Source organism: Methylophilus sp. QUAN, assembly GCF_015354445.1.
GTDB lineage: Bacteria > Pseudomonadota > Gammaproteobacteria > Burkholderiales > Methylophilaceae > Methylophilus.
In genome coordinates, this window is the sequence record NZ_JADKYT010000001.1 from 1255721 (window position 1) to 1312701 (window position 56981).

A 56981-nucleotide genomic window follows, 5' to 3' on the forward strand; every position below is an offset into this window, starting at 1 on the left:
ATCGTCTGTTTTGCGTCTTTGTGGAATATTCATGGCAGGGATTTTTTTAACTGGCTTGGTGAATCGCGCATATTTTTCGCGGTACCAATGCACAAACCTGAGAGCCTGGTATCGAGTAATAAACAGGTCTACCACATTGCCTCGGCTATTGATGAGTGCAGCAGCCAGCAGCGTTTTAAAAATCAGGCTGCTAACTGGGTAGTCACCCCCTGAAAACAGTACGGTGACGATATCGTAACCAGCGGCAATAATGAGGAGATATGCCAGCGCTGACATGACCGGCTTATAACTGGCGCCTGGTGGCTTTTGATAACAGACTGTGCGCAGCAATATGACCAGGCTGACAACAATATGCAAAAAGTTAAGCATCAGGCGTCTCCTTTGATGAGTGGCAGTACTTTTGCCCAGTTGATGCGTGCAAGGTACAAGAGCACGTGTACAACGATGGCGCTACAAAATAAAGCACCTATGGCTGGGCTGATGACTACCTCATTGAGTTTTATTAAATCAAGGGCTTTGGATAGCAGCTGAGAAAATCCATGTGCGCCCCATAACCCGCAAAACAGTGACACCAGCATCAAAAACAGTTTATATAAGATTTTGGTTTCCTGGCTGGACATGACAAAAACCACAGAGCCACAAAGCGCACCTAATAGAATGGCCTCGTTAATCCCCGGAAAGAACACAGACAGTGCTGCGATGCTGATCACTGAGGCTGTGGTTAGTGTGGTTGGCTCTGTCATTTTTTTCCCCTTTTTAATCCCAAAGTTGCGTGAGTGAGGTTTGAGTCTCCACGACTGTCTCTGGCAGTTCTACGATGGTTCCCATTGGTAACTCAGGGCCTAAAAAAGCAATGTGTGGATTGCTGACCAGCACCTGTTCTACGATGGCTGTTGTTTTTAAATGGCGCCAGCAAATCAGGTCTACGCTGTCGCCTTGTTGTGAGCGGACCTGCATCAAATCAACTCCACATTGCTGTGCGGGCTATTCAACAGATCTGAAATCGCCCAGTAAGCATTGCGGCGTAAATCTTCAATGTTTGGGGTTAACTGGTCGGCGGTCTCACGGCCGGCCGTAGTGGTGTCAAAGTCCCTGTATGTTTCAATCACCTCAGCTTTAACCAGGCAACCAACGGCACGCAGGTAGTGATGCACGTAGGTGTTGCTTCCATCAATTTTTGGTGCATCAATATCGGCAAGCTTTTCTACACCCGCTACAATCTGTTCTGCCTTTAATACAGCCAGTTGACGGTTAACATTAATCACTTGATTAACGATGCAATGACGCAGGCGCAGCGTGGTGATGGTGCCGTCGATGCGGTTTGCCTCGCGAAACGGAGCCAGCTCAATGTTGGGGAAAAAGCCATCGTTTTCGATGGTTTCTTCTGGTGTATCAACGGTGGGGGAGGTGACCATCATGGTGTTGATTCCTTAGCAGAGGTGGGCGGGCTTTGTGCTGTGGAGACCGTTCCTGCACTCCACCCGCGCCTCTGGTGCGGGGTACGCTCGGTTATAGCAGCTATTCGCTGCTTGAATTCTTAATCTCACGCTCAAGATTCTCGATGTCTTTTTTAACACCGGACTTTTCAAACAACTCAAACGCTCGTTTTAATTGATCCAGGGCCATCTTCTTAATGGCAATGTCTTCACTGACACGCAAAGCATAGCCCCAAGCTTTATGCAGTTTGGCTCTAACCGGGTCGAATAGATCGGCATCTTTAGTGATTTCAATCGTGCGCTTGAGAATCTCTGTCGACATCTCATTCCCGGCGTTAAATAGCTTGATTTGTGCCTCGGCGATATCCTCTGCCACGATGTTGGCCAGGTCACGCTGGTAGTTATCTGTCATGGCGAGTTTATGCTTGATGCAATACTCAGCAATGCGCAGGGCCAGCTCAAAGTCACTGACATCAATTGCCCAGACAAGCATGGTGACCAGGACATCGTCTTGTGCGCCAGCATCGCTGGTGATCACGCCCTCTACCCATGGCAGATACTTGGGCAGCAGCTCAAGTTTTTTGTCGGCCTTGAGTTCGAGGCCTTTGATTTTTTTGAGGTCGCGCTGATCTTGTGCGAGCTCTAGCAGCTTTAATTCATATTGGCTGGCAGCCTGGATATCTTCACCGGCTGACTGGCTATTTTTTTCTGCCAGCACGCGCTCACGGTGGCGGGCAGCTGGTGATAGCATGCGCGTTTTTTTATCTTCTGACATGGCGGGGTCTCCAATAATTAAAAAAGGGCAGGGAACCCCTGCCCATTCAATTGGTTGATTAATCAACCAGCTCGATATTCTCGGCGAAGGCTGTCAGGCCGTAGTCTTCAACCACGTAAGCGTCATTGCTTGACTCGTAGTTTTCGACGCGGTCACGCTTGGCGTTGTCAACAATCGTCCGGCGGCGCTTACCATTTTGGTAGTAGCGGGACAGGTTGTCCAAACGAGTGACCAGGATGCCGTTTTCAGGGAAGTAAGGCACACGGACGGCAGGTAAAGCGCCAACGGTGACCTGGCTGGTCAGGATTTTAGTTGCCAGCTGCTCAGTCGGCGCCTGAGACACGTTGATGATGCCGAACATTTTGTCGGAGATCAGCTTGCGGCCAACAACACATACCAGCTCTGTATCTTCGCGGTACCAGGGTTCCATTAAGTTGTTCACCATGTCATGTACCAAGGCGTCAATGTTTTTGTAACCATTAGCAGCGGCAACACTTGAACCAATTTCGATGGTGCCTGATGCTGCTGCCACCTCTTCCATGTAACGCTCAGGTGCAAATTGGCGAATTTTTTCCAGCCAGCCAATATTCACATCCTGCAACATTGGGTTTGCCCCTTTATTGCTGGTGGCTGCACGGCTGGTACCGTTAAAGCCGATCATGATGGCATCAAGCGCAGCACGGGTAAGCAACATATTGCGGATGCGAGTTTGGAAGTCTTCAAACTTGGCCCACATATCCAGTTTTGAATAACTGAGGTATGTATCAAAGTTTGTTTGCGTGCACAGATAACCCTCAGCATCCAATGCAGTTGGATCTGTCACAGCGCGGTCTGTTGTGGCGGTGTTAGTAGTTCCTGAGACGGGTGCACCGATACCAAGGCCAATTTTTTCGCCCTGTTGTTCATCGACACCTACGTTATTGATCATGCCAAGGAACTCGACGCTCTCTTGCATGCGGTTTTCCATACGCTGCTGCACGGATGGCGTGGCCGTGAACTTCTCAGATACATCTGTGACGCCATTGAGATTGGCAACCTCATCACGGTAGGCGTTGAATAATTTTCGTGTTTCGTTTTGCATTTTTAATCCTCTTAACGTGGTTACCGGTCTCTTGTTTAATGGTTACCTAGCAGTCTGTTTTTTCGTGAGTTGTGCCACCGCCTGCGGCCTGTGAGCGCTGGGCACCTTCTGGCTGTTTTTCCAGTTTTGACTTCAAGTCGTTGAAGTCTTTGGTGATCGTGTTGACACTGGTTTGCAGGGTGTTAACAGCTTCAGCTTGTTTGTTCATCAGGTCACCGAAAGTCTTTGCCATCCCTGTGGTCAACTCTTGAGTGAATTTTTGAGGATCAAAGGGCTCTGTATGAGCTGGCTTTGTTTCTGGTTTTGGCTCTGGTGCTTGCTCATTTTTTTTGAACATTGCAGCCAGCCCGGTGAGCAGCTCTTGTGCGAAGTTTGGTGTTTGTGCTGGATTGGATGGCGCTGGCGCATCGCTATATTGCAATGGTTGAGACTCAACCGCTGCCACAATCATGGTTGCAGGATCGTTTTTACGATTAGCAAAAGGATTTTCTTTTGCAGTGCTTGCGAATTTCAAAACTTCAGTGCCCAAAGATGCTGGGCTGTCTGTCATTGCAAGGCCAGATAAATAGAACTTGCCTGTTTTGGCAAAGTTAGGCCAGATCTCGGCACTAAAGAAAATCTTCTGATTTTGCTTTTGTGTCATCTCGATCATGGTGTCATCACACAGAAGCTGAGCCTCTAGCGTTTTTTTCTTTTGCCCAAAGACATCTTTTTCGCCAACACGTACGGCTTTTACGCTCCCATACATTTTGAAAGCTGAATCTGGATATGTTGAACGGAAGTGTTCTAAGTTGATGCGCGCGGTGTAAGTGTCAGGATTGTAAGTGGCAGCTGCCTCTTCAATCATTTGGGCTGTGACTTCACGCCCGTCTGTAGTATCGCCCTCTGTAATGATCGAAATGAACTGGCTGACTTTTGACATATTTGTCCCTTTGCTAATTGGGTTGCTTATCTACTTGCGGCTAGTCTGTAGAGTTGGCTTTTATTGTTCAATCTGGTGCGGTTGTATCGGTTATTGAATACAACTGGCGTAAATGCAGAGTGGTTTTATGCGCGGGTACATTGCCTGCATGACACAAATCACCGAACTTGACCCACGCAGACACGCCAAGTTTTTATACTGGGGCGGCCATAGCATTGCCAAAATCAGTGAGCAGCTCGATGTTGCAAGGCCAACCGTTGACAGCTGGAAACGCCGAGATAAGTGGGACGATACTGATCCGCATGAGCGGATTATTCTGACGACTGAGGCGCGCTATAACCTCTTAATCATGAAGGCTGAAAAGACCGGCTCTGACTATAAAGAGATCGACCTGCTAGGTCGGCAAATGGAGCGCCAGGCAAGGATCACAAAATATAGCGATGGCGGCAATGAAGCTGACCTTAACCCGAATGTTAAAAACAGAAATAAGGGCGATCGCAAAAAGTCGCCTCGCAATGAGTTCACCGAAGAGCAGGCCGATAAAATACATAGAGCTTTGCTGGAGAACCTGTTCGGGTATCAAAAGCTTTGGTATGACGCAGGGCTTGAACATCGCATCAGAGATATCCTCAAAAGCCGCCAGATTGGTGCGACGTGGTACTTTGCCAGAGAGGCGCTCGACGATGCCTTGCAAACTGGCCGCAATCAGATTTTTCTATCGGCCAGTAAGGCGCAGGCACATGTGTTTAAGGAGTACATCAAGGCGTTTGCACTGGAAGCGGCTGACCTTGAGTTAACCGGGGACCCTATTGTGTTGCCGAATGGTGCCACGCTGTACTTTTTGGGCACCAATGTCCGGACGGCGCAAAGCTATCACGGCAATATCTACATGGATGAGATTTTCTGGATCGGTAAGTTTGCCGAGTTTAGAAAAGTGGCCTCTGGTATGGCGATGCATAAGCATTGGCGCCAGACTTATTTCTCAACCCCTTCTAGTATTCAGCATGAGGCGTACCCATTCTGGACGGGTGAACTGTCTGCAGGCAAGAATGAGGATCTGATTCTTGACGCAAATGACCCACGCCTGAATGGTGGCATGCTTTGCCCGGATGGTCAGTGGCGCCAGATCGTTACCGTGATGGATGCCGTGCGCAGTGGGTGTGATTTATTTGACATTGAGCAGCTGCGCCGCGAATACAGCGCTGATGAGTTTAACAACTTGCTCATGTGCATGTTTATTGATGACTTGCTGAGCGTGTTCCCTATGTCTGAAATGCAGTTGTGCATGGTGGATAGTTGGGAGGTTTGGGAAGACTACAAGCCATTTGCGTCGCGCCCATTGGGTAACCGCCCTGTGTGGATTGGCTACGACCCAAGTAACGGGGGAGATAGTCAGGCGCTGGCCGTCATCGCGCCACCTTTGGTGCCTGGTGGTAAGTTCCGAGTCATTGAAAAACATAAATTCAACGTGTCTGATGACTATGAGAAACAGGCCGAATTTATTAAGCAAATCACGCAGCGCTATAACGTGGAAAAAATCACCATTGATGCCACCGGGATTGGATCCGCAGTGCACCAGTTGGTAGTTAAGTTTTTCCCAGCTGCGCAGGGTCTTAACTATAACCAGGAGCTTAAGGCGCTGATGGTGCTGAAAGCAAAACAGGTTGTCAGCAAGCGCCGCCTGGAGTTTGATGCAGGCGACAAAGATATCGTCAGCGCTTTTATCTCGATTAAAAAGACGCTCACCGAGAGCGGCCGTTCAATGACTTACAAGTCTGATCGCAGCAAGAAAACAAGCCATGCGGATATCGCCTGGGCAATTATCAATGCCATTTATAACGAGCCGCTGACAGCTAATGCGGACAAACAATCCATTGTGGAGATTTATTCATGAGTAAGAAAATTCAAGCAAACGATGAAGTCTTGGCGTTTACCTTTGGCGATGATATTGAGGCGATCAGCAAGCGCGACATTTTTGACTATATCCAGTGCAATAAAAACGATAAATGGTATGAGCCACCGGTGGACTTTAATGGCGTGGCAAACATGAGATTATCTGCCGTGCATCACGACAGTGCGCTAACGGTTAAGTGCAACATTCTCAGCGGGACCTTTGTGCCGACAAAGTATATGGATTCAATGATGTTTCAAAAGCTAGCATTGAATTTTTTAGTCTTTGGTAATACCTACTATGCAAGTCAAAAGTCAGTCCTTGGCAACAAAATTAAAGGCGATATCCTGCCTGCAAAATACACTCGGGTAGGGCTGGAGCCTGAGCAGTTTTTCTACGTGCCTATGTACAACGAATACACGGAGTATAAGGGCAACGTGTTTCACCTGATGGCACCTGATATCAACCAGGAGATTTACGGCTTGCCGCAATATCTGTCAGCGATTAATTCGATCATGCTCAATGAAAGCGCCACGCTGTTTCGCCGCCGCTATTATAAGAACGGTAGCCACGCTGGATATATCCTGTACATGACTGACGCTGCTCAGGAAAAGGGTGACATCGATGCTATTCGTAAGGCACTCAAAGACGCCAAGGGACCAGGTAATTTCCGCAACCTGTTTGTGTATGCACCCGGGGGGGAAGAGAAGGGCATTCAAATCATCCCAGTGGCTGAGGCTGCGGCTAAGGATGAGTTCACTGGCATAAAAAATATCAGCCGTGATGACATGCTGGCCATTCACCGGGTACCGCCTCAGTTGATGGGGATTATTCCAAACAATACAGGCGGCTTTGGTGACGCTGAGAAAGCTGCAAAGGTTTGCTATATCAATGAACTCAAGCCTATTCAAACGGCAATGCTATCCATCAATGATTGGATGGGCGATGAGGTGATCAAATTCAGGGAGTATGAACTGGCCGTGACAACGCCAGCCTGATCATCTCGCTAAAGTTTCCACAACGCTCAACACACCGCCCTCGGGCGGTTTTTTTTCGCCCATCGACCATGCAAAGCCATGGCTGCTTAAAAAATAGGCAACTAGCCCCCGGCGCGCGCGCTCGTGACCCCGCCACGCCCAAGGGCTTTATGTGCCTAGAACCATGCATATGCATGGTCTGGTCGGAGTGAGGCCTGCTGTGTGTTTGCATTGATGTTTGTTTATGTCGTTGCCAATTCAAAATCATGCACATATGTCATGCAGTGCCGTTTTTATTCCTAGATGGCCTGAAATGTGTCCGCAATCAGATTTGCTCATCGGAAAGAGGTAACTTTAGTAATGAAACTATTAAACGGCCTTGTAACCCGCCTGGAATATAGATTCTTTAATTACCTTTTAAAGGTAATTTTTAGTAATAAAAAAGGTAATCTTTTATAACTATATGATTCTATTAGCTTTTATTTTTGATTAAATTACACTTTTAAAAGGTAATCTAGTTACCTAAAAATTACCATTTAATTACCTTTAATATTTTGTATATAACATATTGATATATATTGATTATTTGTACTTTTAAAAACACACATTACCAATATTACCTTTTTCCGATGGCCTGATTTTTTAAAGGTTTGTTTTTTTAGTTGGCACTTTGTTAGTGTTGTTGGCCAGAGTTTTTGAATGATGATCTTGCAGCGGTATCTGCTATATAATCGATGACGCATTCACCTGAATGCACAGGTCGTACATCCCTGTAAAAAAGGCCATCTTCGGATGGCCTTTTTCTTGATCGAATTTTGTTGATTTAACAATAATTGCGAAGCGCTTCGCAATTCTGCATAAAAGCAAAAAGGCCTTGCATCGCTGCAAGGCCTTATTCTATTTGGCTCCTCAACCTGGGCTCGAACCAGGGACCTACGGATTAACAGTCCGGCGCTCTACCGACTGAGCTATTGAGGAATCGGTACGTCGTTTGAAGGCGCTATATTACTGAGACCACGCCCCTTGGTCAACCACTTTTTGCGAAATATTTTATATTTTTTGTAGTTGACAAATCGACAGCTAGAAATGGCTTGCACGCGCACTGTTTTAAGCAAATTTTTGTAATATTCCCAGCCTCTAACCTTGACATCGGCGGGTTTGTCAGGGTGCTGACTTATAATGTGCGTCAGGAGAATACTATGCGAACCATGGTTGGAAAAATTGCGAGTGTGGATGGCGTGGCAGAAGTGATTGATGCCCGCGGTCAGCATCATCGTCTGGCAGCAGGCGACTGGTTGCGTGAGGGCGATCGTTTGGTCACCAGCCACGGTGCTGCTGTGACGGTTGAAACGACTGTGGGTGGCCTAGTGCAGGTAAGTGAGTCGCAGACCATCACCTTGAACACGCAGTTGAGTGCTGACTTTATGGCCGATAGCAGTGACGATGCGGTGAACCCGTGGTTATTGCAGCAGGTGCTGTCTGCGATTCAGTCTAAAGACGATGTGCTGGATTTGTCTGCTTTGCTGGGGGCGATGCCAGCGGGCGATGGTTTTAGCGCATTTGCGGCTGAGGTGCCGGTTGCTTTGCATATTGAGGATTTGATTCAGGACCATTCTGCGTCCGCTGGTGGGCATGCAGGATTGGTGGCAAGTGATGTGGCTGGTTTGATGGCGAACACCGGGTTGCCGAGTGAAGTGGCATTGCAGCAAAGCTTGCTAAAAGACTTTATTAAGGATTGATCTGTCGCACCAATAAAAAAAGCGCCCCAGGGCGCTTTTTTTATTGTAAGTCATTGGCTTGTTACTTACTTTAATGCTTTTTCAATACGATCCAATGCTTCACGCAGGTTTTCCATGCTGGTGGCAAATGAGATGCGGAAATAGCCTTCAGCGCCGAAAGCGGAACCTGGCACGACGGCCACATTGTGTTCTTCCAGCAGGTATTCCGCTAATGCCATGTCTGTGGCTGCGTTGATTTTGCCGGCCTGGTGCAGGCTGGCGATGGCCTGGCGTGCATCCGGGAAGGCATAGAACGCACCGCCGGCCATTAAACAGCTCAGGCCTGGCATGGCGTTAAAGCGGTCTACCACATATTTATGGCGCTCACGGAAGGCAGCCACCATTGGCTTGATACAGTCTTGTGAGCCACTCAGTGCTGCTTCGGCAGCATATTGTGAAATTGAAGCCGGGTTGCTGGTGGACTGGCTTTGCAGGATTTCCATGGCTTTAATAATGTAAGCCGGGCCTGCAGCATAACCAATACGCCAGCCGGTCATGGAGTAGGCTTTTGAAACGCCGTTCAACACGATGCAACGGTCTTTGAGACCTGGCGCTGCGTTGAGGATGTTATGGAATTTGTCGCCCGTCAGGTTGACGTGCTCATACATATCATCGGTGGCAACCAGCACATGCGGGTGTTTCAATAATACTTCGCCCAGCGCTTTTAACTCGTCCAATGTATAAACAGCACCGGTTGGGTTGGAAGGGGAGTTGAACATCACCAACTTGGTTTTAGCGTTAATGGCTGCTTCGAGTTGTGCTGGCAGCAGTTTAAAACCTTGCTCAATGCCACATTCGAGAATCACCGGTTTGGCTTCGGCGACCATGGCGATATCGGCATAGCTCACCCAGTAAGGCGCTGGCACAATCACTTCATCGCCAGCATTCAATACCGCCAGGCACAGGTTGAAAATAGTTTGCTTACCGCCCACGCCGACGATCACTTCGTTCAAGGCATAGTCAAAACCGTTTTCATTTTTGAACTTGTTAACAATGGCTTTTTTCAGCGCAGGAATGCCGCTGACAGGCGTGTATTTGGTGTAACCGGCATCAATCGCTGCCTTGGCTGCATCTTTAATATGTTGTGGCGTATCAAAGTCTGGCTCACCAGCAGCCAGGGCAATAATCGGGCGACCTTCGGATTTGTATTTCGCAGCTTTGGCGGTAATGGCCAAAGTTGGGGATTCTTTAATGGATAACACGCGTGCAGACAGCACGTTGGCGGCAGCTTGGCTCAAGATTGCTTCCTTGTTGGTCGACTATGCTCAAACAGGCCGCTAAGTGCGACCTGCAAAAAATTGAAAAACGCAATATTTTACGCAAAAAAACACCGCTGTGGAAGCTGGCGCACGCTGTTTTGTCAAAATAATCAAGCCGTTATTTCTGGCAATGTTGTTCGCAGCTGAGATAGGCCTGGTAGACGGAAACCAACAAGGGGTCGATTTGCTGCAGTTGTGCCTCGATCTGATGCACGGTTTGCTGGTCACCGAGTTGCTGGGCGACCTCACCACGTTTGAACCAGGCTTCGACAAATTGTTTGTCCAGGCTGACTGCCTGGTCAAAGGCGCTGGCCGCCGAGGTGAGTTGTTTTAAGGATAATTGTGCCAGACCCAGGCTAAACCAGGCATCTGCGCTGGTGGGTTCTTGCTGCGTCCATAAGGTGCTCACTTTTTGCAAGGACGCCCAGTCTTGCCGCGACTCAGGCACTGCGGCACGCATATAAAAAGGTTGTTTGTCTTCATCTTCTTCCCACAGGGCTTTGCCATGCACAGGGAACTCGGTGCTAGCGGGCATTTTTTCCAGCGTTTCCAGCCACTCAACCGGCAGTGCAAAGTGGATGCTGCCGCCATTGCCCGCAGTTTTGAAGGTGTTGATGCCGACCAGCCTGCCTTCCATGTCAAACAGGCCGCTGCCGCTGGCGCCCATGAGGAATTTGGCGCTGCTGCGTATCATATTGCCCGGTTGTGTGGGGTATAGGCCCTGAATTTCACCGACGGAGGTGATGGGTGCCGGGACGCCATTGGAATGGCCGATGGCGGTGATTTCCTGTCCGCGCGTGAGGGTTAGGCTGTTGCCGCGCTGCACGGGTTTAAAGGGCATGTTGTGGGTGGTGACCAGGCAGAGGTCGTGCCAGGCGTCGGCGCGCACGTCGGTAATCGGGTAACTGTCTTCGCCGCGCGAAATCCACGGCTGTTTGGTGGCACGCAATACATGGCAGTTGGTCACCACTTGATTGTCTGCCACCACCACCCCGGAACCATAAGCCATGCCGCCATCCAGATTGTAGCCACGGATCATGACGACACCAAAATAGGCTTCCATCAGGGCCTGTTGGTTATAGGCGTTGGCAACGGATGTGCCGAGTAATATGCATGCTAAAAACAAGTGTTTCACGTGATCCCCCAGGTGCCCGTTTTGATGTTTTTAAAATGACTGATTCTTGCGATAAAAGTTCGGGCCGCAAGCATCTCCGAAAATTGTAAATCCTGCGCCTGTGACCACAAAAACAGTTAAAATATGATTTATACCATTCTTGTCTCCAGATTGTTCTTGTGATCGTCACTTTTCCTGGCAGTAAATACGAATTGCACCAGCCGTTTCCCCCTGCTGGCGATCAGCCACAGGCGATTGAAAAGCTCACGCAAGGCATTGAAGAGGGGCTGCAATTTCAAACTTTGCTCGGCGTGACGGGGTCAGGCAAAACCTACACCATGGCTAACGTGATTGCACGCACGGGTAAACCGGCGATTGTCATGGCCCCCAACAAGACACTGGCGGCACAGCTCTATAGTGAATTCAGGGAGTTTTTCCCCAATAATGCGGTGGAGTATTTCGTCAGTTATTACGATTACTACCAGCCCGAAGCCTATGTGCCTTCGCGCGACCTGTTTATTGAAAAAGACTCCAGCATTAATGACCACATCGAGCAGATGCGCTTGTCTGCGACCAAAGCCATCCTGGAGCGTGAAGATACGGTGATCGTGGCGACAGTGTCGGCGATTTACGGTATTGGTGACCCGGGTGAGTATCATGGCATGGTGCTGCATATCCACCAGGGTAAAAAGGTCGCGCAAAAAGACATCGTGACGCAGCTGATTAACATGCAGTATGACCGCAACGATTTCGACTTTAGTCGTGGTTGTTTCAGGGTGCGTGGCGATATTATTGATGTGTTCCCGTCAGAAAACAGTGAAACAGCGGTGCGCATCAGCCTGTTTGATGATGAAATTGAAAGCATCCAGTTGTTTGACCCGCTCACCGGCCAGGTGTTTAACAAAATCCATAACTTCCGTATTTTCCCTTCCAGCCATTATGTGACGGCGCGTGAAGCCACGGTGCGGGCGATGGATACGATTAAAGAAGAGCTGCGCCAGCGCGTGAGCTTTTTCTTAAGCGAAAATAAACTGGTAGAAGCGCAGCGTATTGAACAGCGCACACGCTTTGACCTGGAAATGCTCAATGAAATCGGCTTCTGTAAAGGCATTGAGAACTACAGCCGTCATTTAACGGGCCGTCCTCCAGGCAATCCACCGCCCACATTAATTGATTATCTGCCTGCAGATGCGTTGATGATTATTGATGAAAGCCACGTCACCGTGCCGCAAGTGGGTGGCATGTATTTAGGCGACCGCTCGCGTAAATCCAACCTGGTCGATTATGGTTGGCGGCTGCCTTCGGCCATGGATAACCGTCCGCTCAAGTTTGAAGAGTTTGAGCATATTATGCGCCAGTGCGTGTTTGTGTCAGCAACGCCTGCAGATTATGAAAAAAATCACCAGCAGCAAGTGGTAGAGATGATCGCGCGTCCGACTGGCCTGGTTGACCCTGAGATCACGGTGAAACCAGCTGATACGCAAGTGGATGATTTGCTGGGCGAAATTAAATTGCGTGTAGAGGTGGGCGAACGCGTGCTGGCGACCACACTCACCAAGCGCATGGCCGAAGATTTGACCGATTACTTAAGCGAGCATGGCGTCAAAGTGCGCTATCTGCATAGTGATATTGATACCGTAGAGCGTGTGGAAATTATCCGCGATTTGCGTTTGGGCGAGTTTGATGTGCTGGTGGGCATTAACCTGTTGCGCGAGGGCCTGGATATTCCAGAAGTGTCGCTGGTGGCTGTGCTGGATGCAGACAAAGAAGGCTTCTTGCGTTCTGAACGGTCATTGATCCAAACCGCAGGCCGCGCAGCGCGCAACCTCAACGGCAAAGTGATTTTTTACGGTAACAAAATTACCCGCAGCATGAAACTGGCGATGGATGAAGCCGATCGCAGACGCAAGATCCAACTGGCATTTAATGCCGAACACGGAATCACGCCTAAAGGCGTGACCAAACGCATCAAGGATATTATTGATGGCGTTTATGATAAAGACGAAGCCCAGCGTGAGCGCAAAGCCGCGCAGGAGCAGGCCAGCTACGAAAACATGAGCGAAAAAGCCTTGACCAAAGAGCTCAAGCGGATTGAAAAAGCCATGCATGATGCAGCCAAGAACCTGGAGTTTGAAAAGGCGGCGCAATACCGTGACCAGCTGAAAAAACTCAAGTTGCAGGCATTCGGTGCCGAAGTAGAAGATTTGAAATGACCACCTTCCATCTCTGTATTGGCTCGATTGCTGCCGTGTGCACTACGCTAGCATTTGTGCCACAGGTCGTGCAATCCTGGCGTACCAGAGACTTAAGTGGTATTTCACTGCCTATGTATACGATTTTTACCGTCGGCGTGTTGCTTTGGCTGATTTACGGCATCCTCATCCAGGATTGGCCGGTCATTATTGCTAATGCGATCACGGCGATGTTGGCCAGTGTGGTTCTGTTGTTAAAATTGAAATCATGCTTGGCGCGCTGAATCAGATTTTTTATTAATGATGTTTATAACTATTTTATTTTAGGATACGACCATGAAAAAAATTACAAAAGCAGTGTTCCCGGTAGCGGGGCTAGGCACCCGTTTCTTGCCGGCGACCAAAGCCAGCCCGAAAGAGATGCTGCCGGTGGTGGATAAACCACTGATTCAGTATGCGGCTGAAGAGGCGATTGCCGCGGGTGCAACGGAACTGATTTTTATCACTGGCCGCAACAAGCGTTCGATTGCCGACCATTTTGACAAAGCCTACGAACTGGAAGCTGAGCTCGAAGCTGCAGGCAAGCAAAAACTGCTGGATATCGTGCACAGCATCCTGCCAAAAGGCGTGAGCTGCGTATTTATCCGTCAATCACAAGCGTTGGGCCTGGGCCATGCGGTGTTGTGTGCCAAGCCGGTGGTGGGTAATGAGCCATTTGCCGTATTGCTGGCCGATGACTTACTGGTCGGCGATGTGTCTATCACCAAGCAAATGGTGGATGTGTATAACGAGCAGCAGTGCTCGGTATTGGGTATTGAAACCGTGGCGCCGGAAGAAACCAGCAGCTATGGCGTGGTGGATGCTGTGGCTAAAACTGACGACTTGCTTGAAGTGAAAGGCATGGTAGAAAAACCAAAGCCAGAAGAAGCGCCTTCTAACCTGGCAGTAGTTGGCCGTTATGTGTTGAGCCCACGTATTTTTGATTGCCTGGAGCATGTGAAGCCAGGCAAAGGCGGCGAAATTCAGCTGACCGATGGTATTTCTGCCTTGATGGAGTTCGAAAAAGTCATGGCTTATCGCTACAAAGGCAAGCGTTATGACTGCGGTAGCAAACTGGGCTTTATGCAGGCCAACGTTGAGTTGGGCTTAAAGCATCCTGAAATTGCTGATAGCTTTAAAAGCTATTTGAAATCACTGGCAATCTAAGCCATATGCTTGAAGCACAGGCGCAGCCGCCAGAGTTCTGGATCGCCCATTCCGACGTCGTGTTTACGGCGGCTGAGGTCAGCCTTGCCATTGATCGCATGGCTGAGCAGTTGTGTGATCAATTATCTGGCCAGCCGGTGATCTTGCTGTGTGTGATGCGTGGCGGTTTGTATCTGGCAGGCCAGTTAATGAGTCGCTTGCCATTACCCGCCCGGCTGGATTACCTGCAAGCCAATCGCTACCACGGCACTACCGGGCAGGAAATCATCTGGAGCAAGCAGCCAGAACTGGAGCTGGTCGGGCAAACCGTAGTGGTGCTAGATGATATTCTGGATGAAGGCATTACGCTGGCTGCGGTTGTGGCGTACTGCCAGCAGGCGGGCGCCAGCCGCGTGCTGACTGCAGTCCTCACAGAAAAAGACAACGGCCTGCAAAAACCACTGCAGGCCGATATTGTCGGTTTAACCGTGCCTAACCGCTATGTGTTTGGTTGCGGCATGGATGTGTATGGCTGGTGGCGAAATCTGCCAGAAATCCGCGCCTTGCAGACCACTGATTGAATACATCATTCCTCATTTTGCGGGCAGCTAATCGTATGCTGCACCATTCTCCCATCCACTAATTCTGTGGTTTCCTCACCTAATCGACACTTGTTCTCGGCATCCATATGCCAGACGTTTTTATAAATTTCAGTATAACTACTGGTATTCCATGCCCAGATAGATTCATGGCCTTGGCCTGCAACCGCACTCACTTCTTTTAGTTTGCTATAGCCATTTAATTTTTTGTCCATGATCTCTAACTTGCTGGTTGCAGGCGTCTCCCATATCAGTTTCGCCGTCGTTTTGTTCACTTTAAATAGCCACATGGGGCAGTCATGCGCACTACATAAACAGGCGTGCGCAGGTTTTACCAAATACGTCTTTGTGGATTTGCTTAAGCTTACTAACTGTGCTTCATACAACTCATCATCTTTGATTTCTTGGCAGGCACTCGTGTTCGCAACGTGCTGCTTGGTGAGTTGCGCAGTCATTGAGGAAGGAATTTTCGCAGGATGCTTAACGCGTTCTGCAAAACTGAATTCTTCAGCACTTTGTGCACAGATGGTGATGAGTAACAGGGCTAATAGAGAGGCGATAGATAATTTCATAGGTTTAGACTTGTTGGCGGAGAAGGAGGGATTCGAACCCTCGATACGCTTTCACGTATGCCTGATTTCGAGTCAGGTACATTCAACCAGCTCTGCCACTTCTCCGGGATGTTTTGCCACCTTTTGATTTGTGCAAAGGGTGGCGGGGCAAATAGTCTACACTGTGGCGCGCGTGCTGTTCAACAAAAATCTAATACCTTCTATTTGGCCAATTATTGCAGTGGCAAGGTGATCTTTATCACCAGGCCAGAAGCGGGTAGTGGTTTGTTACTGATAGACAGTTTGCCACCATGCTTTTCAACAATCATGCGCGCAATGGCGAGGCCGAGACCGGTCCCGCCTGTTTGGCGTGAGCGTGAGTCTTCCAGTCTGCGGAAGGGTTCTAAGACGTTATTCAGTTCTTGTGCCGGGATACCGGGGCCGTCATCGGAGATCACAAAAATAACCTGGTTGCCATCGGTGTGGAGCGCCAGCGCAGGCATCTGCGCATAGGTAATCGCATTGTTGAGCAGATTGGTCAGGCAACGTGTAAGCAGGTGTGCTGAGCCGAGAATGGTAATGGATTGTGCGGGCAGGCTGCTGGCAATGGCGTGGCCTGCATCTTCAAAGTCATCACAGACCGCGGTGGCCAGCGCGGTCAGGTCTACCTTGCTTTTATGGATGTTTCCCCCGCACAGGCGGGCGAAATCCAGGCCTTCGCGTACCATTTCCTGGGTGGCGGTGAGGTCTTTGATTAAGCCTTGTTTGAGCTCCTGGTCTTTGACTTTTTCCAGGCGCAAACGCAAGCGTGTGAGCGGGGTTTGCAGGTCGTGTGCAATGGCACCGAGGATAAAGCCGCGCTCCTGAATATGCTTGAGGATGCTGCGTTGCATTTCGTTAAACGCTTTGGCGGCATGGCGCACTTCGGTGGAGCCTTCATTTTCCGCTAAAGGCGCGTGTTCAATATTGTGTGCCAGTTGCAAGGCGGCGTTTGCCAGTTTGCGCAATGGCTGGGTAGCCACAGAAGCCACGGCCCAGATAATACTGATCAAGCCAAAGAAGGCCAGCACAATGGTGAGCGGATTGCGTTCGTGCGGTGGCCCGGCCGGAGGGCGATGACCGCCGTAGTGCAGTTCGATCAGCACCGGTGTGTTATCTTCGAGGTGTGTGTACACCGCCAGGCATTGGCCATGCGGATGTGGTGGTGGGGCGCCAAATCCGGGCGGTGGTGGAGGACGGCGCGGTGCACAATGGCTGGCCTTGGACAGGCTGATAAAGTCTGCCACTTCAGGCACCAGCAAGTTGTTGAGGTTGGCTAATTCTGCAGGCAACAGTGGCGCATTTTGCGGCGGCTCTACGCCCAGCGTGACATGGCTGCCCATGCGTTTAAACACGTCCTGAATCTCGGAGCGTTTTTCGGGCACGGTCGCTTCGAGGATGCGGATCATGCTTTCAATACGGTCGAAGGCGAACTGGTCACGCAGGCGCGTTTCATTCTCGCGCGAGTCGCGTTGGCCCAGCATGCTCACGACGGTAGCAGTTAATAGAATACCAATGACGGTGATCAGGAAGATACGGACCGACATGGTACCCAACAATTTTTTTATCATCACTGTAGTGCTCTTTATGGTCAGGTGCGCTTTTATTTAAGATAACGGACGTCTGCGGTGAGCAGATAGCCTTCATTACGTAGCGTTTTGATCATGGACGGACTTTTAGTATCCACTTCAAGTTTCTGTCTTAATCTACTGATTTGTAAGTCTATTGATCTATCAAACGGGCCAGCTTCGCGGCCGTGCATTTCTTCCATCAATTGATCGCGGCTCAAGGTACGGTTAGCGTGCAGCAGCATGAACCGCAGGAACTTGAACTCGGCATTGGAGAGTGGAATGCTGGTATTGCTTTGGTCAATCAAGGTGCGGTTATGGATATCCAGCTTCCATTCATTAAACTCAATAAAACGCAAAATGCCGCTATCGGCAGACTCTTCATGATGGGCTTTGCCAGGATTTTCTGCATGCATACGCGCGCGACGGATCACACTGCGGATACGCGATAACAGCTCCAGTGGTTCAAATGGTTTCGCCACATAATCGTCGGCACCGGTTTCCAGGCCCATAATGGTATCCAGCGAGCTGGTACGCGCTGTCAGCATGATAATCGGTAGCAAGCGGTACTTGGGTGACTCACGCAACTCACGGCACAGTTCAATGCCGCTACGTTGCGGCATGTTGATGTCCAGAATAATCACGTCTGGCAGTTGTCGCTCCAACGCTTGCCACATTTGGGCGTGATTGGCCGCCTGATGGGTGATGAGCTGATTATCTTGCAGAAAATCACACAGCAGATCACGAATCGCATCATCGTCATCTACTACCAGTACATGTGTGTCGGGATGGCCGTCAGTCATAAACAAAGTCTCGGGCTTACAAGAGTGAATATTTGAGCACAAAAACCGGCCATTGTGGCCGGTTTCCAGCATTAAACCAGGATGGTTTTACGCACGTACTATTTTTCATGGCGGGGGCCACCATGGTGTGGACCGTCATGCTGCGGAAACGCATTTTCATCAAAGGCTTTCTTCTGCGCATCATTCAATTGCGCATAAAACGCACGTACTGCTTTTGCACGTTCAGCCTGGCGCGTATCACGTTCTTTGTCCCAGGCTTCCATTTTATCCAGGCGTTGCAGCGTATTGAGTTTGTTTAACTCAGCCACATCCGGATGCTCAGCTTTGTCTTGTGGCTTGATTTGTGCCTGGTAGTTTTTCCAGGCGTTTTCCTGGGAACTGGTCAGTTGCAAAATAGTGTGCAATCTTTCCTGATGTTTTTCAAAATGCTCCAGGCGGTGTTCTTGCCAGTTGGCTTTGTCAAATTTACCCTTGTCGCAACCATGGCCGGGTTCGGCAAAGGCGGTGCCGCACACCAAAACCAGAAGCCCTGCGAATGCCAGTTTATTCAGTTTCATGATGTATCCTTTAATCATCATTGCGAAATTGCAATGTTGACATTAAAACACCCGAATGTATCGGGTGTTTGTCTGGTGAAACTGGCTATGTAACGGAGTGTATCCGCTTATTCAATGCCTTGGCTGGCGAGGTAATCCTCGTAGTTGCCGGTAAAGTCGACAATGCCATCGGCTTTGATTTCGATAATGCGGGTGGCAATCGAGCTCACGAATTCACGGTCATGGCTGACAAAGAATAAGGTGCCTTTGTATTTATCCAGCGCGGTGTTCAGCGCTTCGATAGATTCCATGTCCATGTGGTTGGTTGGCTCGTCCATCAATAGCACATTGGTTTTTGCCAACATCAGTTTGCCATACAGCATACGGCCTTTTTCACCACCGGAGAGGACCTTGACGGATTTTCTGGTCGCTTCGGTTGGGAACAGTAAACGGCCGAGCATACTACGCACAGTGTTGTCATCGTCGCCTTGCTGACGTTGTGCAGTCATCCATTCAAACAGGTCTTCTCCTTTTTCAAATTCGTATTCATGGTCTTGCGCAAAATAGCCCAGCTTGGCTTTTTCTGCCCATTTGACTTCACCGTGTTTGGGCGCGAGATCACCAGCTAAACAGCGCAGAAAGGTGGTTTTACCGATACCGTTTTCACCAATGATGGCGACTTTTTCCCCGGCTTCAAACATCAGTTCTACGTCATTAAACAAAGTCTTGTCAAAGCCATGGCTGAGTTTTTTCAGTTCCACTGCATTGCGGTGCAGCTTTTCCCTGTCGTCAAATTCAAAGCGGATAAACGGATATTGGCGGCTGGAAGGTTTAAATTCTTCCACCTTGATTTTATCAATCTGCTTGGCACGGCTGGTCGCTTGCTTGGCTTTAGAGGCGTTGGCAGAGAAGCGGCGTACAAAGTCCTGCAAGTCGGCAATTTGCTGTTTGGCCTTGGCATTGTCTTTGGCTTGCTGGTTACGTGCGGCAATGCTGGCTTCCATGTAATCATCATAGTTGCCTGGGTATGAAGTGATTTTGCCGTAATCCATATCGCAGGTATGCGTACATACCTGGTTCAGGAAGTGGCGGTCATGCGAAATGATGACCATGGTGCAGTCACGATTATTGACCACGTCTTCCAGCCAGCGGATGGTGTTGATATCCAGGTTGTTGGTCGGTTCATCCAGCAGTAATACGTCTGGATTAGCGAACAGCGCTTGTACCAGCAGTACACGCAGTTTCCAGCCAGGCGCCACTGCGCTCATCGGGCCGGTATGTTGCTCTAAAGGAATACCTACGCCCAATAGCAATTCGCCCGCACGCGCTTCGGCGGTATAGCCGTCATATTCGGCAAACACGCCTTCCAGCTCTGCTGCGCGCATATAGTCATCTTCCGTGGCTTCCAGGTTGGCATAAATGGCGTCACGTTCCTGCATGGCCTTCCACATTTGTTCGTGGCCCATCATCACTACGTCCAGCACGCGCTGGTCTTCGTAGGCGAATTGATCCTGTTTCAAGAACGCCATGCGCTCATTGGGGTCCAGGCTGACGTTGCCGCTTGTTGGCTCAAGCACACCGGCCAGAATCTTCATAAAGGTGGATTTACCACAACCATTGGCGCCAATCAGGCCATAACGGTTGCCGTCGCCAAATTTGACAGAGACATTTTCAAACAGTGGCTTGGAGCCAAACTGCATGGTGATATTGTTTGCAATTAACATGAACAACTTTCAAAAAGTTTTGCCGCGGTTGAATGCGGATAAATAAATGCTTCAAAAATACAGGGCGCGCAAACTGCTGCGTGCCGGTGGTTTAAAAGGTGTTGTAGATGACAACTTCATCCATAGGCAACTGGCCACCACGTGCTTTGGCTTCTTCCATCGCTTTGCCGACGACGACAAACATCACTGGTACATGGTCGGCAGGCAGGTTGATGAGCTTGGCCACAGCGTCAAAATCAAAGCCATCCATCGGGCAGGTGTCATAGCCCATTTCCTTGGCTGCCAGCATCAGTGTCATGGCGGCCATGCCACCCGAGCGCATGCCTTCATCACGCTCAGCTTGGGCGTGATCGGTGTAATAGTCGTGAATGGCTTTTACCAGGTAGTCGCTCACTTGTTGCGGCGCATTGACCCAGTAGCGTGCCGGGTCTTTTTCCCAGGCTTTCAAATCCACCGTAATTACAACCAGCAATGAGGCATCGGTGACTTGTGCCTGGTTCCAGCTCACCGCGCGGATTTGATGGCGTAACACCGGATCCGTGACCACCACAAAGCGCCAGTGCTGAATATTGAAAGCGGTCGGCGATAACATGGCCAGCGAGAACAGCTGCTGGATTTCTGCTTCTGTCATGCGGTGGGCAGGATCGTAAGCTTTGATCGAGCGGCGTTCCTGTATGGCTTGTGATACGTTCATGTTGTGTGTTAATCAATACTCAATAGTTAAAATATCCAGCTGCAAAGGGCCAGCCGGGCGCTGCCAGACTGTACTATCACCGGCTTTGCGGCCGAGCAGGGCTTTCGCCACCGGTGAAACATAGCTGACTTTTTGCTGCGCAATATCTGCTTCATCTTCGCCAACAATCTGGAACACAGATTGTTCACCGGTTTCGTCTTCTACCTGCACTTTGGCACCAAATAATACGGTGTGCTGCGGCTTCTGTGCCGGATCCACCAATTGCGCAGAGTCCAGCCTGGCGACAAAGTAGCGTAGGTCGCGGTCAATTTCAGCCAGTTTTTGCTGCGCACTGGGGTCTTCTTTGCGCGCAACGTACTGGCTGCGTGCAGTTTCCAGCGTTCTGACGGTTTGCTGTAATTGTTGCAAGCCGTCTGGTGTCACATAGTTCGCATGTGGGCTCAGCGGGCGTTCCGGTAAGTCAGTTCCCGCTAGCTCCAGATCATCTTCTTTAACAAAACCGCGACTCATGCTCAGTGCTTAATTGCTTAAAAGTAGGTCAGGCCCAGCGCGGCACGCACTTCACTCATGGTGTTTGCCGCAACTTCGCGCGCCTGTTCAGTGCCTTCACGCAGCAATTGCAGAATATAGCCTTTGTCGTTCGCCAGCTCGGCACGACGCGTACGGATTGGCTCCAGCATCTCTTGCAATACAGCTTCCAGGCGCTTTTTAACGATGCTGTCTGCCAGGCCGCCGCGTGTGTAATGGGCTTTAAGCTCAGCGATAGCCGCTTTGTCAGTGTCAAACGCATCCAGGTAGGTAAAAGCAATATTGCCTTCAACATGGCCCGGGTCTTCAATTTTCAAGTGCAGCGGATCGGTGTAAACGCGCTTCACTGCCTTAGTCACTTCGTCAGCCGTCGCGCCCAAGTTAATCACGTTACCCAGTGATTTGCTCATTTTGGCCTTGCCATCAATGCCTGGCAGGCGGCCAAGCTCTGGCACCAGCGCTTTGGTTTCAACCAGAATCTCTTGTTTGGTGCTGGCATTCTTATAGGTACGGTTAAAGCGGCGCACGATCTCGTTGGTTTGTTCAATCATCGGGATCTGGTCTTCACCGACCGGTACCAGTGTGGCTTTAAACGCCGTAATGTCAGCTGCCTGGCTGACCGGGTAGGTGAGGAAACCCGCCGGAATATCACGTTCAAAATCACGCAGGCGAATTTCTTCTTTCACAGTCGGGTTACGCTCCAGACGCGCCACTGTGACTAAGTTGAGGTAATAAAACGCCAGTTCAGTCAGTTCAGGCACCTGTGACTGGATAAAAATGGTGGACAGTTTAGGATCAATGCCGACAGCCAGGTAATCCAGCGCGACTTCCACCACATTGCGGTGCACTTTATCAATATCATCCATATTGTCGGTCAGCGCTTGTGCGTCGGCCAGCATCACATATTGCTTGTATTCATGCTGATATTTGACGCGGTTGCGCAAGCTACCAACAAAATGCCCCAGGTGTAACGGGCCAGTCGGGCGGTCGCCAGTGAGGATAATGGATTGTGTGCTCATCGTATTGTGCTCTAATCGGTCTGAGATTGGTTAGTGAATAAAGGTTATTCCCACTCGATGGTGGCGGGCGGTTTGCCGGAAATGTCGTACACCACGCGGTTAATGCCGCGTACTTCGTTAATGATGCGGTTGGAGACTTTGCCCAGCAAGCTGTATGGCAATTCTGCCCAGTGTGCGGTCATAAAGTCGCTGGTGACGACGGCGCGCAATGCAACCACATAGTCATAAGTGCGGCCATCGCCCATGACGCCGACTGACTTCACCGGCAAGAACACGGTAAATGCCTGGCTGGTGAGGTCGTACCAGGTTTTACCTGTGGCAGTGTCTACGGTGTTGCGTAGCTCTTCAATAAAGATAGCATCTGCGCGTTGCAGCAATAAGGCAAATTCGCTTTTCACTTCACCTAGAATACGTACACCCAGGCCTGGGCCTGGGAACGGGTGACGATAGACCATGTCGCGCGGCAAGCCGAGTGCAACACCGAGTTCGCGTACTTCGTCCTTGAACAGGTCGCGCAATGGCTCCAGCAGTTTAAGGCCTAATTGTTCAGGCAAGCCGCCGACGTTGTGGTGGCTCTTGATGGTGACGGCTTTTTTAGACTTAGCGCCACCGGATTCAATCACATCCGGGTAAATCGTGCCTTGTGCCAGGAAAGTCGCCCCTTTGTGGCCAGCGCCGCTGGCTTTGAGTTTGGCCGCTTCGGCTTTAAATACTTCCACAAACTCGGCGCCAATGATTTTACGTTTGGCTTCCGGGTCACTGACGCCAGCCAGTTTGCCCATGAACTGCTCAGTGGCGTCCACGCGGATCACATTGGCATGCAGGCGGCCAGCGAACATTTCCATCACCATATCGCCTTCATTCAGGCGTAACAGGCCGTGGTCAACAAACACACAGGTCAGCTGGTCGCCAATGGCGCGGTGAATCAAGGCGGCTGCGACGGAGGAGTCAACGCCACCGGATAAGCCTAAAATGACTTCTTCGTCGCCAACCTGGGCTTTGATCTTGGCTACGGCTTCGCTGATGTAGTCACCCATGATCCAGTCTGGCTTTGCCGCACAGATATCCAATACAAAGCGCTCCAGCATGGCCTGGCCTTGCTTGGTGTGTGTGACTTCAGGGTGGAACTGCACGGCGTAGAATCTGCGGTCTTCATCGGCCATGGCAGCAATCGGCGTGGTGTCGTTGCTGGCGATGACTTTAAAGCCTGCTGGCAGCTCGGTCACTTTGTCACCGTGGCTCATCCAGACGTCAATCAGGCCGTGGCCTTCAGCGTTGGTGGCATCCTGGATGTCGCGGAATAGGGCAGAGTGGCCGCGTGCGCGCACCTGGGCATAGCCAAACTCACGCTTGGCACCGGCTTCTACCTTGCCGCCCAGTTGTTGTGCCATGGTTTGCATGCCGTAGCAAATGCCCATCACCGGCACGCCCAGTTCAAACACGGCTTGCGGTGCTTTGTCGGTTTCTTCTTCATACACGCTGGCATGGCTGCCGCTGAGGATAATGCCGTCTGCGCCAAAGTTTTTGACGAATTCTTCAGACACATCACAAGGGTGGATTTCACAATATACATGCGCTTCGCGTACGCGACGGGCGATGAGTTGGGTCACTTGTGAACCGAAGTCTAGAATGAGGATTTTTGAATGAGACATTTTTTTAGCCACAGAGTGCACAGAGGACACAGCGTCTAAGAGAAACTTTTCTCCGTGACATCTGTGTCCTCTGTGGCTTGGTTTAATAATGGTCAGTAAAGCTTAATCTACGCGATAGTTAGGAGCTTCTTTAGTAATCTGTACATCATGTACGTGCGATTCGCGCATACCGGCACTGGTGATTTGTACAAACTCGGCTTTATTGCGCATATCTTCAATGGTGGCACAACCAACATAGCCCATGGAGGCACGCAAACCACCCATCAATTGGTGGACCACGGCCAGCACGCTGCCTTTGTAAGGCACCCGGCCTTCAATGCCTTCAGGCACTAGTTTGTCCGCGTTCGCAGTGTTGTCCTGGAAGTAGCGGTCAGACGAGCCTTTTTGCATGGCGCCAATAGAGCCCATGCCGCGATAAGACTTGTAAGAGCGGCCCTGGAATAGTTCGACTTCGCCTGGCGCTTCTTCAGTACCAGCAAACATGCCGCCCAGCATTACGCTGTAGGCACCAGCTGCAATCGCTTTAGAAATATCACCCGAGAAGCGGATACCACCGTCTGCAATAAACGGCACACCTGATTTTTCCAACGCTTTGGCCACATTGCTGATAGCTGTAATTTGCGGCACACCAACACCAGCCACGATACGGGTGGTACAGATAGAGCCAGGGCCGATACCGACTTTCACGCAGTCAGCACCGTGGTCTACCAAGGCCAGCGCAGCTTCAGCCGTGGCAATGTTGCCACCAATGACTTGTAGTTTTGGATATTTGGTTTTCGCCCATTGCACGCGGTCCAGTACGCCTTGTGAGTGGCCATGTGCCGTGTCGACGACAATGGCGTCTACGCCAGCTTCAACCAACGCATCAATACGCTCGTCAGTGCCTTCGCCCACGCCCACCGCTGCAGCCACACGCAAACGGCCTTTTTCATCCTTACAGGCTAAGGGGTGATCGTGCGATTTCTGAATGTCTTTGACGGTGATCAGGCCTTTGAGTTCGTAGTTTTGGCCGACGACCAGCAGGCGTTCCAGGCGGTGCTTGTGCAGCAGCCCCATGATTTCTTCACGGCTGGCGCCTTCACGCACCGTGACCAAACGGTCTTGCGGTGTCATGACATTGCTGACGGCTTGATCCAGGTTGGTTTCAAAGCGCAGGTCACGGTTGGTGACAATGCCGACAACCTTGCCATCTTGCAAGACGGGCAGGCCGGAGATTTTTTGTTGTTTGGTGATGTCCATCACTTCGCGCACGCTCATGGCGGGGTGGATGGTGACCGGGTCAATGACGACGCCAGATTCGAAACGTTTTACGCGGGAGACGCGGGAAGCCTGCATCTCAACCGTCATGTTCTTGTGAATAATGCCCATACCGCCCAATTGTGCCAAAGCAATCGCCATGCGTGCTTCAGTGACAGTGTCCATTGCAGCAGATAACAGTGGGATATTTAAAGTGATGCTTTTGGTCAGCTTGGTACTGAGGTTGACCTCGCGAGGCATGACATTCGAATGGGCTGGAACGAGTAAAACGTCATCAAAGGTCAGGGCTTGTTGCAACAAACGCATGTGAATTCCTTATCTCCAAAATATAATTATACCGATTTCGTTTTGCCTTGACAAAGCGTTTTGCATTTTTTGCTACGACGCTGGCTGTGTTTGGCATGGTTTGTGCATGGATGTTTTTTAATTAAGAGCAGAGTGTGGGCGATGAAGATTATTTTGAAAGTGATTTTGGCGGGATGCTTGTTGTGGTCTATGCAGGCAAGCGCCGAAATTTATAAGTGGCGCGATGAAAAAGGCGTGATGAATTATTCGGACGTGCCACCACAGGCAGGGGCCAATAGTACGCAAAAAATCAAGGCCGCCACGGTGCCTAATGATGTACCACTCACGCGCTCAGACGCCTACCAGCGCGAGGAAGCCGCGTCTGCGAATAAGAAACCTGTAGAGAATCGTGAGCCTGCGCCCTCCGCAGAGGCTGAGGCCTTGAAGGCCATGCAGGAGCGTTTAAAAGCGCAAAACTGTGCTGCCGCAAGGTCCAACTACCGTAACTATGCCGTTGGCGGTCGCATGCAAAATGTCAATGAAAATGGTCAAAAAGAATATCTGACGGATGATCAGATTCGAGAGGGCATGGCGAGGGCGCAACAGGAAATTGACGAAAATTGTCTGGGAGAGTAACCAAAAGTGCTCATTTATGCGTCTCTGAGCCGCGTTTGCTTCCCATCTTTGGCAGCTGCGCGTTGTCTGCGCGCCTCTTTAGGATTGGCCAGCAGTGGCCGGTAAATTTCTACCCGGTCCATGGCTTTTAATACCGTCCCGGCTTCTACCTTCTTGCCAAAAATCCCCAGTGCCAGGTGATCCAGCGAAATGTCAGGATATTGCTGAGCAATGCCTGATTGGATAACAGCCTCTAGCGCGGTGGTGCCTGCGCTGACAGTTAATGTAAGAATACTTTGCGCCTGTGGTAAGGCATAGGCCACTTCTACGGTGATGCTCTCGCGTTGTCTGTTTGGCATTGGGGCTACTTCAAATGCAGCTTGTCCGCCTGTTTGACAAAGCTATCTACAAAGGTATTGGCAATATGGCTAAACACCGGTGCAATAATGCGTTCGACCAGGCCATTTGCAAACACGTACTCCAGTTTGAACTCAATTTTGCAGGCATCTTCGCGCAGGGGGATAAAATGCCAATGCCCGGCCAGTTGCTTGAACGGGCCATCGACCAAGGTAATGTCCATGCGGTGCGGGAACTGTTTGTGGTTGCGCGTCGTGAAGTGCTGCTGAATCCCGTGATAGTTAATATGTATCGTCGCTTGCGTCGCCACTTCTGTGCGCTCGGTGAGCTCGCTACCGCCACACCAGGGCAGGAATTGTGGATAGTCTTCCACGGCATCAACCAGTTGAAACATGGCTGCACAGGAGTGCATGACTAAAACGGTTTTTTCTACTTGCGCCATTGGGTTAAGCCATTTCAGCGATGGTTCCGGAACGGAATTGGGTTTTGAGTTAAAATGCTATTTTAAGTGATTTAAGTCTGCACACCAGCGTTATGAGCATCGCGCAAAACAAAAAAGCGTTTTTTGACTACTTTATCGAAGAGAAGTACGAAGCCGGCCTTGTGCTTGAGGGCTGGGAAGTCAAAGCCATACGCGATAACCGCACCAACCTCAAAGAGGCTTACGTGGTGGTCATGCGCGGCGAGTTATACCTGATCGGCTGCCATATTACGCCGCTGGGCGCTGCCTCCACCCATATCCGTCCTGATGCGATCCGTACGCGTAAACTATTGTTACACCGCGAGGAAATTGACAAGCTGATTGGTAAGGTCGAGCGCGCGGGCTACACCATTGTACCGCTGGATATGCACTTTACACGTGGCCGTATCAAAATCCAGATTGGCCTGGCAAAAGGTAAAAAGCAACACGACAAGCGCGATACTGAAAAAGAGCGTGACTGGAAGCGTGAGCAAAACCAGCTGTTAAAAAACAAGCAGCGCAGTCGTTAAATCCAGCTTATTCCTGATGGCTCGCACCATATTCATGGTGCGTTTTTACTTTCAATCTCTTTGTGTTTGTTCTCAGTTCGTATCCATGAATGGTCTTTCTTCCGCAATCTTAATTGTTAATTTTTATTAATATAAGTTGTTTTAATGTAATTAAATTGTGTTAATCTTAAGTTGGTTGGTGCCGTTTTGAGTGGAGGAGATTCACTTGTTTTAAGGCTCAACTATTTTGATTAACAATTTAAATAAGGAAGAAGTTATGCGTGAATTAACAATGACTGAAGTTGAAGTGGTTTCTGGTGGTTTTTCCATTATTCCTGAGTTTCCAACATCATTGGGTTTGGTAGGCGGTATCGCTACGATCCTGACTGGCGCTGGTTACATTATCGCGGTTGCGGGTACTAACCTGGCATTGGGCTTGAATGAAGCATTGGGCATTGCGACACCACGTCCATTCTAAATTTAAGCTGTTAGAAAAAGCGCCATGGCACATCGTGCAATGGCGCTTTTTGTTGGCTACTCTATTGATTAAGGTGGGCGGGGGATTCAAGCGCCTGTAATATGGCAGGCATCATGGCAGGCAGGTCATCTGCAATGAGGCCTGGGCCAAATGTTGCGGCGGCTCTGCCATGCATCCAGCTCGCTGCTGCAGTGGCTTCAAACGCTGGCAGGCCTTGTGCTAATAATCCCGTAATCAACCCGGCTAAGACATCGCCTGCACCCGCCGTTGCCAACGTGGGCGGCGCATTGTCATTGAGCAGGACGCGACCATCTGGCGCAGCGATAATGGAGATTGCGCCTTTTAACAATAGGGTGGCATTAAACGTCTGCGCTGCCTGTTGCGCTTGTGAGATTCTAAGTGAGAGTGGCGAGGCGACTTCTGTGCCTGTCAGCCTGGCAAATTCACCTGCATGAGGCGTGAGTACGCAAGTGCTAGTGATCGCGCGGCTGAGAGATTCGGCCTCGCCAGCAAATATAGTCAGCGCATCTGCATCAATCACCACGGGTTTACCGGTTTGCAGCATACGCAAGGTGTTTGTTTGGGTTTGCTGATTCATGCCGGCGCCAGGCCCAATCAGGTAAGCATTAATGCGAGGGTCTGCGATCAGTTGGTCTATTCCTGTGTCATCGCCATATGGCTTGACCATGATGCTCAGTAACTGGCTGGCATAAACATGAAAGGCAATCTCGGGCACGGCGATAGCGGTGATGCCTGCGCCTACGCGTGCCGCTGCCAGCGCGGCGAGCCTGGCAGCGCCCGTGATCGGGTAGCCGCCATAGATAAAAGCATAGCCGCGATTGTATTTATGGCTGGATGGACCTAGCTTGGATAATAGGTGTTGCCAGTATTTTGGCTGGTTGATGGCGTGATTGTGCATTTGCTTATTGTATGCCTGAGCGAGCATCATGGCGAATCTGCGCAGGATTTATCGTTTGCCTTCATTGTCGGCGAGGGGGCTTTACGGTAAAATGTTCTCCCGTCTGTAACAATCTCTAAGTACCTTATCCATGACCAAATATGTATTCGTAACCGGCGGTGTTGTTTCTTCTCTTGGAAAAGGTATCGCAGCCGCCAGTCTTGGCGCGATTCTCGAGTCCCGTGGCATTAAAGTCACCATGTTGAAACTCGATCCTTATATTAACGTTGACCCTGGCACTATGTCGCCGTTCCAGCACGGTGAAGTGTTTGTGACCGACGATGGCGCCGAAACCGACCTCGATCTTGGCCATTACGAGCGCTTTATCAGTAGCAAGATGTCCAAGCGCAATAACTTTACGACGGGCCAGATTTACGAAACCGTGATTAAAAAAGAGCGTCGCGGTGAATACCTGGGCAAAACCGTGCAGGTGATTCCGCACATTACCGATGAAATCAAGGCACACGTCAAACGTGGTGCCGAAGGCGCAGATGTAGCGATTGTTGAAGTCGGTGGCACGGTAGGCGATATTGAATCTTTACCGTTTTTGGAAGCCATCCGCCAGATGGGCTTTGAAGAAGGCCGAAATAACGCCTGTTATGTGCACCTGACCCTGTTGCCCTGGATTCCGACCGCTGGCGAATTGAAAACCAAGCCGACACAGCACTCGGTGAAAGAATTGCGCGAGATTGGTATCCAGCCAGACATCTTGTTGTGTCGTGCCGAGCGTGAAATCCCGGAAGATGAAAAGCGCAAGATTGCCTTGTTCACCAACGTGCCTTTTGAGGCCGTGATTAGCGCCATCGATAGCGATTCTATTTACAAGATTCCAGGCTTGCTGCATGAGCAAATGATGGACGAAATCGTCTGTCATAAACTGAATATTCTGGCCAAAGCGGCCGATTTGTCTGCCTGGCAAAAAATTACGCACGCGCAGGCCAACCCGAAAGAAATCGTCGATATCGCTTTTGTCGGTAAATACGTAGACTTGACCGAGTCTTACAAGTCACTGACTGAAGCCTTGATCCATGCCGGTATCCATACCGAGTCCAAAGTCAAAATTCATTATATTGATAGTGAAGATATTGAAAAGAATGGCACCAATGGCCTGAATGGCATGGATGCGATTCTGATTCCTGGTGGCTTTGGCGTGCGCGGGACCGAAGGCAAGATTGCTGCCATTCGTTATGCACGTGAAAGCAAAGTGCCTTACCTGGGGATTTGCCTGGGCATGCAACTGGCTGTGATTGAATATGCACGTAATGTTGCTGGTCTGAAAGATGCTAACAGTACCGAGTTCAACCCGAAAGCAGAGCACAAACTCATTGGCCTGATTGATGAGTGGCAAGATGCTTCTGGCAAGATTGAAAAACGTGACGAGCATTCTGATCTCGGTGGCACCATGCGTTTAGGCGCACAGAGCTGTCCTATCGTGCCAAATACCCTGGCGGCCAGCATTTATGGCAATGAAGTGAATGAGCGTCATCGTCACCGTTATGAAGTCAACAACCATTACGTGGATCAGTTGAAAGCTGCAGGTTTGGTGATTTCTGCACGTACGCCACGTGAGGAACTGTGTGAAATGATTGAATTGCCGCAAACAGAACATCCATGGTTTGTGGCTTGCCAGTTCCACCCTGAGTTCACTTCTAATCCACGTAGCGGCCACCCGTTGTTTAAGGCTTACGTGCAAGCGGCATTGGCGCACAAGAGCAAAGGTTAAGCTTTATTACTTATTTAGGTGAGTCTAGATAGTTTTAGGCAAAAGAGGGATTTGTAGAGCAAATCCCTGAGGCATATCTTCGTTAAGATTTGAGTTATAAGGAAAATATTATGAGCGCTATTGTAGATATTATCGCCCGCGAAATTATGGATTCACGCGGTAACCCGACCGTTGAAGTCGATGTATTGCTGGAAAGCGGTGTGATTGGCCGTGCTGCAGTCCCTTCAGGTGCTTCTACCGGTGCCAAGGAAGCCGTAGAGCTGCGTGATGGCGACAAGAGCCGTTACCTGGGTAAGGGCGTGTTAAATGCGATTGAAAACGTCAACACCGAAATTACTGAAGCGATTATCGGTCTGGACGCTGAAGAGCAAAGCTTTATCGACAAAACCCTGATTGAGCTGGATGGCACTGATAACAAAGACCGTTTGGGCGCAAACGCGATTTTGGGCGTATCTATGGCCTGTGCCCGTGCAGCGGCTGAAGAAAGCGGTTTGCCTTTGTATCGTTACCTGGGTGGTTCTGCTTTCATGCAATTGCCAACGCCGATGATGAACATCATCAACGGTGGTGCGCACGCTGATAACTCCGTAGATATCCAGGAGTTCATGATTGTGCCAGCCGGTTTGCCAACCTTCCGTGAAGCATTGCGCGCGGGTGCCGAGGTATTCCATGCCCTGAAGAAAACATTGCATGCCAAAGGCCTGGCAACGACTGTGGGTGATGAAGGTGGTTTTGCGCCTAACCTGCCATCCAACGAATCTGCCTTGCAACTGATCATGGAATCGATTGAAGCGGCAGGTTACGAGCCAGGTAAAGACATCTACCTGGGCCTGGATTGCGCCAGTACCGAATTCTTTAAAGATGGTAAATATCACCTGGAATCAGAAGGCGCTGCGCTGACTTCTGCAGAGTTCTGTGACTACCTGGCGACGCTGGCAGGCAAATATCCTATCATCACCATTGAAGATGGTATGGATGAGTTTGACTGGGCTGGTTGGGAGCTGCTGACACAACGCTTAGGTAAAACCACACAGTTGGTCGGTGATGACTTGTTCGTGACCAACCCGAAAATCCTGCGTGAAGGCATCCAGAAAGGCGTGGCCAACTCTGTGTTGATCAAAGTGAACCAGATCGGTACCTTGACTGAAACGTTCCAGACCATCGAGATGGCTAAGCGTGCCAACTACACGGCTGTGGTGTCACACCGTTCCGGTGAAACTGAAGATACAACGATTGCTGATATCTCCGTGGCAACCAATGCATTGCAGATCAAAACCGGTTCCCTGTGCCGCTCCGAGCGCGTAGCCAAGTACAACCAGTTGCTGCGTATCGAAGAAGAGTTGGGCGATGCAACCAGCTACGCTGGCTTGTCCGCGTTCTACCAGTTGTTTAAATAACCGCAACCTCATTCAGGTCACTGATAGGTCAACGTGCGTAAACTGACGGTCGTATTGGTGGTCCTGATTGCCCTGCTGCAATATCCATTGTGGCTGGGCAAGGGCAGCTGGTTGCGCGTCTGGCAGTATTCGCAGCAGATCGAAGCGCATGAGAAGCGTAATGAATATTACCGTCAGCGTAATGATACTTTGCGTGAAGAAGTGCGTGACCTGAAACAGGGCCAGTCAGCGATTGAAGAGCGCGCGCGTAGCGAGCTGGGGCTGGTCAAGCAGGATGAAGTGTTTTTCCAGGTCATCCAGAATAAACAAGCTGCAAGCAACAAGCCGACGTCGCCGCTGGATGCTAAACCTGCAGAACCAAAAACAGTAGAAATTAAACCAGTGTTACCGGAAACCAGTCCGCACGCACAATAAAAAAGGCGCTTACAGCGCCTTTTTTATTGTCTGATGGTTATGGCGTTATGACAGCGCATAAGGTAACTCTTGAAAGGTAAGGGCTTGGCCTTGCCAACCGATCGTGCCTGCCTCTTTAGCCTCCAGGCGGCATTCAGCCAACACCCACCAGGTATTGCCTGCCGCTGGTGCGACACGTACCAGTTGCCCGGCTTCCTGTTGCTGGGCATCCTGTAATACATCGCCTGGCTGTGGCGCGTGTTCACTAGTGAGTTGTGCCAGCAGTGTGCGGCGTTTAACCTTGCCCAGGTAATGTGTGCGTGCCACGATTTCCTGGCCGGTATAGCAGCCTTTCTTGAAGTTGATGCCATTAAGTGCATCCAGATTGACCATTTGCGGTACAAACTGCTCTTTGGTGGCGGCATAGACTTGCGGAATGCCTGCCTGGATTTCCAATGCCTCCCACTGTGAGGTGCTGCTTGGCGTGAATGTAGCCGACAATGCTTGCCAGCTGGCTTGTACCTGTTCGCTGGCGGCGATTAACAGGGCGCGTTGCTGTGCGCTTGTGTCGGCCAGGCGTATCAGGGTGCCGTGAGGCGTCTGTGCTTGTTGGTATGGCGTGGCGGGTAACGCTTCCATGGTTGTTGCAAGTGTATCGCTGGCCAGGCCTAAAGCCACGAGTCGCTCACTGGCGTCTTCTACCAGCACTTTGCTGCGCAGCACGTACATGCGTAAGCGTTTGACCAAATCCGGGATCAAGTCACGCGGGCATTGCAGATAAATGACATCATCGATGATAAAACTGAAGAACAGTGCCAGTAAGCGGCCTTTGGGCGTGCAGTAACCATTGAATTGCGCGCCTTGGGCTAGCAGTTTAATATCGTTAGTCACTTGCCCTTGCAAAAAGGTCTGGCTGTCTGCGCCACTGATGGCAATCAGCCCCTGACTGGAAAGGTCAAACAATTGTGCACTGGCGCTGGTGGCCGGGAATGCGGCTTCGCCCAAAGCATTAAATGCTGCGCCTTGTGAGATCAAAAAAGATTGCCAGGCGTTTGCTGGGCTGGACATAAAAAAGGGTTCCTTCCGGGGCAGGACATGCTTGTATGTGCCACCCGTATGATTGCGATGAAAAAAGCTATTCTATCAAGTGAAATCGGTCTGCGTCTCAGACCCTCTAAATTTTTATGGGGGTGGTGGTGGCTGTTTTCAATACTGGTGGTGTTCAGCCTGGTTGATTGCCTGCCACCAGTATGGGCGGCGCTGGGCGTGCTGGCTTATCTGCTGGCGTGCGTTTGGCAATGGACGCAGTTACCCGCCACGCGTTGGCCATGGAGCGTGCAGTCATTAAGGGTAGATGTGTTTGGGCAGATGACGTTGACGGACAAGCGTGGCCAGATCTGGTCTTTGATTGTCTTGCCCGACACGGTAGTGCATCCGGCGTGCATCGTGTTGCATATCTCGGCTTTGGCGCTGCAAGCTGATGCTAGTACGTTGGTGCAAACGCCCTCAACGCCAATGATGCGCTGGCTGCGGCCTAAACGCTTGTTGATTCTGTCTGACCAGGCAGACACGCAAGCTTTGCAGGCCTTACGTGTCTGGTTAAAGTGGGGGCTACGCGAGTAATTGCCGTATTGATTAAAGGTATTTATTGAAAATGATTGTCGTGCGCTACAGATTCCGCACGTACCGAGAATTTTGAGCGGATCTGGTTACGGTATAGATGCAGGTTCTGTTTGATTTGGCGCCATGGGTGGCGGCTGGCATAGGTGCCCAACACACACAGGCCAGCCAGGATGGCAAACAGCCAGCTGAGTGGCAGCGGGGCAATATCGTGGCGAGCAGGTTTCTGCGCCTTCATGGCTTGTAGCACGTTGTAAGTACTGTCGCCTTTGATATATTTAGCACCAATCTCTTTGGTCAGGCTTTCCAGGTATTCTGTCGATAGTTTTGAAATAAACCGGTCATTGTCGCCAAAGGCAATATTGTCATCGCGCACGCCCAAGGTGCTTTCAGAAATCTGGGCAATGCCTGGCTGCATGGCAAAGCTCTCGTTAGACCAGTAACCAATGACCTGGTTTTCCGGGCTGAGTTTGGGAATGGCCACGCCTTCTTCTGAGCCGATACCGACAAATAGCCAGTCGTCACCGCCCTGGAATTCTTCCAGGTTCTTGGTGTTAAACGCATGTAGTTTAGGGGCTTCTTCACCGTCGGTGAAATACAGCACTTGTGCCGGTTCTGGCATGGCGCGTACCACTTTGGCCGTCACAAACAGGCTCTCGCGTACGCGGCTATTGCCCGACCAGGCCATACGCCAGTCCAGGTGCGCAATTGTGTCCTGAATCGCCGCAAAGTTGCTGCATACTTCAATCGGTGAGTACATGGCGGCCACCGAGTTGCCAGCGAACATGCCGATACTGACCTTAGTGCCGCAGGGCAGGGAGGCGACGACCTCGTGCATCATATTCTGCATATAGGCCATGCGCGTGACTTTTTTGCCATGCAGGGTCATGTCTTCTGCGTTCATGCTCTGCGAGATATCTGCAATCAAAAAATAGGCGTAGATATTGTGTTTGAACGGAATGCTGGGCCGCAGGATAGCAATCAGCAAAAATAGCAGGGCCAGTCCGAGCAGGGCGGTGTCACGGTGTTTGATAAAGTGTCGTAGCCAGATCTTCATGGAGTGCCAGTCAATAATGTTCAGTCAAATGATTTACGCGTTACACACAACTTGTTATGGCAAGCCGTTAGGGATATTGCCCATGATCAGCCCTGGGTTGTCTGATTCGCCCACGCCTGGGGTCGGTTTTTCCGGCAGCAGGCCCAGTACGCGGTCAAAGTTGCGACGTGTACCCCAATTACGGTTATCTGCCTTGAGGGCCGTTTTGTAAGAGGTGGCCGCTTGCGACAGCAGGTATTCAAGCTCGTCACGCGTGCTGTTGTCGTTGCCGCCCGTTAACTGGATGGCGCGTAGGAAGAACATATTGCCTACATTGTGCAATATGGCCGCTCGTTGGGTTGGGTTGGCCTGGTCTATGAGCTTGGTGAACAGCAATGTAGACTCTTTATAGCGTTCGTTTTTACCCAACCAATAGGCGACAGCAAACTTTGCCTCAAAGCTTTGCTGGTCGGTTTGCGGACTTTTGGCGACCATCACGGCTTCGTTGAAGGCTTCTACCTGCTGTATGCGTTGCCAGCTGTAGGCTATGGTGGCGAGTGACGCGACTGCCACGACCAGCAGGCCGGTCACCAGTTTATTTACGCTGAGCGCCATGTGTGTATCTCCAGATATTTAACCGCCAGCAGGAAAGCAATCATGACAAATGCAATCCAGTAACAGACATTGGTGTAATCGTGGCCTGGAATTTTTTCCAGGTATTGAATCGGCTTTTTCTCTTTGCTATTAATGTCAGCAATCGCGGCTTCGAGTGATTTGGGGTCAGCTGCTTCATAAGCGCTAAACGGTGTGCGCAGGGTTTGAAAAAACTGGTACAGCAAGACCTCGCTGGGCATCGGGCCGTCGTAGCTGCTTTCGGCATATTTCGGGTCAAAAATAGTGACGCCGCCAGGCTGGCGTAGCACGATCCAGTAGAGGCCGATGTTATAGCGTTGCAGCCAGTCACGCAGTTTTTGCTGCACCATGTCACTGACACGGCCTGCACCATCCGAAATGAGGATGATGACGCGCGAACCAGAGTCCGGCACATCTTTAAACAGTTCCACCGCGCTGGTTAAGCCGCCGCCAATATTGGTTTGAAACAAGGAGTTGCCTGCGGTGGCCTGAATGGCGGATAACATGGCCTCTTTGTTTTCAGTCAGCGGGAGCACATACATGGCAGAGTTGCTGAAGGTGATCAGGCCCATCATGTCGTTACTACGGTGCTCGACAAAGCTGGTCATGATGCGGGCCGCAGCGACCGACTTGGTTTCACCGACATGGCCATCCTTATCGCCTGCAAACGGGTCATCCATACTGGCGCTGCGGTCCAGCACCAGGCCAATCTGCGCGCCGATGCCAGTGCGTTCAATTTGTTGTTCCAGGCTGTGTGGCCCGGCCAGGCCCAGAATGATAAACAAGATACTGACCACGGCTAGCACCTTGAGCAGAAATCCGATGGTGCTGGACAGTGGATCCGGCGGCAGCAGACCTATCCACGAATAATGTCTGCTGTGTGCACGCTCCAGCAATAGTGGCAATAGCGCTAATGGCAGCGCCCATAGCAGCCAGGGATGTGTGAATGCCATTATGCTTTTACCTCAGGGCGTAAGCCGCGCTCGCAGTCACGCATATGGCGGCAGAATTTTTTCAGCCATTGTTTGGGTGGCATGCCCAACTCTAGCGGTGTGTTGGTATCGAAAAACACCTGGCGCGATAATGCAAAAAACCGTTCGATATCTGGTTTGGCTACAGCAAAAGCGGGCTTGGTTTGTAAAAACCGCTCAACACCATTACCAAATACGCTGTGGCCGGCTACCTGGTGCAAGGCGGCATGTACGGTTGAAATCGCCTGTTGCAAGCCTTGTTCATCTTCGGGCAGTTTGTTGATCTTGCGATAGGCTTTCGCAAAGGCGCCGCCCATATATGGTAGCCAGGTGCGTGCGCCTAAGATGTATAACAAAGCCAACAGGCTGGCGGCTAACACGCCTGCCGCGACTTTGAGGGCCAGCCATTCTTTGTCCGCATGCAGCTTGAGTGGTGCCACAAAGGGGCTCATTTCATTTTTAAGGTTGACCTCGCCATACACCGAGAGCGGTGAAGTGCGGAAGTTAAACGATGGCATGCGGAATTGTTTGACGTCTTTGCTGCCTTGCTGGCGCACTTTGACGATTTCGCCTCTTAAAATGGCCGGTTTGGCGACGCGGCCGATTTTAAACACCTGGTATTCAAGATGAATGGTATAGACGGATTGCTTGCTTTCACGTTGTTCCTCAACGTCAATCGCAGTCAATTCTATGCCGGATACCTGGCCGCGGTATCTGTGCTCATAACCAACGATAGGCAACGATTCCTTGATCAGGTCATAAGGCTGCTTGACAGTCAGTATCATGGTGCGTTGCAATTTGTCGCCCACCACATAACCGGCATCGCGGCTGGGGTTGATTTCTTTAACGCTGACAAACTTGCTGTCTACCGAAGGCAGAACGACATCGGCCGCGCTACTCAATGCGGTGCATAGCAAGGTCGATGCGAGAAATAATGACAATAAATGGTTGCGCGCTTTCATCGGTCGCTTTCCTTAGGCAGGCACATATTGGTGGAAGTAGTCAGTGAGCAGGTCTGCATCAAACGTGTCTTCCACAAAAAATGGCTGCATATCAAATCTCATAAAAATATCTTCAATCGCCTGGCGTCTGGCCGCAAACGCTTCCAGGATACGTTCACGATAAGAAGCGCGCAGGAATAAGGTACGCCGTTCACCAGTTTCCGGGTCGTTGATACTGGTAATGCCAAACTCCGGCAACTCTTTGTATTCGGTGCTGTTCCACAGGATCACCGGCACAATATGGTGGCGCAGCATCAGTAGCAGTGCTTCTTCCAACTGCTCCAGCGGCATATGAAAGTCAGATACCAGGAATATCAGCGAGCGTTCGCGTGGCAACAGGCGTACGCTCTCTAGCAGCGCGCCTGCACCGACTTCATTCGGTAAATGGTTTTCCAGGCGGTCCGCCAGGTCAAACATGGTGTGCGGGCGCAGCGAGAGGGTGCTCAGCCATTCGTCATGCACATCATCATCAAAGCCGATAAAACCGACCGGATCCGTATTGCGGCTAGCCGATTGTGCCACCGAGCGCGTGATATGGGCGGCGGTGACCAGTTTGGTATGCGGTGTGCCATATTGCATGGAGCCCGACATATCGCACATCACAAATACCGGCGTGGCGCTTTTCTGGTTAAAGATACGCACATAGACCTGCTCCATCGGGTCGCGTATGGTCTGGCGGATGTCGATTCGGCGCGGGTCAGGGTATGACAGCAACGTGGTGTGGCCACGAAACTCCATGCCCATACCGCGCTGGTTGCTCTTGTGGCGACCAGGGCGACGCGAACGGGAACGCCAGCCGATGTGGTAGCTGAATTCCTTAATGGTTTCCATAACGTTCCAGCAACAAAAACTTAAGGTGCTGCGACGGCATTGATAATGCCGGTCAGCAATTCGCGTGCGATTTCGGTACGGCGCATCTCATAAACCGGACTGAATACCAGGCGGTGCGCAATTGTTTCGTGGAACACGGCATGAATGTCTTCCGGCACCACGGCCTGGCGATTATTGAGCCAGGCGTTAACGCGGGCCGCACGCAGCAACATGCCCATCCCACGCGGGCTGGCGCCACTCAGTACCAGGCGTTTCATATCGACATTGGATACTTTGACGCCGTAAGCGACCGGATCCTTGGTGGCTAACCACAAGTCCAGTGCATATTTACGCAGGGCAGGGCTGGCCTGGATATTTTCCTGGATGACCTTGGCGAAGCTGTTTAACTGGTCAAATTTGAGAATGTCAGCGGGGACATTTGAAATCAGCTGGTCCACATCGTGGAAGCGCGTGTCAAAAATCAATGACTCCATAATGTCATGCGCAGGCGGCACCACAATCGGGATTTCCATCATGAAACGGTCTCGCGCTGCAGACGGGATATCAAAGGTTTCCTCGCGCTCGACCTGGTTGCGGTCAGCGAATACCAGCATGTGCGGGAAGTAGTGTTCTTTATTAAAGGCCGTCAGCGTACGCTCAGCCATCACGCGCAACATCAGCGAGTGCACCTGCGGCCGGGCACGGTTGATTTCGTTAAAAAAGAAAATCGATAAATCCTGGCCAGACATCAGCAACGGGCCAGGGCTCACATGTGGTTTACCATCTTCCCCCAGGTAGGTGTGATACACCAGGTCATTCGGCATCAGGTCAATCGTACCTTCAATCCGCTGGTAACCGCCGCCAATGCCGCGCGTAAAAGCGCGTAGCAAAGTGGTTTTACCCACGCCGACATCGCCTTCAAGCAACACGTGGCCGCGTGCAAACACGGCAGTGGTGATCAGGCGTACTGGATTTTCCTGACCGACGACGACTTTGTTAACTTCCGACTCTAATGTGAGCGCATGGGTACGCCAATCGTTTAGTTGTTGATCTTGCATGCCTGATTTCCTGATAAGGTTGAACGTTAGTTGGTGCTGAATTGTAACTAATTTGTAATTGAAAACGGCTTGATGATGCGAAATTATCCTTTAAAGCCTGATAGGCTGGTCATTATCAAGTTGTAAAATTCAGTAACAATTTAGTGAATACTACCTATATTTTTCTAAAAAGTATACAGGTCGGTATAGTTGTTGCATGACAAAAAGCTTTCACTAAACGCAATTTCCGGCGAAAATATTGTTTTATACTAAAAATCTAAAAATACATGACTAGAAAAAGTAATTTCAGCAAAGAGGATTTGTTGGCGTGCGGCCGCGGCGAAATGTTCGGCGAAGGTAACGCACAATTGCCATTACCACCAATGCTGATGTTTGACCGTATCGTAAAGATTTCTGACGAGGGTGGAAAATACGGCCAGGGTGAAATTATTGCAGAGCTCGATATTCGTCCTGACTTGTGGTTTTTTGAATGCCACTTTACCGGTGACCCGGTGATGCCTGGCTGTTTGGGCTTGGATGCCATGTGGCAACTGGTTGGCTTCTTCCTGGGTTGGAAAGGTGGCCCTGGCCGTGGCCGTGCCCTGGGTTCTGGTGAAGTGAAGTTTACCGGCCAGGTATTGCCATCAGCCAAGCTGGTACGCTATCACATTGATTTAAAACGTGTGATCATGCGCAAGCTGGTGATGGGTATTGCCGATGCACGTATGGAAGTGGATGGCCGCGAGATTTATAATGCCAGTGATTTGCGTGTTGGCTTGTTTACCAGCACGGACAATTTCTAGTCGTCTTTACAGTTTTTGAAGTGAATGGGAGGCGCAATGCGTCGCGTAGTGATTACAGGATTTGGTATCGTATCAAGTCTTGGTAATAACAAACAGGAAGTGCTGGACAGCCTGAAAGCAGGCCGTTCCGGTATTACTTATCAACCTGAATATGCCGAGCGCGGTTTGCGTTCGCATGTGGCAGGCTCGATCAAAAGTCTGGATGTTGAAGCCTTGATTGATCGCAAGCTGTTGCGTTTTATGGCCAAGGGCCATGCTTACGCCTGGCTGGCGATGCAGGAAGCAATTGCTGATGCAAACTTGCCGGAAGACCTGGTTTCAAATGTGCGTACCGGCCTGATTGTCGGTGCAGGTGGCACGTCTACTGAAAGTATGCTGGACGGCACCAATACGCTGGCAGAAAAAGGCATTCGTCGTGTTGGCCCTTATATGGTGACCAAAACCATGAGCAGCGGGATTGCCGCTTGCCTGGCGACGGGCGCTAAAATTAAAGGTGTGAATTACGGCATCAGCTCTGCCTGTTCAACCAGTGCACACTGTATTGGCGCGGGTGTTGAGCAAATTCAACTCGGCAAGCAGGATATTGTGTTTGCTGGTGGTGGTGAAGAAGAACACTGGACCATGAGCTACCTGTTTGATGCCATGGGTGCATTGTCGAGCAAATATAACGAAACGCCTGAAAAAGCATCCCGCACTTATGATGCCGACCGCGATGGTTTCGTGATTTCCGGCGGCGGCGGTATTGTCGTACTGGAAGAGTATGAGCACGCAAAAGCGCGTGGCGCACAGATTTATGCCGAGGTGATTGGCTACGGCGCAACGTCAGATGGTTATGACATGGTGGCACCAAGTGGTGAAGGCGCTGTGCGCTGTATGCAGCAGGCATTGCAGGGCATTAATCCGGAAGACATCGACTACATCAATACGCATGGCACCAGCACGCCGGTTGGCGATACCAAGGAGCTGGAAGCGATTCGTACCGTGTTTGGCGACAATAGCAAGACAGCCATTGCCTCGACCAAGTCATTGTCTGGCCACGCGTTGGGCGCTGCGGGTGTGAATGAGGCGATTTACACTTTGCTGATGATGCAGCACGGCTTTATTGCAGCCTCTGCCAATATTGAGACGCTGGATCCTGCAGCTGAAGGCTTGAATATTGTGCGTAGTCCGATTGCTTCGGCGCGCATTCAAACCGCGTTGTCCAACAGCTTTGGTTTTGGTGGCACCAATGCCACACTGACTTTATCGACCAAAAATCTTTAAAGCGTCAGCAAGCAATAAACAGGCAGTGTGTTGTTAAAACACGCTGCCTTTCTTTTTTGTAGGGATGGTTAGCAGCCGGAGCTGTCGATGGTGACGCTCAGGCCTGATGCATTGGCTGAGCCCGTGGTGATGGTGTATTCCAGTTTGCAGTGATTGCTGTCCCTGGCGCCCTGCAACGTGTAGGTGGCATGATTGGTATCAGACAGCGCTGCTTGCACCGAGAATTTGCCAGCATCCACCAGTTGAGACAAGCTGCCAGCGCCATTCTCATTGCCCAGCCAGCCAACTGGATAGCCATGACTAAAGTAAATCGTATTGCCTTCTATCACGGCGGATGGTGCATTCTGATTGCCGTCGCATTGCGGGTCTGACATGCACACGCCCTTGGCCATGGTGGCGACGGCCAGCACATTGGCTTTGAACGCTTGCAAGGCTGCCAGCCTGGCTTGTATATCAATCTGCGAGATGCGCGCATAGGCAGTCACCGCTAGCGCTGATAGAATCAGCATGACGACGATCATTTCTATCAGGGTAAAACCAGATGAGGTGTGGGAAATTTTTTTCATTGCGCACGATCTTATCGTATGCAGTCTGCGTGATTGTCAATTTTTGTCGAATGTTGCAAGTGTTAAATAAGGCTTACAAATGCGTCTTTTAAAAAGCTTCTGCGTGGTAGTTTTGCTAGGGTTGTTGCTGACTCACTGTGTGAGTATGGGTGATCGTACGGTGAAAATGAACACCGCCCAGTTACAGCAAAAACTCAATCACAAGCTGGCAAAACCACTCACCATCATGAAGGTGTTTCATGTCCAGCTTTCCAATGCATTGGTTTCGATGGATCCTGCCTCAGGCCGGATTCATACCCTGATGGATGCCAGCGTACAAAGTGATTTGTTATCCAACGCGGCTACCGGCAAACTGGGAGTGTCTGGTTTGGTTAAGTTTGACCAGGCACGCAATGCCGTGGTGCTTGATCAGCCTGCCGTGGATTCCTTCAAGCTGGATGGCGCCAATAGCGAGTGGAATGGCCTGGTGCAGCAAGTGGCGCAAAGTCTGAGTGGCAAATGGCTGAACCAACTGGTGTTATATGAAGTCAAGCCTGAGGATTTAAGCTACGCAGGTCGCCAATATCAGCCCACCGATTTACAAGTGACGGCTGATGGTTTGCAAGTAACGCTCAAGCCGCAGTAGTCAGGCGTTTATACGGATGCTGCCAGGTGTGATTCCAGCAGCAGGGCCGCAACCACCTTGCGGCCTTCCGCGGTCAGGATGTTGAAGGTGCGGCAGGCCGCAGCCGTGGTCATGCATTCCACGGCGATGTTGGCTGCCAGGAAAGCCTGCGTATGCCTTGGATGAATAAAGCGCTGTTTATCGCCCGTGCCTAGCAATACCACTTCCGGGGTGAAGTCCAGTATCGCAGCTAATTGCTGCGCATCCAATGTTTCCCATGCCCCCTGAAACCAGTCTGTACTTAAGGCCTGTTCGCTGACAATCACCGGCTGTGCATAGCGCTGGCGATTAATGATCACCGCGTCGCTTTCGACGCCATTAATTTGATATTGCTGTTCGCTGGTATGTAAGTGTAGTTTCATAGCTTGGAATCGTGGCTGGTCTGCAAATTGCCCATGATGAAAATTCCGTTTAAATCTACCGATTCAGAGTCTGGCAAAGGTCTAAGGTTCATTGATGTAGCAAGGGTTTGCAGGTAGAATGAAAGTTTTACTTTAAGAGCTTAACACACGCCAGATGTGTTTGTTAACCAGCGATGAAGCCAGTCAATAAATCCAGCAAACTCAGTAATGTCTGTTACGACATCCGCGGCCCGGTATTACAACGTGCACGCCAGATGGAGGAAGACGGACAGCGCATTATCAAGCTGAATATCGGTAACCCAATGCCATTCGGCTTTAATGCGCCAGAAGAAATCGTTCAGGACGTGATCCACAATATGGACCACGCCTCAGGCTATACGGATTCCAAAGGCTTGTTCGCGGCGCGCAAAGCCATTATGCATTACACCCAGCAAAAAAATATTGCAGGCGTGACCATAGACGACATCATCATCGGTAACGGTGTATCCGAGCTGATTGTGATGGCCATGCAGGGCCTGCTCAATAATGGCGACCAGATTCTGGTGCCTATGCCGGATTATCCTTTATGGACGGCAGCGGTGAACCTGGCGGGCGGCACGGCGCGGCATTATGTCTGTGATGAGCAATCCGGCTGGTTGCCTGACTTGGCTGATATTGAAAACAAGATCACGGCCAACACCAAAGGCATCGTGATTATCAACCCGAATAACCCGACCGGTGCCTTGTACCCCAAAGAAACACTGGAAGGTATTATCGAGATCGCGCGTCACCATGGCCTGGTGATTTTTGCCGACGAGATTTACGACAAGGTGCTGTACGACGGCAATACACATACGTCTATCGCCTCACTGGCCGATGATGTGCTGTTTGTGACCTTTAACGGTTTGTCTAAAAACTATCGCGCTTGTGGCTACCGCTCAGGCTGGATGATTATCTCTGGCGATAAAAAAGATGCCAAAGATTATATCGAAGGCTTAAACATGTTGGCCTCCATGCGCTTGTGTGCCAATGTGCCGGGGCAGTTAGCCATTCAAACGGCGCTTGGTGGTTACCAGAGTATTAACGACCTGGTGGCACCTAGCGGTCGCTTGTGCAAGCAACGTGATTTGGCCTATGACATGTTGACCGCCATGCCGGGTGTAACCTGTGTCAAACCAGCGGCGGCCATGTATCTGTTCCCCAAGCTGGATCCGGTGATGTATCCGATTGAGGACGACCAGCAGTTTATTCTCGACCTGTTGCTGGAAGAAAAGGTGTTGCTGGTGCAGGGCACCGGCTTTAACTGGAAAACACCTGACCATTTCAGGGTGGTTTTCTTACCCAATGTAGACGACTTGACTGAAGCCATGACGCGCATAGGCCGCTATCTGGATAGCTATCGCAAGAAGCATGCAAAATAAAGAAACATTCAAAATAAGGTAAGCGTGCGCGCAAGCCATTAATGGTGAGTATGAGTATGAAAGAATTAAAAGTAGGGTTGTTGGGCATAGGCACAGTGGGTGGCGGTACCTATACCGTGATCACGCGTAACCAGGCAGATATCGCACGCCGTCTTGGTGGCAATATCCGTATTGTGCAAGTGGCTGATCGCAATCTTGAGCTGGCAAAGCAAGTGACTGGCGGCCAGGTGGCCGTGACTGATGATGCCTTCGCGGTGGTGAATAACCCGGAAATTGATGTCGTCGTTGAGTTGATCGGCGGCTACACCGTCGCTAAAGAGTTAGTGTTAACCGCGATTGCCAATGGCAAGCACGTGGTGACCGCTAACAAGGCCTTGCTGGCTGTGCACGGCAACGAGATTTTTAAAGCCGCGGCTGACAAGGGCGTAATCGTCGCCTTTGAAGCAGCGGTAGCCGGTGGTATTCCTATCATCAAGGCTTTGCGTGAGGGCTTAAGTGCCAACAAAATCGAATGGGTGGCGGGCATTATCAATGGCACGACCAACTTTATCCTGACTGAAATGCGTGACAAAGGCCTGGCTTTTGCCGACGTGCTGAAAGAAGCGCAACGTCTGGGCTATGCCGAGGCAGATCCGACCTTTGACGTGGAAGGCATTGATGCCGCGCATAAACTCACGATTATGGCCAGCATTGCTTTTGGCATGCCGATGCAATTTGAGCATGCGTATACCGAAGGTATTACCAAGCTCACCATTAAAGATATTCAATATGCCCAAGAGTTGGGTTATCGCGTGAAATTGCTGGGGATCAGCAAAAAAGCCGAGGCTGGTGTTGAGCTGCGTGTGCATCCGACGCTGATTCCTGAAAAGCGCCTGATTGCTAACGTGGATGGCGCTATGAACGCTGTCGTGGTTAAAGGTGATGCGGTTGGTCCAACCTTGTATTATGGTGCCGGTGCAGGTGCTGAGCCGACCGCCAGTGCGGTGGTGGCTGACCTGGTGGATATTGCGCGTTTGCAAGGCACCAAGGCTGAGCAGCGTGTGGCTTATCTGGGCTATCAGTTAGACCAGCAGCAAGTGTTGCCGATTTTGCCGATTGTCGAAGTGCATTCAGCCTATTACCTGCGCTTGCGTGCTTCTGACAAACCGGGCGTGATGGCAGATATCACCAAGGTGTTGGCTGACCTGCAAATCTCGATTGATGCCATGCTGCAAAAAGAGCCAGCCGAGGGCGAGTCAGAAGCCGATATCGTCATCTTGACGCACACGACGCAAGAAAAGATCATGGATGCAGCGATTGCCAATATTGAGGCACTGCCTGCTATCGCCGCCGGTGTGACGAAAATCCGCATGGAAGCATTGTCACGCTAATTAAGGTTTTGAGCATAGGTTAATGCAATGAAATATATCAGTACCCGCGGGCAGTCGCCTGCTTTAACATTTAGTGAAATTTTGCTGGGTGGCCTGGCGCCAGACGGCGGTTTGTACCTTCCCGAGCAATATCCGCAATTCAGTGATGCTGACTTGAACGCCATGCGCGGCATGAATTACAGCGATTTGGCGTTTGCCATCCTGTCACGCCTGGTAGACGACAGCGATATTCCGCACGTAGACCTGAAAGCGATCATTGATAAAACCTACCGTGCTGAAGTGTATCAATACGCACGTGCAGGCCAAAACGCATCAGACATCACGCCTACGCTCAAACTGGAAGATAACCTTTACCTGTTAAGCTTGTCCAACGGCCCAACATTGGCGTTTAAAGACATGGCCATGCAGTTGCTGGGTAACCTGTTTGAATACGTGTTGACTAAAACTGGCCAGACCACCAATATCTTGGGCGCGACTTCAGGCGATACGGGCTCTGCGGCCGAATACGCCATGCGTGGTAAAAAAGGCGTGCGTGTATTTATGCTGTCGCCTTACCAGAAGATGAGCCGCTTCCAGACCGCACAAATGTTCAGCCTGCAAGACGACAATATTTTCAATATCGCCGTGAAAGGCGTGTTTGACGATGCGCAGGATATGGTCAAAGCTGTGTCCAATGACCACGCATTCAAGGCGCAATATAAAATCGGTGCCGTGAACTCTATCAACTGGGGCCGTATTGCGGCGCAGATTGTGTACTACTTCAAAGGCTATCTGGCTGTGACCAGTCATAACAGCCAGAAAGTCAGCTTTACCGTGCCTAGCGGCAACTTCGGCAACATTTGCGCCGGACATATTGCGCGTATGATGGGGCTGCCAATTGACCAATTGGTGGTAGCCACCAATGAGAATGATGTGCTGGACGAGTTCTTTAATACCGGCGTTTACGCGCCACGCGGTTCAGCCAATACTTACCACACCTCCAGCCCGTCTATGGATATTAGTAAAGCCTCTAACTTTGAGCGTTTTATTTATGACCTGGTTGGCCAGGATGGTGGCAAAGTGCGCGAGCTATGGTCAGCAGTAGATACGGGTGGCCAGTTTGACTTGAATGCGCAAGGCTATTTCAGCAAAGTTTCCGGGTTTGGTTTTGTGTCTGGTCATAGCAATCATGCGCACCGTATGCAAACCATACGCGCGACCAAAGACAACTATGGCGTGACCATTGATACCCACACGGCAGATGGCCTGAAAGTCGCGCTGGAACACCGCAAAGCCGACGTGCCTATGCTGGTATTGGAAACCGCCTTGCCAGCCAAGTTTGAAGATGCCATTGTCGAAGCCCTGGGTGAGAAACCTGAGCGTCCAGCCAGCCTGGCCGGCTTGGAAGACTTGCCACAAACATCGACAGTGATGGATGTCAGTGTTGATGCCATTAAAGCGTTTATTGTCGCCAATACTTAACTCGCAGCGGGAGCCTGTCTATGCAGCAGTATCATGATTTATTGAACCACGTACTGGCGCATGGTCATGTCAAAACCGATCGCACCGGCACCGGCACCACCTCGGTGTTTGGTTACCAGATGCGGTTTAACCTGGCTGAGGGTTTCCCGCTACTGACGACCAAAAAAGTTCATTTAAAATCGATTATCCATGAGCTGTTATGGTTCTTGCAGGGCAGCACTAATATTGCCTACCTCAAAGAGCATGGCGTCAGCATCTGGGACGAATGGGCAGATGAGCAGGGCAACCTGGGTCCGGTGTATGGTTACCAATGGCGCAACTGGCCCAAGCCAGACGGCACGCATATTGACCAGATCACACAGGTCATCAACCAGATTAAAAAGACACCAGATTCACGTCGTTTAATCGTTTCGGCCTGGAACGTAGCAGACGTAGAGCGCATGAAGTTACCGCCATGTCATGCGTTTTTTCAGTTTTATGTCGCTGATGGCAAGCTCTCTTGCCAGTTGTATCAGCGCAGTGCAGATATTTTTCTATTTATCTACCGTAATGCTTTTGTACATTACATAAGTCTATTGAGATTTAAAGTATCAAAAATAAACACATTATTCTCGCTTACAGTTATTCCAAATTTAATCTGATCAATTTAAATCTGCTTTCTTTTCCATAGATATTCAAGCAGATGTCACTTCAAATCCCTGTATTTAATAGGGCCAGAATCTTCAAGTAGTTGCCTCATTCTTATGCTTCTCGTTCAAATCTTCCTTATCGCTTGAGGTCTCGGAGCACTTGACCTTTGCGGATACTGGATAGCGTATTTGAATCTACTTTTACCCGCGAACTGTTAAATGGCATAACACATGCCTGTAACGTTTAATTGAGTGAGACCTGTAAGAATAATTCTTCACAAGTCCTTCAAATAAACCAATTTAAACTTTAATTATGGTTTACAAGTTTTTTTTGTTGATATATTATTTTCTTATAATGTTGTCGCGATAAATAATAGTTAGCTATTTGATTTTGTAATACATAATCAATGTGTAGCAAAAGTAGAGGTGCAAATTGATACTCCATACTGCGGATTCCGTTTGCGAGAATGAATACCTGTTCTTTGATAATTTAGAGCGTGTAGTAGAGCTTCCTACAAATTTTCTGAATTCAATGGTGGGGTCTCCAAAATCAAGAAGTAGATGCACGTTAGACTTATATTCAAAACGGTTGAAAGACTTTTGTAGTTTTCTCGAGTCGCATAGAGTCTTTGGGCAGGTAACAGTGGACCAAGCAATCGTTGGATTAAATTTGACTATCATCGACGATTTTTATAAGCATTTAATAAATAAAGGGCTGGCAGCAAGCACTGTTAGAGGTTATGAATCTCTTATTAAGTCTTTTACAAATTGGCTGGCTAGCGAGAGCTCAGGGAAAGTACACAAGAAATCACTATATTGTAATTCTGGTTTTCGAACCTCAAATCCGTCAAAAGGAATACCTAGATATTTATTACCCAACGAAGTTATTCAATTATCAAAAGGAATGCGTTGGGAGATCCAAAGGCTTATCACACATTTTATTTTCGACACTGGAGTTCGCGTATCAGAAGTTCTTAGAGTCACTCAAGATGATATTCCAAATATGGAAAACTATCCTGAGACTGATGATTATTTTCCATTAAGGATAAAGGGTAGCAAGGGGCGAAATGGTGCGTACAAAATGAGAGATACAATCATTTCTAGACCACTCTTGGTCAGATTGAATCGCTACTTTAATTCAAAATCATACATGTTTGCTAATTATGTCCCAAATCCAAAACAAGCAAGACCAGCTTTTTTTAATGTATATGGAGAGGAGCTAACCATTAAAGCAATACAAAAATTTATGGATGATGCTGCTCACAGGGCAGGTCTAGGTAAGAAAGTGTCACCTCATAGACTAAGACACGGTACCGCAATATCTATACTGAAAGCAAAAGAAAGTGGAAGCTTTCTAGATAACCTTTTATATCTTCAGAAAATGCTCGGACACGCTAGCATTAAAACAACCGAAATCTATACTCAGATTCCAGTAGCCTTGCTACAAAAGCTAAGAGAAGCATCAAATAACCCTCTTATGATTAAAAGGATAGAAGAGTCGGAAAAAATCTTTAAGGAAACGTACATTAGAGCACGTGAATTACCACCCATAAAAAAAATTGGAGTGAAAGTTGAATAATAGCTCGAACATAACTCCTTTAGATATTGAAAAATTTGGGAAGCCACCTGCGGCTACTTCAGGTAATCCATATGCACAGATCATTTGGTTATTCGATAAAAGGGCAAGCAGAGCTGCTACAAAAGAAACCAGATCAACCTATATGGGAGCAAAAAGAAAATTATTGATTTACTTGAAGGAGCAGCATGGAAATAGGCCTTTCATTTTAAAAGAACATATTGATGAATTCTTTTTTGTCCGATTGAAAAAAGTTACTGACTTACATGGAAATGTAAAAAGTGACCTACCAAAGCTCGCGTCTCATACCTTAGTAAGTTTTCTGAGCGCGGTACGGCAAACTTTAAAGGAAGCATTTGCACAAGATTTGCTTTCATGTCATTCGATACTGAATGCAAATACAAAATCCGGCTTTAGAGAAACTAATGCTCATAAAGACTATTCGGATAAAGAGCTAGAACAAATATTGACAGCCGTAAATTCAGAAATGAGAGTTGTCCTACGAATCCTTGCCGGCTACACCTCCCTAAAGCCAGGCGAAGGGAAAGACCCGCGAATTAAGTCTGAAACTAACCCAAATGCGAGACTTAATGATCCTGGTCATGGCTGGAAAATTAAAGCCAATCTTCAATGGTATTTTGAAAATGTTATGAAGGGTAATGCCAGCTTTTTAAATCAGTCAGAGGATAGTTCAAAACACAAGAATTTTTACTTTCATGCCAGTAATACCCACGGAGGTATTCAGAATGTCTACCACAGCTGGGGCGTAACTCCATTTATAGGGAGAAATTTGATTATGCCTACGGTTGTGAATTTGATATACCTCACTGGATTAAATCCAGACTCTTTACTCAACCTGAGTCTAGATTCGTATGTTGATGAGCATCCATTAACAAACATGCCTTACATAAAGTTTGAAAAAAAACGCTCTGGAGGGGAAAAGGAGCTGCACCTCTCATTGTTAGATAGTTTGGATGAGCAACCTCTTAAAAGAAAGCAAGCTATTAATGTTAAGAAAGCTTTTGACACATTAGTTGCTTTAACACAAACCATGCGAGATGGATTGCAAGATGAATGCGAACTTAAAAATAGATTGATAATTTATGAGGCAGGGAGTCGAAAAAAGTATGGTGAGGTAATTGGGCTGAGTTCCGCACAAACTTCAAATTGGTGTAGAGAAATAGTTAATAAATATGATTTAAGAAATGATGATGGAGAACCGTTGGAGTTTAATTTGGTGAGATTTCGCTCAACTAAATTAACCAATATGGCTCTTTCGGGTCGTGACCTTTTTGAAATTCAGCAGGTTGCTCGCCACAAAAGTATTACAACTACTCTTATGTATATAAATAAGAACAGACTTGACATTCCAATTCGTAAAGTTGTGAGTGAGGCTTTGCAGAGAATTAGGGAGAATAGAGCTGACTATACAAACGAGTGCTCCACAAAGATAAGTACGGCTCCCGAATATCAACCAATCAAGATTTATAAGGGATTGGTTGCAGATTGTAAAAACACCTACGATCCACCTGACTCTGTAAAAAGATTGCAAGGGTATGTTCAAGGTTCCGCATGTACTAGATTCAATATGTGTCTTTTTTGTAAAAACGTGATCTTATTAAAAGAGCACCTCCCAGTGTTAGCAGCCTACCGAAGTCAACTCTTGGACTTACAGAACAACAATATTCAAAATCTACCAAATGCAGATCATTACGATAAAACTCTCGAGTTATTAGAGCAACTTTTCGATCCAGACGAAAGCGAGTTCGATTCTGATGTTCTTGAATGGGCTGTCGAAATGTCCGAGACGCTAGACGTTGTAATTGACCCTCTAATCTATCATGGAGTAACCCGTGATTGATAAAGCGAAGAAAATTGATATTAAATCCGTAATAGAGAATGACTTCAACTTTGACGAGGAGTTTTATGTTTCCAAGAAGTCTAAATTTCAGGACGACTTTTGGGATTTTTTTGATGAAAGCTTAACTAGACAAACATCAGTACCAATTTCTCGGCTTCAGATAAATTGGGAAAACTATAGATGTCATGTTTCTGGTGATTCAAATGAAGCCCGGTCAATTCCAGACCAGCTAATATATGAGTTGAAAATACTTACAGCGATAAGTTATCTTGTTGACAGTAGTCTAAAGGGAAAAGGATGGGTAAAGCCACAAACAGTTATTGTAATGGTCAAGATTCTGGCACGCTTTTTCTCAGCAGTTTATAAAGAAAGTTTAATTTCATTACGTTCTCAATCAGGAAGTCTGAGTCATATTTCATCAATAACGGATATTAGGCTTCATGACATTGCGGAGACTCTTAAATCATATTCCTTCAAAGATGGTAAGGCTTTAAAAAAGGGTTTAAAAGACCTTACAAGCCCAATCGTAACCAGATATTTGGGTAAAGGGGTGCTCTGGACTAATACTGATATTGAGGCGCTAGCTTTTAAGTATGAAACGCAGCGGACGGACTACAATCCGGTAATGCCAAATGATTTATTTAAATTCTTATCTAACCGTGCCTGTGGAGAGGTTAAAGGCTTTTTAAATTGGCTCAATATTGAAGCGGCTGATAATGGCCATGCTGAAATACCAAAACATAAAGTTCTTGAATGTTCTTCGGGTGGGAATTTGGTCTTTGAAGACTATACAAATATAAGGAAAATTGACCGAGAAATTTCAGCGGCTTTAAGCAAGAAGCGTCATTTTGGAACTATCAAATTGAGAGCAAAATTCAAAGAGGATCACGGAATATTACTTAGTGATGTATTAGATTACATTTACAAGGTCCAGCGGGCAGCTTATACCATAATCGGAATGTATACAGGGGCCAGGTATTCGGATTTGACCACCTTTCAAGTAGGCTGTATCAAGAAACATCATGGTATTTATGTGTTGCTGGGCACATTAGTTAAAAGCCAGGATGACCTGTCACCAGAAGAAAATGACATATGGCCAGCGATACCAATAATGCGAGATGCATTGCGATGTCTCGAAGAAATTTCAAGAGTGACATTCAATCCATATTTGATTTCTAGCAGAGAAACTGTACCAATTGGAGTAAAGCCAACACCTCTAAGCATTACCGGATTTGTTGGAAGTATGAATAATTATTTGCGGGAAATCGATACCACAGAAAGATGGCGAAGTTGGGTTATCAGTTCTCACCAACTTCGTCATAGTCTTGCGAACCAACTTGCTAGAGCTGATTTGGGTTTAATGTTTATTGCCCATCAATTGAAACATTTATATTCTGCATTGAATGCAATACCCCCGTCAGTTACTTTGATGTATGGGAATATTGCTGATATTTCTGCTCAAAGAGCGAGGCAGACGACTAACGCATACACCGAGATTGCTTCAAGCCTTTATGATCCCGATACGCCAGTTGCTGGAGGTGGGGCTGAGGAATTCAAACAAAGAAGAAGGGTATATTTTCAAGGCATGGCCGCTCAAGGCTGGTCCAAAGAAATGCTAATGGCTCAGCTTTCAAAACAAGGTATTCCTTTTGCTAGTGTCGGCACTGGCTATTGCGGAGGTCGTAGGGATCGTTTACTGAAAGACGGGACAAAAGAGACAAGTCCCTGCATTGGTTCGCTTCAATGTAATCCAGGAAAGTGTAGCCAAGCAATTATTACATCAACGCATGTGCCTCAGTGGAAGCGAATTTATGAGCAAAATATACAGATGGCTCATGATGATGCTTTCGCTCACGCTAAAGACGTTCATTTAACTGCTGCTTTAGAAGCTAAGATGGTTCTAGAAAGTCTCGGAGAAAAAGTTGAAAATAGTTAACAAATCAAGTCTTCCTCAGGCTCTTGAAGAAAAAAATCAAGCTGACTTTATTACGGTTACAAATAGGATTTCTGATGCTTTACAGAAAATATCCTCTAATCCTAAACTCAAACCTACACAGTCAGTGCTTGCTAGATTGTCCAAGGTTAGCAGAGGTACTCTAAATAATAGAGTTTGGCCTTTAGAAAAGCTTGAAGAGATCAAAAGCCAAAGAAAAGATTTAGTAAAACTCGTTGAGAGTGAGAAAGAAAGTACAATCCCACCTCTGCCGAGCCTAAGCTTAGAAGAGCGCCTGAATTGTAGCCGTGAGGAAGTTCGCGTTTGGAAAACAAAAGCAGATCAGTATGCCAAAGACAATGAGCACTTAAGACATCTTCTTGAAGTTCAGACTAGAAGAGTCAACTTATTGCAGTCTAACCTAGAGAATTCAAACGATCCTCTTTTAAAGAATGTAATTGAGTTTAATACAATAAAACCAATTTAGATTACTTGAATTTTATAATCGGTTTAAAAGTTAATTCGCTTTCAACTTTTAATCCTAAAGAGTCAACTAAAAAAGTATCTTCGTTAGCTAATTCATAGCGATATACTATATTTTCAATTCCTTCATGAAAATATTGTGCAAGTGATACTCCTCTTAATCTTGCCAAACTCCAATCGCTTGTATTATTCAAACAGTAAGGAATAACGACGTATGCTTTGTTTATCTCATTTCCTGAAGCAAAGTCAGTTAGCTTTATAAAATCTGCGATTAAATGAGTTTTAGAAAAACTGATATCTCCAGAAACACCTTCCTCCTCTCTCACCTCACAAAGAAACCAAGGGGAATAGTCAACAAGTTCAATACTGTTTTTTTGATAAAAAGAAAAAAACATAAATGCTATCCAAATAGTAAGTCATAGATCTGAATGGTATTTAGCTAGGTCCTCTTTAACTATGGAAATCAGATATTCAAACGAATGATTCACATCCATGTTTAGATAAGTCTGGACAATCAAACTGATAGGATGGACACCTACAACTTTGGCTATATCATCAATTTTCTCTAAAGTTGGAGAAACATGACCTTTCTCAATAGAACCTATATATGTACGACTAGTACCAAAGTCTCTATGTGTAATCCCGTTTGACTTTCTAAATCCCTTCAAAGTAATTCCGAACGCAATTTTGGTATCCATATGTACTCCAGGCTGATGCTGGGAGTATAGGATATTGCGAGTTTCTCAAAAGTAGCATTACACTATATATAGTGTCAACAAATAAAATAAATTTTCGAGGTATGAAGATGACGAATTTGAATGAAGAGAGTTTTGGAATTGATTTAATCCCTAAGAGTTTAGATGACGTAATCAGAAGAAATCGAGATCAGCTTAAATTGGAGAGAGTGTCACTAAATGATTTGGTACACTTAAACTCAAATCTGAAATTTACCTGTATTAATGGCGTTATCCAAGATGCCTTTTTTTACAAACGAGTGATATCGGCACATCCAATTGAACACGTTTTTTTAGTAGGATTTATTCAAAATGATGAAGGTAAAAATGCTTATCATACCTCTCCGATAAAGTATTTCGATAAGCAAAATAATGCAGTTCTGACGGCATCAGGATCGTATTATCTTATAGAGAGTTATCTAATAGGAGAGCCAAAATTAGATTTCCTTTTGCATATTTGCAGTGTGGCTCATCGAGATAACTGGGGAGCATTTTTTGGTGTGCTTGAAGTGTTCTATTAGAAGAGAATAAGCAAACTTATAAAATGCTTGAAAAGAACTACGTGGCCGTTCTATTATATCCTAGCCCGATATAAACAGTATTCGTATGCTCATGGGGCAAGGTGCATGTAGATCTACCTTTTGCTGGCAACTTCTCAAAGCCATCTTTGGGTTCAATTAGTAAATCTGACACTCTTTAATATTAAGCCTCAACCTTGGTTACACACCATACACATCAGCTGGATTGTTTGGCACTTCGTTTTCCGCGAGAAAATTGAGGTTACTGTTTAGGAAAACGGCAAACCAAACTTGAATGGAGTGGGTGTTGGCCCTAATTAACTGGGACCAATAACTCAAACTGTTTTTAGCTTGAAGCGCCCTTATCATCTACTGCAATTGCATCATGGTCTAATGAGTCATGCAGATGTCTAGCTGCTTCCACGTACGGCGTACACATACTTGAACGGAAGTCATACGCCACCAACAAAGAGCAAAATACATCATCATGGCTTAGCGCCAAGCTTTTATGTTGCCTTAAGTGACTTTCCGGGAAAGCAGATGAGTTTCCTGTCCAAACTATCAATGGCACTCTGGTTTGCTCTTTTGGCGCAATCATCACTGGAGCCGCGTGCAGATACATTCCATATTCACCAAGAGACTCTCCATGGTCTGCGATATACAACATTCCAACATCATAATTTTCTTCATAGGGTTTCAAGAATTTGATAACCTCTGACAAGAAATAATCCGTATAAAGAATTGCATTGTCGTAGGAGTTGTCTATCTCTTGTTTCGTACAGTCTTTAAGCTCTTTGGATTTACAAACCGGGCTAAATTTTTCAAAGCTAGCTGGGTATCTCCTGAAGTATTCTGGACCATGATTGCCCATTTGATGCAATACGATGAGGACGTCTTTATCGCCTTTGGATTGGATGTGCTTATCAAGACCGTCCAACATGCCAACGTCCCGACATTCTGGATCGCAAATTGGATTCAATGTGGTTGACTGGAAGTTTTGGTATTTAACTCTCAAAGCAACGCCTTTGGAGTCTGAGTTGTTGTCTCTCCACAAAACGTCAATGCCATTTCTGGCGAGCACATCAATGACATTCTCTTGATTTAATGCTGCCTGTTTATCGTAATTCTTCTTACCAAGAGAAGAAAACATACACGGCACTGAAACACTTGTAGAAGTCCCGCAAGAGGAAACGTTATCAAAACTGATCACATTGGCGTTTGCGAGGTTGGGATTGGTAATACGTTGATAACCATTCAGCGAGAACCTGTCAAACCGAGCTGTTTCGCCAACCACCATAATAATCAGCTTATGTTTATTACTGGTAGAGGTAGTCTTTACTGCGTCTCCAGCAATGGTTTTGAGCACTGTATTGCGTGCCTCATAGACCTTGGCTTCTTGACTCAAGTAGTTGTAGGCAGAGTAAATTGAGTAAGTCGGGTTTGCATAAAATCTGACAATTTTATGCTCTCTAATGAATGACGCGTAACCAGCAGT

General features: G+C 48.7%; 59 protein-coding genes, 2 tRNA genes and 1 pseudogene (2 of these 62 running past the window's edge). 26 read left to right on the forward strand and 36 right to left on the reverse strand.

Annotated elements, in window-relative coordinates; translation table 11 throughout:
- The 7 genes from INP79_RS06215 to INP79_RS06245 all read right to left on the reverse strand — a co-directional run.
- Positions 1-369 carry the 5' portion of a phage holin family protein gene (locus tag INP79_RS06215; protein WP_194753368.1) on the reverse strand. 18 nt of this gene lie to the left of the window's left edge, so the window shows 369 of its 387 coding nt (coding positions 1-369); the start codon lies at positions 367-369; its stop codon lies off the left edge, out of view.
- Complete coding sequence (locus tag INP79_RS06220) at positions 369-743, reverse strand: putative holin (protein ID WP_194753369.1); 375 nt, start codon at positions 741-743, stop codon at positions 369-371. The genes INP79_RS06215 and INP79_RS06220 overlap by 1 nt, the downstream gene beginning before the upstream one ends.
- Before the next feature lie 13 nt (positions 744-756).
- The gene (locus tag INP79_RS06225) at positions 757-957 is read right to left on the reverse strand and encodes a tail protein X (RefSeq protein ID WP_194753370.1); all 201 of its coding nucleotides are present in this window, start codon (positions 955-957) and stop codon (positions 757-759) included.
- Positions 957-1418: a head completion/stabilization protein gene (locus tag INP79_RS06230; RefSeq protein ID WP_194753371.1), complete on the reverse strand. Its 462-nt coding sequence runs from the start codon at positions 1416-1418 to the stop codon at positions 957-959. The genes INP79_RS06225 and INP79_RS06230 overlap by 1 nt, the downstream gene beginning before the upstream one ends.
- Positions 1419-1518: 100 nt before the next feature.
- The gene (gene gpM / locus INP79_RS06235; RefSeq protein WP_194753372.1) at positions 1519-2211 is read right to left on the reverse strand and encodes a phage terminase small subunit; all 693 of its coding nucleotides are present in this window, start codon (positions 2209-2211) and stop codon (positions 1519-1521) included.
- A 58-nt stretch (positions 2212-2269) separates the two neighbouring features.
- On the reverse strand, positions 2270-3292 hold the full coding sequence (locus INP79_RS06240; RefSeq protein WP_194753373.1) for a phage major capsid protein, P2 family: 1023 nt from the start codon (positions 3290-3292) through the stop codon (positions 2270-2272).
- Between the two features lie 46 nt (positions 3293-3338).
- Positions 3339-4214, reverse strand: a complete 876-nt coding sequence (locus INP79_RS06245) for a GPO family capsid scaffolding protein (RefSeq protein ID WP_194753374.1) — start codon at positions 4212-4214, stop codon at positions 3339-3341.
- Between the two features lie 127 nt (positions 4215-4341).
- On the opposite strand from INP79_RS06245, the gene INP79_RS06250 reads away from it, so the two are divergent.
- Both INP79_RS06250 and INP79_RS06255 read left to right on the forward strand, forming a co-directional pair.
- A complete protein-coding gene (locus INP79_RS06250) occupies positions 4342-6108 on the forward strand; it encodes a terminase large subunit domain-containing protein (protein WP_228519740.1) in 1767 nt (588 codons plus the stop codon).
- Positions 6105-7103: a phage portal protein gene (locus INP79_RS06255; RefSeq protein ID WP_194753375.1), complete on the forward strand. Its 999-nt coding sequence runs from the start codon at positions 6105-6107 to the stop codon at positions 7101-7103. Before INP79_RS06250 ends, INP79_RS06255 begins: the two co-directional genes overlap by 4 nt.
- 881 nt (positions 7104-7984) lie before the next feature.
- On the opposite strand, the gene INP79_RS06260 is transcribed toward INP79_RS06255, so the two are convergent.
- A tRNA-Asn gene (locus INP79_RS06260) sits at positions 7985-8060 on the reverse strand.
- 221 nt (positions 8061-8281) lie between these two features.
- Between INP79_RS06260 and INP79_RS06265 the strand changes: the two genes are divergently transcribed.
- Positions 8282-8821, forward strand: a complete 540-nt coding sequence (locus tag INP79_RS06265) for a hypothetical protein (RefSeq protein ID WP_228519741.1) — start codon at positions 8282-8284, stop codon at positions 8819-8821.
- Positions 8822-8886: 65 nt separating this feature from the next.
- Here the strand turns inward: INP79_RS06265 and INP79_RS06270 are convergent, their stop codons facing one another.
- Together INP79_RS06270 and INP79_RS06275 are read right to left on the reverse strand one after the other, a co-directional pair.
- Complete coding sequence (locus INP79_RS06270; RefSeq protein ID WP_194753376.1) at positions 8887-10098, reverse strand: pyridoxal phosphate-dependent aminotransferase; 1212 nt, start codon at positions 10096-10098, stop codon at positions 8887-8889.
- 139 nt (positions 10099-10237) lie between these two features.
- Positions 10238-11254: a trypsin-like peptidase domain-containing protein gene (locus INP79_RS06275; protein WP_194753377.1), complete on the reverse strand. Its 1017-nt coding sequence runs from the start codon at positions 11252-11254 to the stop codon at positions 10238-10240.
- 158 nt (positions 11255-11412) lie between these two features.
- On the opposite strand from INP79_RS06275, the gene uvrB reads away from it, so the two are divergent.
- The 4 genes from uvrB to INP79_RS06295 are packed head-to-tail and all read left to right on the forward strand — an operon-like array spanning position 11413 to position 15191.
- Positions 11413-13446, forward strand: a complete 2034-nt coding sequence (gene uvrB, locus INP79_RS06280) for an excinuclease ABC subunit UvrB (RefSeq protein WP_194753378.1) — start codon at positions 11413-11415, stop codon at positions 13444-13446.
- Positions 13443-13709 (forward strand): SemiSWEET transporter, encoded by a 267-nt coding sequence (locus INP79_RS06285; RefSeq protein ID WP_194753379.1) that lies wholly within the window; start codon positions 13443-13445, stop codon positions 13707-13709. Before uvrB ends, INP79_RS06285 begins: the two co-directional genes overlap by 4 nt.
- 52 nt (positions 13710-13761) lie before the next feature.
- A complete protein-coding gene (gene galU / locus INP79_RS06290) occupies positions 13762-14631 on the forward strand; it encodes a UTP--glucose-1-phosphate uridylyltransferase GalU (protein ID WP_194753380.1) in 870 nt (289 codons plus the stop codon).
- Positions 14632-14636: 5 nt separating this feature from the next.
- Positions 14637-15191, forward strand: coding sequence for a hypoxanthine-guanine phosphoribosyltransferase (locus INP79_RS06295; protein WP_194753381.1), 555 nt, complete (start codon positions 14637-14639; stop codon positions 15189-15191).
- A 5-nt stretch (positions 15192-15196) separates the two neighbouring features.
- Here the strand turns inward: INP79_RS06295 and INP79_RS06300 are convergent, their stop codons facing one another.
- The 11 genes from INP79_RS06300 to guaB all read right to left on the reverse strand — a co-directional run bounded on the left by INP79_RS06300 (position 15197) and on the right by guaB (position 25886).
- A complete protein-coding gene (locus INP79_RS06300) occupies positions 15197-15781 on the reverse strand; it encodes a hypothetical protein (RefSeq protein WP_194753382.1) in 585 nt (194 codons plus the stop codon).
- A gap of 14 nt (positions 15782-15795) precedes the next feature.
- Positions 15796-15886, reverse strand: a tRNA-Ser gene (locus INP79_RS06305).
- A 107-nt stretch (positions 15887-15993) separates the two neighbouring features.
- Entirely contained in the window at positions 15994-17370 is a 1377-nt protein-coding gene (locus INP79_RS06310) for an ATP-binding protein (protein ID WP_194753383.1), read from the reverse strand.
- Positions 17371-17402: 32 nt separating this feature from the next.
- Positions 17403-18170, reverse strand: coding sequence for a response regulator (locus INP79_RS06315; protein ID WP_194741020.1), 768 nt, complete (start codon positions 18168-18170; stop codon positions 17403-17405).
- A 98-nt stretch (positions 18171-18268) separates the two neighbouring features.
- Positions 18269-18727, reverse strand: a complete 459-nt coding sequence (locus INP79_RS06320) for a Spy/CpxP family protein refolding chaperone (RefSeq protein WP_194753384.1) — start codon at positions 18725-18727, stop codon at positions 18269-18271.
- Between the two features lie 107 nt (positions 18728-18834).
- Positions 18835-20430, reverse strand: a complete 1596-nt coding sequence (locus INP79_RS06325) for an ABC-F family ATPase (protein WP_194753385.1) — start codon at positions 20428-20430, stop codon at positions 18835-18837.
- 91 nt (positions 20431-20521) lie between these two features.
- Entirely contained in the window at positions 20522-21124 is a 603-nt protein-coding gene (locus INP79_RS06330; RefSeq protein ID WP_194753386.1) for a nitroreductase family protein, read from the reverse strand.
- Positions 21125-21136: 12 nt separating this feature from the next.
- On the reverse strand, positions 21137-21634 hold the full coding sequence (locus tag INP79_RS06335; protein WP_194753387.1) for a GreA/GreB family elongation factor: 498 nt from the start codon (positions 21632-21634) through the stop codon (positions 21137-21139).
- Positions 21635-21651: 17 nt separating this feature from the next.
- A complete protein-coding gene (trpS, locus tag INP79_RS06340) occupies positions 21652-22671 on the reverse strand; it encodes a tryptophan--tRNA ligase (RefSeq protein ID WP_194753388.1) in 1020 nt (339 codons plus the stop codon).
- Positions 22672-22715: 44 nt separating this feature from the next.
- Positions 22716-24323, reverse strand: coding sequence for a glutamine-hydrolyzing GMP synthase (guaA, locus tag INP79_RS06345; protein ID WP_194753389.1), 1608 nt, complete (start codon positions 24321-24323; stop codon positions 22716-22718).
- Between the two features lie 102 nt (positions 24324-24425).
- A complete protein-coding gene (guaB, locus tag INP79_RS06350) occupies positions 24426-25886 on the reverse strand; it encodes an IMP dehydrogenase (RefSeq protein ID WP_194741027.1) in 1461 nt (486 codons plus the stop codon).
- Positions 25887-26027: 141 nt separating this feature from the next.
- Here guaB and INP79_RS06355 point away from each other — a divergent pair, with 141 nt between their 5' ends.
- Positions 26028-26501 carry a DUF4124 domain-containing protein gene (locus tag INP79_RS06355; RefSeq protein WP_194753390.1) on the forward strand — a complete coding sequence of 158 codons (474 nt, stop codon included), beginning with the start codon at positions 26028-26030 and terminating at the stop codon, positions 26499-26501.
- A gap of 14 nt (positions 26502-26515) precedes the next feature.
- Here INP79_RS06355 and INP79_RS06360 read toward each other — a convergent pair whose 3' ends face one another.
- Both INP79_RS06360 and INP79_RS06365 read right to left on the reverse strand, forming a co-directional pair.
- The gene (locus tag INP79_RS06360; protein ID WP_194753391.1) at positions 26516-26839 is read right to left on the reverse strand and encodes an RnfH family protein; all 324 of its coding nucleotides are present in this window, start codon (positions 26837-26839) and stop codon (positions 26516-26518) included.
- 5 nt (positions 26840-26844) lie between these two features.
- A complete protein-coding gene (locus INP79_RS06365) occupies positions 26845-27279 on the reverse strand; it encodes a type II toxin-antitoxin system RatA family toxin (RefSeq protein ID WP_194753392.1) in 435 nt (144 codons plus the stop codon).
- A 92-nt stretch (positions 27280-27371) separates the two neighbouring features.
- On the opposite strand from INP79_RS06365, the gene smpB reads away from it, so the two are divergent.
- Positions 27372-27827, forward strand: a complete 456-nt coding sequence (smpB, locus tag INP79_RS06370; protein WP_194741031.1) for an SsrA-binding protein SmpB — start codon at positions 27372-27374, stop codon at positions 27825-27827.
- A gap of 256 nt (positions 27828-28083) precedes the next feature.
- Positions 28084-28284, forward strand: coding sequence for a hypothetical protein (locus INP79_RS06375; RefSeq protein WP_194753393.1), 201 nt, complete (start codon positions 28084-28086; stop codon positions 28282-28284).
- Between the two features lie 61 nt (positions 28285-28345).
- On the opposite strand, the gene INP79_RS06380 is transcribed toward INP79_RS06375, so the two are convergent.
- Entirely contained in the window at positions 28346-29233 is an 888-nt protein-coding gene (locus INP79_RS06380; RefSeq protein WP_228519742.1) for an NAD(P)H-hydrate dehydratase, read from the reverse strand.
- A 100-nt stretch (positions 29234-29333) separates the two neighbouring features.
- Between INP79_RS06380 and INP79_RS06385 the strand changes: the two genes are divergently transcribed.
- The 3 genes from INP79_RS06385 to ftsB all read left to right on the forward strand — a co-directional run bounded on the left by INP79_RS06385 (position 29334) and on the right by ftsB (position 32776).
- Positions 29334-30965 carry a CTP synthase gene (locus INP79_RS06385; RefSeq protein WP_194753394.1) on the forward strand — a complete coding sequence of 544 codons (1632 nt, stop codon included), beginning with the start codon at positions 29334-29336 and terminating at the stop codon, positions 30963-30965.
- Positions 30966-31075: 110 nt separating this feature from the next.
- Positions 31076-32362 (forward strand): phosphopyruvate hydratase, encoded by a 1287-nt coding sequence (gene eno, locus INP79_RS06390; RefSeq protein ID WP_194753395.1) that lies wholly within the window; start codon positions 31076-31078, stop codon positions 32360-32362.
- Between the two features lie 33 nt (positions 32363-32395).
- Complete coding sequence (ftsB, locus tag INP79_RS06395) at positions 32396-32776, forward strand: cell division protein FtsB (RefSeq protein WP_194753396.1); 381 nt, start codon at positions 32396-32398, stop codon at positions 32774-32776.
- Between the two features lie 45 nt (positions 32777-32821).
- On the opposite strand, the gene INP79_RS06400 is transcribed toward ftsB, so the two are convergent.
- Complete coding sequence (locus INP79_RS06400) at positions 32822-33823, reverse strand: folate-binding protein YgfZ (RefSeq protein WP_194753397.1); 1002 nt, start codon at positions 33821-33823, stop codon at positions 32822-32824.
- Positions 33824-33880: 57 nt separating this feature from the next.
- Here INP79_RS06400 and INP79_RS06405 point away from each other — a divergent pair, with 57 nt between their 5' ends.
- A complete protein-coding gene (locus INP79_RS06405) occupies positions 33881-34378 on the forward strand; it encodes a hypothetical protein (protein WP_228519743.1) in 498 nt (165 codons plus the stop codon).
- A gap of 22 nt (positions 34379-34400) precedes the next feature.
- On the opposite strand, the gene INP79_RS06410 is transcribed toward INP79_RS06405, so the two are convergent.
- From INP79_RS06410 to INP79_RS06435, 6 genes are read right to left on the reverse strand one after another with little or no spacing between them, the layout of a single operon-like run.
- Entirely contained in the window at positions 34401-35432 is a 1032-nt protein-coding gene (locus tag INP79_RS06410) for a VWA domain-containing protein (RefSeq protein ID WP_194753398.1), read from the reverse strand.
- A gap of 54 nt (positions 35433-35486) precedes the next feature.
- The gene (locus INP79_RS06415; protein ID WP_194753399.1) at positions 35487-36026 is read right to left on the reverse strand and encodes a hypothetical protein; all 540 of its coding nucleotides are present in this window, start codon (positions 36024-36026) and stop codon (positions 35487-35489) included.
- Positions 36011-36997, reverse strand: a complete 987-nt coding sequence (locus INP79_RS06420) for a VWA domain-containing protein (protein WP_194753400.1) — start codon at positions 36995-36997, stop codon at positions 36011-36013. The genes INP79_RS06415 and INP79_RS06420 overlap by 16 nt, the downstream gene beginning before the upstream one ends.
- Positions 36997-37977, reverse strand: coding sequence for a hypothetical protein (locus INP79_RS06425; protein ID WP_194753401.1), 981 nt, complete (start codon positions 37975-37977; stop codon positions 36997-36999). Before INP79_RS06425 ends, INP79_RS06420 begins: the two co-directional genes overlap by 1 nt.
- A gap of 12 nt (positions 37978-37989) precedes the next feature.
- Positions 37990-38847, reverse strand: a complete 858-nt coding sequence (locus INP79_RS06430; RefSeq protein ID WP_194753402.1) for a DUF58 domain-containing protein — start codon at positions 38845-38847, stop codon at positions 37990-37992.
- 20 nt (positions 38848-38867) lie between these two features.
- Positions 38868-39884 carry a MoxR family ATPase gene (locus tag INP79_RS06435; protein ID WP_194753403.1) on the reverse strand — a complete coding sequence of 339 codons (1017 nt, stop codon included), beginning with the start codon at positions 39882-39884 and terminating at the stop codon, positions 38868-38870.
- A gap of 266 nt (positions 39885-40150) precedes the next feature.
- Between INP79_RS06435 and fabA the strand changes: the two genes are divergently transcribed.
- Both fabA and fabB read left to right on the forward strand, forming a co-directional pair.
- Positions 40151-40666, forward strand: a complete 516-nt coding sequence (fabA, locus tag INP79_RS06440; RefSeq protein WP_194753404.1) for a 3-hydroxyacyl-[acyl-carrier-protein] dehydratase FabA — start codon at positions 40151-40153, stop codon at positions 40664-40666.
- A gap of 36 nt (positions 40667-40702) precedes the next feature.
- Entirely contained in the window at positions 40703-41929 is a 1227-nt protein-coding gene (fabB, locus tag INP79_RS06445) for a beta-ketoacyl-ACP synthase I (RefSeq protein WP_194753405.1), read from the forward strand.
- A 68-nt stretch (positions 41930-41997) separates the two neighbouring features.
- Here fabB and INP79_RS06450 read toward each other — a convergent pair whose 3' ends face one another.
- A complete protein-coding gene (locus tag INP79_RS06450; protein ID WP_194753406.1) occupies positions 41998-42495 on the reverse strand; it encodes a type II secretion system protein in 498 nt (165 codons plus the stop codon).
- A gap of 79 nt (positions 42496-42574) precedes the next feature.
- On the opposite strand from INP79_RS06450, the gene INP79_RS06455 reads away from it, so the two are divergent.
- Positions 42575-43120, forward strand: a complete 546-nt coding sequence (locus INP79_RS06455; protein WP_228519744.1) for a DUF1439 domain-containing protein — start codon at positions 42575-42577, stop codon at positions 43118-43120.
- 8 nt (positions 43121-43128) lie between these two features.
- Here the strand turns inward: INP79_RS06455 and INP79_RS06460 are convergent, their stop codons facing one another.
- Complete coding sequence (locus INP79_RS06460) at positions 43129-43521, reverse strand: Mth938-like domain-containing protein (protein WP_194753407.1); 393 nt, start codon at positions 43519-43521, stop codon at positions 43129-43131.
- Positions 43522-43694: 173 nt separating this feature from the next.
- On the opposite strand from INP79_RS06460, the gene INP79_RS06465 reads away from it, so the two are divergent.
- From INP79_RS06465 to INP79_RS06500, 8 genes and pseudogenes are all read left to right on the forward strand, one after another.
- Positions 43695-44921 (forward strand): pyridoxal phosphate-dependent aminotransferase, encoded by a 1227-nt coding sequence (locus INP79_RS06465; RefSeq protein ID WP_194753408.1) that lies wholly within the window; start codon positions 43695-43697, stop codon positions 44919-44921.
- A 56-nt stretch (positions 44922-44977) separates the two neighbouring features.
- Positions 44978-46291, forward strand: coding sequence for a homoserine dehydrogenase (locus INP79_RS06470; RefSeq protein WP_194753409.1), 1314 nt, complete (start codon positions 44978-44980; stop codon positions 46289-46291).
- A gap of 27 nt (positions 46292-46318) precedes the next feature.
- Complete coding sequence (gene thrC, locus INP79_RS06475) at positions 46319-47752, forward strand: threonine synthase (RefSeq protein ID WP_194753410.1); 1434 nt, start codon at positions 46319-46321, stop codon at positions 47750-47752.
- A 20-nt stretch (positions 47753-47772) separates the two neighbouring features.
- Positions 47773-48351: pseudogene (locus INP79_RS06480) on the forward strand (thymidylate synthase); the annotation flags it as partial.
- Positions 48352-49024: 673 nt separating this feature from the next.
- Positions 49025-49960, forward strand: coding sequence for a tyrosine-type recombinase/integrase (locus INP79_RS06485; RefSeq protein ID WP_194753411.1), 936 nt, complete (start codon positions 49025-49027; stop codon positions 49958-49960).
- Complete coding sequence (locus INP79_RS06490; RefSeq protein ID WP_194753412.1) at positions 49953-51818, forward strand: site-specific integrase; 1866 nt, start codon at positions 49953-49955, stop codon at positions 51816-51818. Before INP79_RS06485 ends, INP79_RS06490 begins: the two co-directional genes overlap by 8 nt.
- Entirely contained in the window at positions 51811-53754 is a 1944-nt protein-coding gene (locus INP79_RS06495; RefSeq protein WP_194753413.1) for a tyrosine-type recombinase/integrase, read from the forward strand. The genes INP79_RS06490 and INP79_RS06495 overlap by 8 nt, the downstream gene beginning before the upstream one ends.
- The gene (locus tag INP79_RS06500) at positions 53741-54238 is read left to right on the forward strand and encodes a hypothetical protein (protein WP_194741762.1); all 498 of its coding nucleotides are present in this window, start codon (positions 53741-53743) and stop codon (positions 54236-54238) included. The genes INP79_RS06495 and INP79_RS06500 overlap by 14 nt, the downstream gene beginning before the upstream one ends.
- A 1-nt stretch (position 54239) precedes the next feature.
- On the opposite strand, the gene INP79_RS06505 is transcribed toward INP79_RS06500, so the two are convergent.
- Positions 54240-54629: a hypothetical protein gene (locus INP79_RS06505; RefSeq protein ID WP_194753414.1), complete on the reverse strand. Its 390-nt coding sequence runs from the start codon at positions 54627-54629 to the stop codon at positions 54240-54242.
- Positions 54630-54650: 21 nt separating this feature from the next.
- Complete coding sequence (locus INP79_RS06510; RefSeq protein ID WP_194741764.1) at positions 54651-54932, reverse strand: helix-turn-helix domain-containing protein; 282 nt, start codon at positions 54930-54932, stop codon at positions 54651-54653.
- Between the two features lie 107 nt (positions 54933-55039).
- Here INP79_RS06510 and INP79_RS06515 point away from each other — a divergent pair, with 107 nt between their 5' ends.
- Positions 55040-55489: a hypothetical protein gene (locus INP79_RS06515; protein ID WP_194741765.1), complete on the forward strand. Its 450-nt coding sequence runs from the start codon at positions 55040-55042 to the stop codon at positions 55487-55489.
- Positions 55490-55832: 343 nt separating this feature from the next.
- Here the strand turns inward: INP79_RS06515 and INP79_RS06520 are convergent, their stop codons facing one another.
- Positions 55833-56981 carry the 3' portion of a phosphoethanolamine transferase gene (locus tag INP79_RS06520; RefSeq protein WP_194753415.1) on the reverse strand. Its footprint extends 540 nt past the window's final position, so the window shows 1149 of its 1689 coding nt (coding positions 541-1689); the start codon falls outside the window, past its right edge; it ends in the stop codon at positions 55833-55835.

What these genes read in the sequence shown, in the direction of transcription:
- INP79_RS06360 (WP_194753391.1), bottom strand. Translation starts at nt 26,839, where the DNA reads ATGCCAAACAGACAACGCGAGAGCATCACCGTAGAAGTGGCCTATGCC.
- INP79_RS06385 (WP_194753394.1), top strand. Translation starts at nt 29,334, where the DNA reads ATGACCAAATATGTATTCGTAACCGGCGGTGTTGTTTCTTCTCTTGGA.
- INP79_RS06255 (WP_194753375.1), top strand. Translation starts at nt 6,105, where the DNA reads ATGAGTAAGAAAATTCAAGCAAACGATGAAGTCTTGGCGTTTACCTTT.
- INP79_RS06240 (WP_194753373.1), bottom strand. Translation starts at nt 3,292, where the DNA reads ATGCAAAACGAAACACGAAAATTATTCAACGCCTACCGTGATGAGGTT.
- INP79_RS06300 (WP_194753382.1), bottom strand. Translation starts at nt 15,781, where the DNA reads ATGAAATTATCTATCGCCTCTCTATTAGCCCTGTTACTCATCACCATC.
- INP79_RS06325 (WP_194753385.1), bottom strand. Translation starts at nt 20,430, where the DNA reads ATGTTAATTGCAAACAATATCACCATGCAGTTTGGCTCCAAGCCACTG.
- INP79_RS06425 (WP_194753401.1), bottom strand. Translation starts at nt 37,977, where the DNA reads ATGAAAGCGCGCAACCATTTATTGTCATTATTTCTCGCATCGACCTTG.
- INP79_RS06320 (WP_194753384.1), bottom strand. Translation starts at nt 18,727, where the DNA reads ATGAAACTGAATAAACTGGCATTCGCAGGGCTTCTGGTTTTGGTGTGC.
- INP79_RS06430 (WP_194753402.1), bottom strand. Translation starts at nt 38,847, where the DNA reads ATGGAAACCATTAAGGAATTCAGCTACCACATCGGCTGGCGTTCCCGT.
- INP79_RS06330 (WP_194753386.1), bottom strand. Translation starts at nt 21,124, where the DNA reads ATGAACGTATCACAAGCCATACAGGAACGCCGCTCGATCAAAGCTTAC.
- INP79_RS06230 (WP_194753371.1), bottom strand. Translation starts at nt 1,418, where the DNA reads ATGATGGTCACCTCCCCCACCGTTGATACACCAGAAGAAACCATCGAA.
- INP79_RS06505 (WP_194753414.1), bottom strand. Translation starts at nt 54,629, where the DNA reads ATGTTTTTTTCTTTTTATCAAAAAAACAGTATTGAACTTGTTGACTAT.
- smpB (WP_194741031.1), top strand. Translation starts at nt 27,372, where the DNA reads ATGAGCATCGCGCAAAACAAAAAAGCGTTTTTTGACTACTTTATCGAA.
- INP79_RS06515 (WP_194741765.1), top strand. Translation starts at nt 55,040, where the DNA reads ATGACGAATTTGAATGAAGAGAGTTTTGGAATTGATTTAATCCCTAAG.
- INP79_RS06295 (WP_194753381.1), top strand. Translation starts at nt 14,637, where the DNA reads ATGCTTGAAGCACAGGCGCAGCCGCCAGAGTTCTGGATCGCCCATTCC.
- INP79_RS06355 (WP_194753390.1), top strand. Translation starts at nt 26,028, where the DNA reads ATGAAGATTATTTTGAAAGTGATTTTGGCGGGATGCTTGTTGTGGTCT.
- INP79_RS06265 (WP_228519741.1), top strand. Translation starts at nt 8,282, where the DNA reads ATGCGAACCATGGTTGGAAAAATTGCGAGTGTGGATGGCGTGGCAGAA.
- fabB (WP_194753405.1), top strand. Translation starts at nt 40,703, where the DNA reads ATGCGTCGCGTAGTGATTACAGGATTTGGTATCGTATCAAGTCTTGGT.
- INP79_RS06220 (WP_194753369.1), bottom strand. Translation starts at nt 743, where the DNA reads ATGACAGAGCCAACCACACTAACCACAGCCTCAGTGATCAGCATCGCA.
- INP79_RS06245 (WP_194753374.1), bottom strand. Translation starts at nt 4,214, where the DNA reads ATGTCAAAAGTCAGCCAGTTCATTTCGATCATTACAGAGGGCGATACT.
- INP79_RS06460 (WP_194753407.1), bottom strand. Translation starts at nt 43,521, where the DNA reads ATGAAACTACACTTACATACCAGCGAACAGCAATATCAAATTAATGGC.
- INP79_RS06365 (WP_194753392.1), bottom strand. Translation starts at nt 27,279, where the DNA reads ATGGCGCAAGTAGAAAAAACCGTTTTAGTCATGCACTCCTGTGCAGCC.
- INP79_RS06450 (WP_194753406.1), bottom strand. Translation starts at nt 42,495, where the DNA reads ATGAAAAAAATTTCCCACACCTCATCTGGTTTTACCCTGATAGAAATG.
- INP79_RS06435 (WP_194753403.1), bottom strand. Translation starts at nt 39,884, where the DNA reads ATGCAAGATCAACAACTAAACGATTGGCGTACCCATGCGCTCACATTA.
- guaA (WP_194753389.1), bottom strand. Translation starts at nt 24,323, where the DNA reads ATGTCTCATTCAAAAATCCTCATTCTAGACTTCGGTTCACAAGTGACC.
- INP79_RS06225 (WP_194753370.1), bottom strand. Translation starts at nt 957, where the DNA reads ATGCAGGTCCGCTCACAACAAGGCGACAGCGTAGACCTGATTTGCTGG.
- eno (WP_194753395.1), top strand. Translation starts at nt 31,076, where the DNA reads ATGAGCGCTATTGTAGATATTATCGCCCGCGAAATTATGGATTCACGC.
- INP79_RS06420 (WP_194753400.1), bottom strand. Translation starts at nt 36,997, where the DNA reads ATGGCATTCACACATCCCTGGCTGCTATGGGCGCTGCCATTAGCGCTA.
- INP79_RS06410 (WP_194753398.1), bottom strand. Translation starts at nt 35,432, where the DNA reads ATGAAGATCTGGCTACGACACTTTATCAAACACCGTGACACCGCCCTG.
- INP79_RS06380 (WP_228519742.1), bottom strand. Translation starts at nt 29,233, where the DNA reads ATGATGCTCGCTCAGGCATACAATAAGCAAATGCACAATCACGCCATC.
- INP79_RS06285 (WP_194753379.1), top strand. Translation starts at nt 13,443, where the DNA reads ATGACCACCTTCCATCTCTGTATTGGCTCGATTGCTGCCGTGTGCACT.
- galU (WP_194753380.1), top strand. Translation starts at nt 13,762, where the DNA reads ATGAAAAAAATTACAAAAGCAGTGTTCCCGGTAGCGGGGCTAGGCACC.
- INP79_RS06335 (WP_194753387.1), bottom strand. Translation starts at nt 21,634, where the DNA reads ATGAGTCGCGGTTTTGTTAAAGAAGATGATCTGGAGCTAGCGGGAACT.
- thrC (WP_194753410.1), top strand. Translation starts at nt 46,319, where the DNA reads ATGAAATATATCAGTACCCGCGGGCAGTCGCCTGCTTTAACATTTAGT.
- INP79_RS06375 (WP_194753393.1), top strand. Translation starts at nt 28,084, where the DNA reads ATGCGTGAATTAACAATGACTGAAGTTGAAGTGGTTTCTGGTGGTTTT.
- guaB (WP_194741027.1), bottom strand. Translation starts at nt 25,886, where the DNA reads ATGCGTTTGTTGCAACAAGCCCTGACCTTTGATGACGTTTTACTCGTT.
- INP79_RS06455 (WP_228519744.1), top strand. Translation starts at nt 42,575, where the DNA reads ATGCGTCTTTTAAAAAGCTTCTGCGTGGTAGTTTTGCTAGGGTTGTTG.
- INP79_RS06510 (WP_194741764.1), bottom strand. Translation starts at nt 54,932, where the DNA reads ATGGATACCAAAATTGCGTTCGGAATTACTTTGAAGGGATTTAGAAAG.
- INP79_RS06310 (WP_194753383.1), bottom strand. Translation starts at nt 17,370, where the DNA reads ATGATAAAAAAATTGTTGGGTACCATGTCGGTCCGTATCTTCCTGATC.
- INP79_RS06470 (WP_194753409.1), top strand. Translation starts at nt 44,978, where the DNA reads ATGAAAGAATTAAAAGTAGGGTTGTTGGGCATAGGCACAGTGGGTGGC.
- fabA (WP_194753404.1), top strand. Translation starts at nt 40,151, where the DNA reads ATGACTAGAAAAAGTAATTTCAGCAAAGAGGATTTGTTGGCGTGCGGC.
- gpM (WP_194753372.1), bottom strand. Translation starts at nt 2,211, where the DNA reads ATGTCAGAAGATAAAAAAACGCGCATGCTATCACCAGCTGCCCGCCAC.
- INP79_RS06315 (WP_194741020.1), bottom strand. Translation starts at nt 18,170, where the DNA reads ATGACTGACGGCCATCCCGACACACATGTACTGGTAGTAGATGACGAT.
- INP79_RS06400 (WP_194753397.1), bottom strand. Translation starts at nt 33,823, where the DNA reads ATGTCCAGCCCAGCAAACGCCTGGCAATCTTTTTTGATCTCACAAGGC.
- INP79_RS06405 (WP_228519743.1), top strand. Translation starts at nt 33,881, where the DNA reads ATGAAAAAAGCTATTCTATCAAGTGAAATCGGTCTGCGTCTCAGACCC.
- INP79_RS06250 (WP_228519740.1), top strand. Translation starts at nt 4,342, where the DNA reads ATGCGCGGGTACATTGCCTGCATGACACAAATCACCGAACTTGACCCA.
- trpS (WP_194753388.1), bottom strand. Translation starts at nt 22,671, where the DNA reads ATGAGCACACAATCCATTATCCTCACTGGCGACCGCCCGACTGGCCCG.
- INP79_RS06465 (WP_194753408.1), top strand. Translation starts at nt 43,695, where the DNA reads ATGAAGCCAGTCAATAAATCCAGCAAACTCAGTAATGTCTGTTACGAC.
- INP79_RS06415 (WP_194753399.1), bottom strand. Translation starts at nt 36,026, where the DNA reads ATGGCGCTCAGCGTAAATAAACTGGTGACCGGCCTGCTGGTCGTGGCA.